The organism is Brevibacillus borstelensis (genome assembly GCF_037834415.1).
Classification (GTDB): domain Bacteria; phylum Bacillota; class Bacilli; order Brevibacillales; family Brevibacillaceae; genus Brevibacillus; species Brevibacillus borstelensis_A.
Genome location: NZ_JAUMSJ010000008.1, coordinates 1 through 57,671 on the forward strand (window position 1 = coordinate 1; position 57,671 = coordinate 57,671).

Genomic DNA, 57,671 nt, shown 5'->3' on the forward strand with positions numbered 1-57,671 from the left:
ATAGCACCCCCGTACAGGGGATGCAGGGCAAAGTGCCTTATATCCCCATAGCTAAAACAAGGGGTTTTACGGCACGATTGATAATGGTTATTGCAAGAGATGTAAATATTCGGAATTAACATAAAAAAACGCCTCGTCGTCCAAAACGGACGCCTGAGACGTTTTTTTACGGCAGCCAATCAAGTCAGTATCGGCAGTACCATATTTAGCAAAAACAACCCTGCGACGACGTACAGAAGCGCAGGCACTTCCTTGCGCTTGCCGAGCGCCACCTTCAGCAGCGGATACGCGACGAATCCGAAAGCGATTCCGTCGACGATGCTGTAAGACAACGGAATCAGGGCAATGATGAGAAAAGCCGGGAATCCTTCGGAGAAGTCGCGGAGATTGATGTTCTGCACGTTTTGCAGCATCAGCGCCCCGATGATGATGAGTACCGGCGCGATCGCGCTGTCCGGGATCAGCTTCATGACGGGCAAAAACAGCAGCGACAGCAAGAAAAGCACTCCTGTGACGAGAGACGCAAGTCCGGTACGGGCCCCTGCAGCGATACCCGCGGCAGACTCCACGGTCGAGACCGTCGGGCTGGTGCCCAGGATGCCGGACAATGCCGTCGAGATCGCATTTGCCTGCAGGCTGCGCCGAAACTTCTGGGGCTGCCCGGCCATTTGGGTATGTCCGTGGACCAGGCCGATGTTTTCAAAGACGATCACCATCGCCAAGGAGAACGTCGCCACCCAGAACGGCAGCGTTGCGATATGGGAGAAAGAAAAGGCGGCAAACACGTGACTGTACGAGTCAAAGGAAATCCCGGACAGCCCTTGCCCCGGATGAACCAATCCGGCAAGCCAGCCCAAGCCTGTCCCAGCGGCGATTCCGATCAAAAAGTTGCCGGGTACATTTCGGACAAACAAGACCAGCGTCAAAAGCAAGGTCGCAAGCGTAACCCATACCTGTGGATGGGAAAGGTCGCCGAGCGCTACAAAGGTCGAGGGATTGGTCACGACCAAGCCGCCCTTCTGCAGCCCGATAAAGGTGAGAAACAGGCCGATTCCGACCGTAATCGCTTCCTTGAGCGAATGGGGGATGGCGTTGGACAGCAAGGTTGCCGCTCCTGTAAAAGCAATGACGGAAAAGATAACCCCCGAAAGGAAAACAGCGGCGAGCGCTTCCTGCCAGGGCAGGCCCATCGTATTGCACAGCGTATACGTAAACAGGGCGTTGATCCCCATCCCCGGCACTAAAATGATCGGTGCATTTGCCCAAAAGGCCATCAGGACAGCCCCGATAAACGCGGTCAACACAGTAGCCAGAATGCCCGCTTCGAGCGGTATCCCGGCATCCGCCAAAATGGAGGAGTTGACTGCGACGATGTAAACAATGGTCACAAAGCCGATAAAACCGGCCATCATCTCATTTTTTACAGTGGTTTCACTCTCATGCAGATGAAATATCCTCTCCAACAAACTGCGCACAGATGTCCCTTCTTTCATTTCTGTCCTAGTTCATGTACATTACCGAAACATATGCTAACATAGCTTTATCGATATAAAAAATATTTGTTTTATCTTTTTATCATACGTTTTTCATATGAAAGGCAGGTATACTCATGGACATCCGCCAATTGCGCTATTTTATCGCGATCGCAGAAGAAGGCCAAATCACCGGAGCGGCGAGACGCCTGCGCATGGCCCAACCGCCGCTCAGCCAGCAGTTAAAGCAGATGGAAGAGGAGCTGGGGGTCGAGCTCGTGGAGCGCTCCGGCAAGAAAATTGCGCTGACGCAAGCCGGCGTCACGTTGTACAAGCAGGCACTGAACCTCGTTCACCAGCTGGAAGAAGCCATCGCCGAAGTAAAGGAAACGGGCGAGGGAGTGCGCGGGACTTTATCCATCGGGGTGAGCGCCCTGTCCTCCTATCGCTTGCCCGACCAGATCCGCCAGTTTCAGGAGCGCTACCCGCTGATCACCTACAAGGTGTGGAAAGGAGATACTCAGCTTCTCAGCCAATGGCTGGAACAGCGGACCATCGAAGTCGCTATCGTCAGGCTTCCCCACTCGCTGGCGCACTGTACGACAATCCCGCTCCTCGAGGAGACATTCGTCTTGATCGTTCCTGCCACTTCCCGGCTTTTGAAAAAAAGCAGCATCCACATGCGGGAAATCGCCGATCATCCCTTGATCATGCCCAGTACGCCCGGGCTCGGCATCTACGAGCTGCTCGTCAAGGAATTTGGGCGTCTCGGCGTCACTCCCCACGTCATCTGCGAATGCCCCGACCTCTCGCTGATCGTCAGCATGGTAGGGGCCGGGGTCGCCGCTGCAATCGTCCCCCGCTCCGCCTGGGAGACGCAAGGAAACGCCAAGATCGGCTGTCTGGAAATGACCGGCACCTCGATCACCTCGTCGTCCGCCATCGTCTGGCACACGGAGCGCCATTTGTCCAAGGCGGCACGTCATTTTATCGAGATGTTTGCTTCAGTCCCGAGAAGCAGCATCGATTCGGTTGATTCTCGCAGATGATTCTTTCCGGCGGCAAAGGATAAACAAGCCCGGTTCGTGGGATTCTATACCACTGATATGTTCCATTCTGTTGTCGGCTTCTTGTCTTTCTTTTCATCAGAAAGTCCGACGAAGGAGGGCTTCCATGACCTTTGCCATCTCATTGACAGTGGTGCTGCTGTTTGTTCTCTGGGGCTTTTTTGCGCCGGCCCAGCTGACGGAAGCAGCGACCAATGTCCTGCATGCCACAACTTCCAATTTTGGCTGGTTCTACCTGCTCGTTACCTTCTTTTTCCTCGTCTTTTGCATTTTTCTGGCCTTCAGCAAGTACGGAAATATTCGGCTGGGAGACGATGACGACGAGCCGGAGTATTCGGCCGTCTCCTGGTTTGCCATGCTGTTCAGCGCCGGAATGGGGATCGGGCTTGTCTTCTGGGGCGTTGCCGAGCCTGTTTCCCACTATTTTTCTCCACCTGTCGGCGTCGAAGCCGAGACGTCGGAAGCGGCACGCACAGCCATGCGGTACGCCTTTTTTCACTGGGGACTCCATCCATGGGGGATTTACGCCGTCATCGCCCTCTCCCTGGCTTACTTTCAGTATCGCAAGGGTGCCAAAGGCTTGATCTCTTCGGCATTTGTTCCCCTCCTGGGAGACAGGGCAAACGGTCCCATCGGCAAGCTGATCGACATTCTTGCCGTGATTGCCACCGGTTTCGGTGTCGCTACCTCTCTCGGGCTGGGAACGCTTCAAATCAACGGCGGCTTGAGCCACCTTTTCCAGCTTCCGAGCAATATCACCGTTCAGATCGCGATTATCGCCATCATTACCGTCCTGTATTTGTGGTCTGCAACCTCCGGTTTGGACCGGGGCATCAAGCTATTGAGCAACGCCAATCTCGTACTAGCTTTGTCACTCATGCTGCTCACGCTGATTTTTGGACCGACCGCATTTCTCTTTGACAACTTTACCAACACGTTGGGAAGCTATTTGCAAAACCTCGTCTCGATGAGCATGCGGCTCATGCCTTTTACGGAGAGCAACTGGATCGCCAACTGGACACTGTTTTACTGGGCCTGGTGGATCGCCTGGGCGCCATTTGTCGGCACGTTCATCGCCCGGGTATCGAGGGGCCGGACGATCAAGGAGTTTATTATCGGCGTACTCTTGGTTCCGACTCTGCTCAGTTTTGTCTGGTTCTCTGTCTTCGGGGGAACGGCGCTCCACCTGGAAATATACGAGCACGCTCCCATCGGCGAGGCAGTAAAGCAGGACGTCTCCAGCGCCCTGTTTGTCACGCTGGAACAGCTGCCGTTGGGAATGATTCTGTCGACGGTAGCCACCCTTTTGATAATCATTTTCTTCATTACCTCGGCTGATTCCGCTACATTCGTCCTGGGGATGCTCTCCTCCGGCGGCAAGCTGGACCCATCCAATCCGGTAAAAATTATCTGGGGCATCCTGCAATCCTCTACAGCCGTCGTACTGCTTTTCAGCGGTGGATTGGAAGGGCTGCAGACGGCTTCCATCGTCGCAGCGCTGCCCTTTGCCGTCATTTTGACCTTGATGTGCTTCTCCCTATTGCGGGCGCTGCAGGAAGAGGATCGGGCCATGCGGAAAAAACGGCGCGATCAGGAAAAGAAGCTCAGACGGCTGCTGGAGCAGTTGTAGGAGCGTATTCAGGGACAGGATTACTCATAGGGGAATACAACGCTTGAAGCCTTTCGGAAGACGCAAAAAAGACCTGTCGATTGACACAGATCAGCAGGTCCTTTTGTTTATGTTCAAGCAACATTCGATTATTCGCTTTATTCAGTCCGGCTTGTTTCGGAACGAACCTCAATCCCGTTTTTCAGAAGCAGAGCTGCCGTTACTCCTACCCCTGCTTTCTTTTGTCCCGAAAACGTCCCGTCGTACACATTCGAACTGCCGCAGGATGGGCTGTTCTCCTTCAGTATGGCGCTGGTTGCCCCGACGGTCCGGGCCAGCTGCAGTGCCTGCAGGGCTCCTGCTTTGAATTCCTCCGTGACATCCTGGCCGGTTTTGTCGACAACCTTGGCACGGCCTTCCCACACATCGAACCCGTCGCCTCCAACGATTTCCGCCGGCGGACGCGGCGTCGGCAAACCGCCGAGCTGCTCCGGGCAAACGGGAATCGCTTTGCCCTCTTTCAACAGATTTTCGATCGCCTCATTAAGGCAAGCCCCCTGATCATAGCGGCATCGACAGCCGATCAAACAGGCGCTCACGATTTGCATGACAACCACTCCTAGCAGGGATTACAGCCTTCTCAGCTTCACTTTCTGTATCATGTGATCCTCGCCCTTTTCGAGGATGAGGCGGGCACGTCCGCGGGTCGGCAAAATGTTTTTGCGCAGGTTGGTTCCGTTGATCTCATTCCAGATTCCCGCCGCTACCTCGATCGCTTCCTCATCCGACAAGCTGGCGTAGCGTTTGAAATACGATGCGGGGTCGGAGAAGGCGGTCTTGCGAAGCAGCTTGAAACGGTCGATGTACCACTTCTTGATCAAGTCCTCCTGCGCATCGACGTAAATGGAAAAATCAAAGAAATCGGAGACGAACACTTCCGTCAGCCTTCGCTGATTTTCATCGAGGGGCGTTTGCAGAACGTTCAGTCCCTCCACGATCAAAATATCCGGCTCCCGAACGATCTGCCATTCGTCCGGTACGATGTCGTAGACCAGATGCGAGTAGACCGGAGCAGCTACTTCGACCACTCCCGATTTGACTTCGGACAAAAACGAGACGAGACGGCGGGTGTTGTAGCTCTCCGGAAAACCCTTCCGCTTCATCAATCCGCGCTCTTCCAAAATGCGGTTCGGATAGAGAAAACCGTCGGTCGTTACCAAATCCACCTTGGGATGATTGGGCCAACGGGATAAAAGCGTTTGCAAAATTCGGGCTGTTGTACTCTTTCCTACTGCGACACTGCCGGCGATGCCAATAATAAACGGAACCTTCTTTTCGAGATTCCCCAGAAATGTATGTGTGGCCTGATACAGCTCCTGTGTGGCTCCTACATGCAGATTTAGCAGCCGGGAAAGCGGTAGATAGATGTCTGCCACTTCCGTCAGGGACAATTTTTCATTCAACCCCTGCAAACAGGCCAGTTCTTCATCGGAAATGGTCAGCGGCGTGGATGCCCGCAGTCCTCTCCACTGCTCGCGACTGAACGTAACATAAGGCGATGCCATCGGAGTTGTACATCCTTTCTCGTTCGGTATGCTGTCTTGCCGTTTATTCCTCCCATAGTGTAACACCTGTACCTGCTCTTGGGAACAATGCGATTGCACTTTGGTTTGGCAGTTGATTGTAGCGGGATCAGGTTGCTTGGGGGAAAAAATGGCTGTCAATCAGGCTTTGGGGAGGAGATGAAAACGGGAGAAAATGCTTCAGGTTCGGTGGGACACTTGCTGGGGGTATCACTGTCCGGCACCATGCCAAAAGACCTTCTGCATTTTCTCCCGTTTTCATCTCTACAGCTGTTGGTTTTATCGCTTATTCTCTTGTTTTTTTTCTGGAAGTCAATGATTTGCAGGAAAATATCGACATAAGAAAGATTTTTTTCGCAACTCGCGGATACAGCAAAGAACCCGCCGCCGGTGGAAGGCTGACGGGTTGCTTGTCGATTGCATGGTTGGCGTAGACGGTTTGCTTGGCTTACTTGCAATTCTGTTTCCTATTTGCCGAGAAACGCCTGGAGCATCCATACATGCTTTTGCAGGCTGGAGCTGATTTCCAGGAACATGTCCGAGGTTGCTTCATCATTTTCCTTTTCCGCCACTGACATGCCTTCCTCCAGTTCGCGGATGACGGTTTGGAAGTCGGCGACCACGGCTTGCGCCATCTGCTCGGCGGACTCGCCTCCTTTTGCTTCCTCGAGGCTGGCCGTCTCCAGACAGGCCTTCATCGTCGAGACGGGCTTCCCGCCGATTGCCAGCAGGCGTTCCGCCAGCTCGTCCACATAGCCGGCTGCTTCGTTGTACAGCTCTTCAAACTTGGCGTGCAGCGTGAAGAAGTGTGGCCCGTTCACGAACCAGTGGTAGTGGTGCAGCTTTATGTACAGAACGGACCAGTTGGCGATTTGCTTGTTTAAAATGCCGTGCAGGGTGTTGCTCATTTGTCATTCATTCCTTTCCGGGGTAATGGGTAGTGTCAGCAATTCAGGAAAACATCTACAGACAACTAGTAGTCTTTCGCCCCGCGCAAATGATTATACCTCCCTGCCACCTTCCTCTCCTGTTGCAGCCTGGCCGCTCTGAGCAGTACGGTTGTATGGGCATCGTGCCCGCAGGCATGCATTTTTCCCGTGATTTTGGAGCGGTAGGGAACGTCATTTTCCTCCTCGATCGGCAGCGCGTCGATATCTCCTCCGATGGCGATCGATCGTCATCTCGTCACACTCTCCTCGATCACCAGCCGGCAGGCGTCAGCGTCCAATCTCGCCTCCACGCCAAACGGCAGGGCGATGTTGCAAGCGCCATGCCCGGCCTGTACGTTCCAGATCGTCGGCTTCCGATAGGGCACGACGATGTTCTCGAAGACGTCCAGGACGGTAAAGCCTTCGCGTTTTTTCGGAACGCAGTTTTCCCACGTGCCGATGATAATCCCGGCGCAATCCTCGAAGGTCCCGGCGAGCGCCAGTTGCGTCAGCATTCTGTCGATGCGGTACGGCTCCTCGTCCACGTCTTCCAGAAACAGCAGCTTGCCCCGCGTGTCCAATTGGTAAGGCGTACCGGCCAAGGACGCGACCAGCGAGAGGTTGCCGCCCACGATCGGACCGCATGCCTCGCCGCCCACCAGACAGACGATCTCTTCCCCCTCGGGATTGACGATCTCCCCGAGCGGCTCTGGGCAGGTCATCGCCCGCAGCAAATAGTCGCGCGACCAAAAGTCGAGCTCGCTGGCAATTCCCGCGGAGGCCATCGGGCCGTGCACGGTGGCGAGTCCGGCTTCCTGCATAAACGCAGTATGCAGCGCCGTGATGTCGCTGTAGCCGACAAACAGCTTGGGATTGGCGGCGATGCAGTCGTAGTCGAGCAGGGTCAAAAGCTGGGGTGTACCGTATCCGCCGCGCAGGCAGATGATCCCGTCTACCTCAGGATCGGCGAACATACAGTTGAGCTCCTCCGCGCGAAGCCGGGGATGCCCAGCCAGATAGCCTCCGTATGATTGACGACAGCTCTCGCCCATTTTGACCCGAAACCCCAACGCCTCCAGATCAGACTGTGCCTTGGCCAGAACCTCCGGCGTGGAGGGGCTGGACGGTGCCGTGAGCCCGATCGTATCTCCGGGCTGAAGTGCTTTCCCTTTTCTCATCTCGTTTTCTCCTCTCGAATGACTCGCGCCTCCAGAAAGTAGCTGACTTCAGAAGAACGCCCTGCTTACACGGCCTATGCGGCCTTCTCTTCTGCTGCTTGCGTCCCAATCCCTTTTGTGCGCGAGTCTGGCATTCTATTCTTTATACGCCCATTTGAAATCGATTTTGCTCAGCGGGTCGATGCGGACCCCTTTTACTTTTTCGCTTTGGACCCAAGCGTTGACGTCGCTGAAAATGCCAGTCAGCGGCATCTCTTCCATCAAGAGCGTCTCTGCCTCCAGCAGAATTTGCTTCCGCTTTTGCTCGTCTGTCTCCCGATACGATCTTTTAATCAAGTCGGTGTAGGCCGGATTATGCCAGCGGGTGATGTTGCTGGAGCTGTATTTCTCGATAAATTTTTGCAGGAAGTTGACCGGATCGTTGTAGTCGGCCGTCCAGCTGGAACGGGTGATGTCGAAGTTGCCTTGTTCCTGATCGTCCAGGTATACCTTTGTCTCTTTGTTCACCAGCTTTACATCAACGCCCAGCTGTTTCTTCCAGGCAGCTTGCAAGGCTTCGGCAATCGCCTTGTTGCGGTCATTCGTATTGTACAGGTAGCTGATGGGTGGCAGCTTGGAGATGCCAAGCTCCTTCATCCCTTCCCTCAACAGCTTCCGGGCCTCATCCGGCTGATCGTCTTTGAAGAATCCCTCCGGCTTCAGCGTAGCGGTGGCGGGCGTGATGCCCATCAAGGGCGTCTGCCCGGCCTGACCGATGTTGTCGGCGATTTCCTGGCGATTGATTGCGTAGGCAAACGCTTTGCGAATCTTTGCATGGGTAAAGGGCGGCCGTTCCGCGTTGAAACGGATGTAGTACGACGTCGCTTTCGGCTTGGTGACGAGCTTCCCATCCTGATGCAGCGGAGCCACCGCATCCACAGGCAGGCTGCTGATCGGCCCTCCCGCCCAGTCCAAATCGCCGTTCTCAAACATCGCCAGTTCCGTATTGGCATCGGAAATCATCGAGAATTCGATCCGCTCCAGCTTGACGACGTCTCTTTCCCAGTAGGTGTCATTCTTGACGAGAACCAGCTTGTTCTTGTGTTCCCATGTATCAAGCTTGAACGGGCCATTCCCGACCAGCGTTTTCGGGTCCTTGGCCCAGTCCGGGTTGGATTCCGCCACTTTTTTGTTGATCGGCATCAAAAAGGAGGCCAGTGTCGGAAAAAAGGGCATCGGATGTTCCAGCGTGACCTGCAAGGTTTTGTCGTCCAAAGCCTTTACGCCCACATCGTCCCGCCCCGCTTTGCCCGCTGTAAACGCCTGGGCGTTTTTCAGGCTGTAAAACTGGTAGGCGGCTTGCGAGCCTGTCTTCGGGTCCAGCGCGTGCTTCCAGGCAAACTCAAAATCATGGGCCGTGACCGGATCGCCATTGCTCCACTTCGCATCCCGCAACGTAAACGTATACGTCGTCTTGTCGTCCGAGACCTTCATGTCGGTGGCGATGGAATGGATCGGGCTACCCGCCTCGTCCAGCCTTGTCAGGCCGTCAAAGATGGCACGGATGACAGCGCCGGAGACGGTATCCTCGGCAAATGTCGGGTCGAGCGTGGCCGGCTCTTCCATGTTCATCCTGAGCAGTTGGGGGGCACCGGAGGCAGACAGTGGTTTTCCCGGGGGAGCAGATGCCTGTGCCGAGCCTGCCGGTTCCGGCGACTGGATCGCGGCCGGTGCGTAGCTGCTGTTGCCGGTGCAGCCGCCCAGGCATAACGCCAGTACAAGCAAGGAACTGGATAGAAACGAAGCCCATCGTCTCATGAGCAAATACCTCCTGCTTTTTTCTTGTTGAAATATTGCAAAAACTGCATCAAGTTCGTCAGCGCTTCCCATGGCTCCCTGTTATTCACAATGGAATGGACTTTGGCACAATAAAGCAAAAAAGCAAGGCAGACAGGTATTCATTGCTGCATCCTTTCATTCAAGGCAGAATAGCGTGCTTTCGCAGTTTTCTGCTCGCGCTCGGCTGGCTGATTCCCAGCGCTTTCGCCACTTTGGTGGTCGTCTTGTGGATGTCGTAAGCGCGCTGCAGCAGCTGCTTTTCCACCTCTTCGATCGCCTCCTGCATCGAAAGCATCCGCTCGACCTTGATCCCTTTGCTGGCTCCTCTGGCCGCCTCACAAATATATGGCGGGATCTGATCCGGCATGATCAGCATATCGTGGGACGTGACGACCAGCCGCTCCATCACATTCTCAAGCTCGCGGACATTTCCCGGCCAATCATACTCTTCCAGGATCTGATGGCATTGATCGTTCAGCTTGCGGTGGAGACAGTATTTCTCCGCGAACAGGTTGAGAAAGTAGTGAACCAGTACGGGAATCTCTTCCCTTCTCTCCCGGAGCGGCGGTATTTCCAGCGGGACGACATGGATGCGGTAGTACAAATCCTCGCGAAATCTCCCGTCCGCCACCATCTGCCGCAAGTTCTTATTCGTCGCCGTGATCAGCTTGATGTCCACTTTTTTCGGCATGGTGCCGCCTATCGGGGTGATCGTTTTTTCCTGCAGGACATTCAACAGCTTGACCTGAAGACTGAACGGCAGCTCCCCAATCTCATCCAAAAAGAGCGTCCCCCCGTCTGCTTTCTCGATCAGCCCTACCTTGCCGTCCTTGTCGGCGCCCGTAAAAGCCCCTTTCTCGTAGCCGAACAGCTCCGATTCCAGCAGGCTCTCCGGGATCGCGCCGCAGTTGATGTGAACAAAAGGCCTGCCTTTTCTTGGACTGCGCTCATGTATATACTTTGCCAAAACTCCTTTTCCCACTCCCGATTCGCCGAGCAGGATCACTGAGGAATCTACCTGGGAAAGCTTGTCCGCCATGGAGGCCACCTGCCGCATGCTCGGGCTTCTGTACACCAGACCGTGTTCACCGCCCGCCAGCCTGTCCTGTTTGGCGATCTCCATGTGGTATAGGGTCCCCAGATGCCTGTTCTCCTCCAATTCCCGCCGGAGCTTGTCCTGATCGGTAATGTCTGTCGATGTATTGACAACGCCAAGCAAGCTTCCCTGACGGTCGAAGATTGGCGTCCCGACCACGTACAGCTTGCGGCTTTGCAGTGTAGTCTGAATCGTATGAACCTTTTTTCGCTCCCGTATCACTCTCATCGTGATCATCGGAGTAAAGTACCCCTGCCGGTAAAAGTCTTCGATTGGCTTGCCAATCATCTCGCTCGGATCAACCCCGAAAAACTCTCCGTAGCGGTCGGAGCAGTACAGTGTATGGCCTTCCGCGTCCGTAATGTGGACGATGTCGAACAGCGAGTTCAGCACGTCTTTGTAATTGATCATCGATAGATGCCACTCTCCTTCGGTCTCGCTCAGGCCCTTGGCCCAGTCACTGCCAGCGCGTAGCGGTTCGTCGGTCGGCCTACACCGCCGTACGCCACATCCCTTACGACGCGTCCGGACTTCTCCAGGTATTCCAGATAGCGTCTCGCCGTCACCCGGGCGATGCCAACCCGTTCCGCCACCTCTTCCGCTGACAGCGGCGTCTTGTTGGCCCGCAGCTGCCGGGCGATCTGCTCCAGCGTGTGCATATGCAGCCCTTTGGGCAAGTCTTCCTCCCTGACAGCTTCCCCTGAAGGGAGTCCTTCCCCGCTGGACATGCCCGCGGCGCTTTTGCCCTCGATTCCTGTCCGAAACAGCAGCTGATCCACTTCTTCCTGGGAAACCGTCCCGTCCGCCTCCAGCTGTTTACAGTACAGCCGGTAGCTTTCCAACGCCTGCTTGATGCGTTCAAACGTGAAAGGCTTGATGATGTAATCGACCACGCCGCTCCTGAGCATCGTCTGTATGGTCGGCTTGTCCTTTGCCGCCGTAATGACGATCACATCTACCGCCTGCTTGGACGACCGAAGCTCCTGAAGAGTCCGAACGCCGTCCAGCACAGGCATGAACACATCCATAATGACGAGCTCCGGATTCAGCTCCTGAACCAGCTGAATCCCTTCGGCGCCGTTGGAGGCAGCACCCTTTACCTGAAACCCCGGGATTCGCTCGATAAACTGCCGGTTTACCTCCTGCACCATCGGATCGTCCTCGATCACGACTACGCCGATAGCCGTCTGATTCTCCATCTGCGCTACACCTCCTTCATCGGAAACGTGATCAAAAAGCTCGTCCCTTCGCCTGGCTGCGATTGGCAGCTCAGCTCGCCCCGGGCCTTTTTCACCAATTGATCAACCAGATACAGCCCCAATCCGCGGTGCTCGGTCTGTTTGGTGGAAAAGCCGCGTTCCAGCATGCGCCGCTGCACCTCCTGATCCATCCCGGTTCCGTTGTCGTCCACCAGAAGCGAGCAGGTCTCCTCGTCTTGCGCAATGCTGATGAATACTTCCTTGTTTTCACAGTCTGTCTGATTGAGGGCATCAAAAGCGTTTTCGATCAAATTTCCCAAAATCAAGACGAAATTGTGGTGATCCAGATAAGGCGGAAAGCTCTCCAAATGGCTCCGTCTGTCGATGACGACGCATATTCCGAGCTCCTTGCCCCTGCTTACCTTTCCCATCAAGAGTCCCGCTACGCTGTCATCGGAGATGCGGGCGCTCAAAAAGGAGGTCAATTCCTCCTGCTGGACATTCATGTCAAACAAGTATTCCAGCGCCTTCTCCTGCTGATTTAGCTGCAGCAGGCCCGCTATCGTATGAAGCTTGTTCATATGCTCGTGATTTTGAACCCGCAGCGCCTCGACAAACTCCCTGACCCCGGTCAGCTCCTCCGCCATCCGCGCCACTTCGGTTCTGTCCTGAAAAATGGCCATCGCCCCGACCACCTTGTCGTCCACCTTGATCATAAACCGGTTGGACCACAGCAGGGCGTTGCCGACGTGGAGCTCGTGATCGAAAAAGTTCTGCCTTTTTTCCAGCACCTCCGGCAAGGCCGTATCGCGGATGACCTTGCGAATCGGTTTGCCCAGCACATCCCCCTCGATGTGGAAAATCTGCTTGGCTTTGTCATTGCAGATCGTGATCCGCTCCTGAATGTCGATAGCGACTACGCCTTCGCGCATGGCGTGAAACGCAGCTGTCCGCTCGACGAGGGCACGGGCGATTTCTTCGGGCTCCAGGTTGAGCATCCGCTTTTTGATGTGGCGGGCGAGCAAATACGACCCCCAAATCCCGAAGAACAGCGAAAGCAGAAACGTGATGGCGATATTCTCCCGCTGTTGGTAGACAATCTCCCAAATGCCGGGCAGCACATGCCCGACGATGACGACGCCGACCTGCTGATGCTGTGCGTCCATGAGCGGGACATACGCCCGCAAGGCCGTTCCCATTTCTCCCCGGACCTTTTGCAGGTAGCTGTGCTCGGCGAACGCCGCTTCGGCATGCTTGTCCTGAAAAACCGTGCCGATTCTCGCTTCCAGAGGATCGGAGAAACGGATGCGGTCCATGTTCAGCACCACGATATAGGTGACGTCATTGACGATTCGGATGCGCCGCACGGCGGGGGCAATCGTCTTCCAGCCATCCGGCTCCTGTATGCTTTTCTGGATCGACTGGATTTGGGCCACGGTCCGCGCCGTAGTCATCAAGCGCTGCCCCAGCTCGCTTTCCGCCATGCGAATAATGCTCCCGAGCAGAATAATGCCGCCGATCAAAAGGGAGAACAAGACAATTCCGACGGACAGGAGTGTGATTTTTCCCTTTATTTTTAATTGTTTAAACAGTGAGGTTCTTCCTTTCCCGCAGGGTTGCCTGTTACCATTATATAGTATCCGCCGTTCCACGAGAAAAGAGGATTCGAGATGAAAAGGCCAATTGATTCAAAAAAGTAATCAGGTGTCATTCATGAAATCGTTTATCAGCATTACCTTGATCGTCCTTCTCGGGTTTTTGAGCGCGATCATGATCGGGTTTCGCACCGACCTGCCGTTTTCTTCGCTGGCTTATGACGAAGAGCAGGAGGGACTTCAGGATCGGCTGATCATCAAATTCAGCCACGTCGTCGCGGAAAATACGCCAAAGGGTCTCGCTGTCGAGCGCTTTTCCCGGCTCGTGAAAGAGAAATCCAACGGCCGGATCGAGGTGCAGGTTTATCCAAACGGCATCCTGTACTCGGACATCAGCGAATACGACGCTCTGCGAAAAGGCGACATCCAGATGATCGCTCCCGCTTTTTCCAATCTCGCCGACAAGGTTCCCGAGTGGTCTGTCCTCGATCTTCCGTTTGTCTTTCGGGATGAGGACGATGTGGAGGAAGCATTCAACGGGGAGATCGGGCGGCTGCTGTTTGAGAGTCTGGAGCCTTTCGACATGAAGGGAATGGCCTTTTGGAACAACGGCTTCAAGCAGATGACCAGCAATCGGCCGCTCCAGAGGCCGGAGGATTTCGCCCGCCAGCGTTTCCGCATCATCCAGAGCAAGGTGCTGGAAGCCCAGTTTCAGGCGCTGGGAGCCAAAGGGTACGGGGCACCGTTTACGGACGTGTATCAAAAGCTCGCCAGCGGCCAGGTAGACGGCCAGGAGAACACGATCTCCAATATTTACACGAGGCGGCTCTATCAGGTCCAGCGGTACATGACCCTCAGCAACCACGGCTACCTCGGCTATGCCGTCATTATGAACAAGCGGTTTTGGGAGGAGCTGCAGCCGGAGAAGCAAGCCATCATCCGGGAGGCTTTGGAGGAAACGACGGCGTACAGCAATCAACAGGCCCTTGCCATCAACGAGCAGCAGTGGAACCAGCTCCAAAAGATGCCGCTTGAAATCCACGAGCTGACACCGCCAGAAAGGGAGGCGTGGCAAAAGGCGATGAAGCCGGTCTACGACACATTCGCCCCGATCATCGGTCCCGCCATCATGAAAGAGCTGGAAAAACTGCACGCAAAACCAAAAAGGCGGCGCTCCGCCAGAAAACCGGGGACGCGGATTGACGCGGGTATCTCCGATCTTTGGCTGCCAAAGACGAAAGCGCTCTCAATTTCGCAGTTTGAGCTGTTCCAGGCAAATAGCAAAGAAGGCCATCTCCTCGTCTTGCGTGACTGCGGGTAGCCTTCTGTAGTCCGGTGCCAAACGGCAAAGGACCGGACAATCAGCTGTCCGGTCCCTCAGCCAAATAGCGCCCTTCGCCATTGCCATTATACAATTCCGGGAGACAACGAGCCTGTTTTCACTGTGGTCAGCTCCTGCTCCCCGTGCTGAAGCTGATACATCTGATAATACTTGCCTCCAAGCCGCATCAACGTATCGTGGTCTCCCCGCTCGACGATTTCGCCGCGGTCCAATACCAGAATCTGATCGGCGTTTTTGATCGTCGAGAGGCGATGCGCAATGATAAATGTCGTCCGTCCCTTTTTGACCACTTCCAGCGCGTCCTGAATAATCGCTTCCGTCTCCGTGTCGATGTTGGAGGTGGCTTCATCCAGGATGAGGATCGCCGGGTTAAAGGCAAGCGCTCGGGCAAAAGAGACCAGCTGCCGCTGCCCCGCCGACAAGGTGCTGCCCTTTTCAATCACCGGCTCGTCGATTCCTTTGGGCAAATACTTCAACACCCGCTCACCGCCGATTTCGGCGAGCACCTTTTCCACCTGCTCCCTGGAAATCGACTCGTCGCCGAGCGAGACATTGGACGCGATCGTGCCTGTGAACAGGAAGGGGTCCTGCAAAACGATTCCCATGTGATCACGCAAGGTTTGACGGGGGACGTCCATGATGTTTCCCCCGTCAATCGTGATCCGGCCGCGCTGTGCGTCGTAAAAGCGGAACAGCAGATTCAGGATAGAGCTTTTGCCCGAGCCCGTATGACCGACAAGCGCAACGGTCTGTCCCGGCCTTGCTTCGAACGAGATGCCTTTGAGCACATACTCGTCGTTTTTATACGCAAACCACACATCCTCGAACTTCACGTTTCCTTTGTACCGCTCCATTCTCTGATCGGAAACGTCCTCGCCCTGCTCGTCAAGCAAGACAAAAACCCGCTCTGCCGACACAAGCGCCGTCTCCAGGTTCGGCAGCTGATTGACGATGCGTACCACGGGCTGAAACAGCCGGTTCAGGTAATCGACGAAAGCGTACAGCATGCCGAGCGATATGGCGCCTTCCGCTCCCGCGATGGAAATGCCGCCAAAATACCAAATCATGGCGACAAAAGCGATGTTCCGAATGACCCCGACCAGATTGTGTCCGGTCATGGCATTCAGGCTAAGCAGCTTGCTCTTGTAAGTAAAATGCCTCAGATTGAACTTCTCAAAATCCTGCTCCGTCTTTTTTTCGATGCGAAACGCCTTGATGACATTGATCCCCTGAATCGTCTCATTGATCATACCGTTGATTTCGCTGACGGTCGCCCGGATCACCTGGTTGAAGCGCTTGGCGAAGCGGCGGTACACGTAGATCCAGACCGCCAGAAGAGGGACCATGAACAGGCAGATGGCCGCCAGCCGAGCGTTTAGTATGAACAAGGCGGCAAACACCCCGACCATGTAAATCACGCCGGAGAAAAAGTTGCCAAGCACCGTAACGTACAGCTCTCGGGTCGATTCGGTATCGTTTGTAATCCGCGATACGACCTTTCCTGCCGGCAGGTTGTCGAAGTAATGAATGGGCAGTCTGTTCATGTGCGCAAACACGTCGGTCCGCATTTTTCTGATTATCCGGTTTGCGGTAGCCTGCAGCAGATATCTCTCGCCGTAGCTGAAAACAGCCGAAATCATAAGCAGGCCGAAATAAAACACGCACAGCTGAATCAGACCGCTCATTTCCGGCTGAAAAAACGGGTAAAGCTGCCCCGTGCCAAGCTTTTGCGCCGCGTACGTCCGGGTTTCCGTGCCTTTCGCGATCGCGAGCAGCCCCTCCGGCGTGATGGTTCTTTCTCCGTCAAACGGCACTGGCACGTCTACAAAGTAGTAATCCTGCCGCACCTGGAGAACCCTTGCTTCCGCACCGCGAGTCTCCCCCTCGGCAAAGTGGTCGGCGCGTTTGTACAGTTGGCCGCCGTAGGATACCGCGTACGGCCCTTCCTGCTCCGTCATGTACCAGGGCTGCTCGATGCCGGAGATGTGCACATCAATCATCCGCTTGGCAATCAAGGGCCCCGCCAGATCGGTTCCTACCGCTGCAGCGAGCATCAGCAGCGCGGCGAACAGCTGCCATTTAAAATGCAGCGCGTACCGAACGAGCCGCCTGCCTGTTCTGGCGACATTGCCCGCGGTCCGGTCTATGTCCAAATCATACAGTTCCGTATCCGTCCCCATGTGGCCTCACCCCATCCCTGTCAGTTTTTCTTCCACCTGCTGGCGCGTGTACTGTTCCTTGTACCAGCCGCCCATCGCCATCAGCTGGTCATGCGTTCCTTCCTCGACGACACGCCCTTCATCCAGTACCAGGATGTGGTCCGCATGCTGTACCGCCGTGAACCTGTGTGTCGCAATCAAAGTGGTTTTGCCTGCGCGCGCCTTGCGGATGTTGGCGATGATCTCAGCCTCTGTGCGCCCGTCGACAGCCGACATCGCGTCGTCGAGGATGAGAATGTGCGGGTCGGAAATGAGTGCCCGCGCAATCGAAACGCGCTGCTTTTGGCCGCCGGAAAGCGCGACTCCTTTTTCGCCGACCAGTGTTTCGACTCCACGGGGCAAGTACTGCAAATCCTTTTGGAAGGCGGAATTAGCCAGGGCGCTGGCAAACTGCTCCTCGCTCGCCTCGCTGTTGCCGAGCAAAATGTTGTTCTTCACTGACCTGGAGAACAAAAACTGCTCCTGGGGCACGTACCCATACCACGATTTCAGCTGATCCATGTCAATTTTCTCCAGCGGAACTCCCGAGATCGTAACGCTTCCTTCTCCCGGCGGATATTCGCGCAGCAGCTGCTTGATCAGTGTAGTTTTGCCGCTGCCAGTGGGGCCCACGATTCCCAGCGTTTGCCCTCTCTCCAGCGTGAAGCTGACCTTGTGCAAATTGCCTGCGGCCGAGCTCGGATAGCGGAATGACACGTTGCGGAACGCGATCTGTCCGGGTTCTTCGAGCGGTATGGTGTCCTTTGGTTCGGGTACATCGGGCTTGTAGCCGAGCGTCTCGTTCACGCGGTCGATCGAAGCATTTCCGCGCTGCATGATGTTGATCAATTCACCGATGGCAAACATCGGCCAGATCAGCATCCCGAGGTAGACGTTGAAGGAGACGAGCCCGCCGATCGTCAGCTCATTGTGAAACACGAGATGGGCGCCGTAGCCGAGCCCGATCAGGTAGCTGACGCCAACTATGATTTTGATCGTCGGCTCAAACAGGGCATCGATGCGGATAACGGCCAGGTTTTTTTGCAGAACGTCCCCTGTCACGTCGGCAAAATGCCGCTCCGCCGCCCTCTCCTGCACGTATGCGCGGATCACCCGAATGCCCGAAATCGTCTCCAGCACGCCGTCATTCATCGTGCCGAAGGCATTTTGAGCCGCCGTAAACCGTGCGTGAATCCACTTTCCGTACAAGCTGATCAGAACCGCCATAACAGGCAGCGGCAAGATCGCCGCGAGCGTCAGCTTCCAGGAAATGAACGCGACCATCGTCACGAGCAGCGTCGCCATCCAGACGGTGGAATCAAACAAGGTCAAAATCCCGATCCCGGCCGTTTGCGATACTGCCTGCAGGTCGTTTGTGGCGCGGGCCATCAGGTCCCCCGTCCGGTTTCGCTCAAAAAAGGTGGGGGTCATCTTCAGAAAGTGCCGCATCAGCCGCGAACGCATCAGCCGCTCAATGGTAAACGCTCCCCCGAACAGCTTGTAAAACCAAACGTAGTTCATCCAGTAAGCAGCGATGGTAACGCCCAGGAGCAGCAGCAGCGTCTGGGCCATACCCGCCCACGTCAAGAGCCCGAGCTGGATCGAGTCGATCGACTTGCCCACCAGCATGGGCGGAACCACTTCCAGAATGCTGGTTATCACGAGCAGCACGATGGCAAGCGTGTACCGCTTCCACTCCTGTATGAAAAACCACCCGAGCTTTTGCATAACTGTGATCACGTTCTTCACTCTCCTCTCTTTGGTCCTGAGTCAAAAAACAAAAAAAGCACACCACGCCATCGCAATGTGCTTTGTCTGAAAACCCAAAAAGCGCACGCCACGATAGGCCGTGACCTGCGCATGACAATCGGAAAGGGCAAAAAGCTACATCTCTTCCCGGTTTAATGAGGAGGTCGCATCAGGCATGATGAAGTTGTGTGCAGCTGCTCGTCTGCGAATGCGGTCAATCATCATCATGGCTTGGCGCCTCCTTTCCAAAAATTTGAATTTTTCGTCACATGAGTAAGTTATCACGGATGACAGCACATGTCAACGACCTTCTTTTGAAAAATCTTGATCCCGTCCGTGAACAAAGCAAAGAGCAGGATCGTCGCCATGATCCTGCTCCCCGTCCATTGCGAGCAGCTGTGCTTTTATACTTGCAGCAGCAGCAATATAATCGATGTCAAGCTAAAGCAGACACTGATCAGGCAAAGGAACGCCACTACCTGTTTTTGATTCATGCCTGTCCGAAGCAAGCGGTAATGAGCCTGGCTGGCATCCGCTTGATAAATCGGCTTGCCCTGCAGAAAGCGCTTGGTGACCACGAACAGATTGTCAAAAATCGGCACCCCGAGCGCCAGGATCGGGATAAACAGGGAGAGGACCGTCGCCTGTTTAAAGGCCCCATCCAGGGCGATGACCCCGAGGATAAACCCGAGGAACGTCGCTCCCGCATCCCCCATAAACACTTTGGCCGGCGGCTTGTTGTAGCGCAGGTAAGCGACTGACACTCCGACGAGGACGATGGCCATGATGGCGGAAGTGTTCTGTCCTTTCACCAGAGCGACAATGAACAGCGTTCCGGCCGATATGGCGGAAAGCCCTCCGGCAAGTCCATCCATTCCATCCGAGAAGTTGATGACGGTCGTCACTCCAAAAATCCAGAGGATGGTCAAAATAAACTGTAACCAAACCGGCAAAAGCACGTATTCACCACTAAACGGATTGTAAAAACCTGTAAAGGCAATGCCAGACGCGTAGACAAGCATAGCGGCTGACAGCTGGACGATCAGCTTTGGCAAAGCGGAGAAGTCTTTGCCCTGCGTCTTGTACCAGTCATCGACCGTTCCAATGATGAGCAGCAGCAGGCCGCCCGCCAGCACCGCGATTGTCTGAATCGGAGTTTCCTGCGAAAACAGCACGTATGGCACAGCAAACCCGATATAGATTGCATAGCTGGCCGTCAGCGGGATCGGCTCCCGATGGATTTTGCGCTCGACATTCTTGCGCGGCTTGTCCACAAAATCAAGCCGGAAAGCCAATTTCCCCAGCGGCGGAATCAACAAATACACGATTGCAAACGAAATCAAGAAAGAAAGTACGTAATAAATCGTCACCATCTCCTACAAAATAGGGACTGTCTTTCCGTTCATTATAGGGAAAATGCGGAATTTTGTCGATGATGTTTGTCTGAAAAATCCTGCTTCTGTCCTATGAGATGGCCTTCAGCCCGATCGCAGCCCCAAGCACCATGCAAATAAACAGAATGCGCCGCCAGTCTTTTGACTCTCCATAAAGGAGCATGCCCAGAATGGCACCGCCTGATGCTCCGATTCCGGTCCAGACCGCGTAAGCCGTTCCCATCGGCAGCGTCTTCATGGCCAAGGACAGAAACTGAAAGCTGGCGCCAAAACCGAGAAGCATGCAGACAGTGGATTGCCAATTTCGGTCGCGGTGCATTTTATTGATCATGGCGACCCCGATCATCTCGAAGATGCCCGCCAATACGAGAAAGACCCATGCCATCAGGATTCAGCTCCTTCCTGTAGCGGCTTTTTGTCATCGGTGACCAGCTTGAGTCCCACGACTCCGGCGAGCAGCAGCAGAATCAGCACAATCTTTGCCCATCTGAACGGTTCGCCGAAGAAGACGATCTCGGCAAACACGGTCCCTGCCGTTCCGAGACCGACGAACACGGCGTACACAGTCCCCACAGGCAATTTTTTCCCAGCCATGATCATCATGTAAAAGCTGATGTAGATGGCGACGGCTGTTCCCAGCCACGTCCATGCGTCATACGCGTGCTTCAAGCCGATCACCCAGAACACCTCAAAAATTGCCGCGAAAAACACCTTTGCCCACTCTGTATTCACGTTTCTCCCCCTCTTCACATGTACGCTTTTCCAGCTCTTTGACACAGCAAACAAAAAAAACCGGGCATATCGTCAAATCATAACGATACTCCCGGGCTTTTGTCCCTCCGTGTCACAGCGAGAACGCTGTGTGTTTTCTCTCGGACCTGGCCAGCGATTCGCTGCGGAACCCTAGAAAACATCTTTGCGTGTGCAATTTGTCTTCTACGATAGCAGACAGGAGATTTTTGAGCAAACACCCTTATTTCTGCTCGGGGTCGAAAATGCAGCATCCCGTCGTTTGCTTCGTGTTTTTCGCGTTCTATCTCTTTGATTCTCCGCTTTTGACCAAAAACGTCAGTCTGCCATCTGGACCGGCAGCCACAGCGACAGAGACGGCCAGACGATAATGATGACCAGAACCAGCACCATCAGGGCAATGAACGGGACGACGCCCTTCACGACTTCCTCGAGCTTTTCCCGTGTGATGCCGCTTACCACGAACAGGTTGAGCCCGACCGGCGGCGTGATCATGCCAAGCTCCATGTTTACCGTCATGATAATGGCAAAATGAATGACGTCGATGCCAAGCAGCTGCAGGATCGGCAGGAAGATCGGCAGCGTAATCAAAATAATGGATGTCGGCTCAAGGAACATCCCCATGACAAAGAACAGGAGGTTGCAAGCGATCAAAAACGTCCATTTGTTTACGTCGCCCTCCATGATCCATGCGGCTATATTCTGCGGCACCTGGGCATTGGTCAGGTACAAGCCAAACACCGTGGCTCCCGCAATGATGAAGAAAATCATCGCACTCGTATTCACCGTTTCCCGCAGGATGGCTTGCGTGTCCTTCCAGGAAATCTGGCGGTAGACGAACACAGCCATGATCAAGGAGTAGACGCATGCGACCACAGACGCCTCCGTCGGAGTGGCCACGCCCATATAAATCGTGCCGAGGATCAAAAATGGCAGGAAGGCGGCAGGCAGCGCCCTGATGCTCAGGCGGATCCGCTCCTCCCAGCTCGCTTTCGGTAGACGGCCAAAATTTTTCACCCTCGCGTAAATGACCGCGGCAACGACCAGTACGAGAGTCAAAAACAGCCCGGGCAAAAAACCTGCCATAAACAGCTTCCCGATCGATTCTTCAGCTACCGTGCCGTAGACGATCAGCGGAATCGACGGCGGTATCAAAATGCCGAGCGTTCCTGCCGCCGCGACGAGGCCCATCGAATAACGCTTGCTGTAGCCTGCGGCCACCATCCCGGGGATCATGATCGCCCCGATGGCGGCGGCTGTCGCCGGGCTGGAGCCGGAGATCGCGGCGAACACCGCGCAGGCGAGAATCGCAACCACGGACAAGCCTCCGGAATAATGGCCCACCCATGCCCGCAGCGCATCGATCAACGCCTTTGAAATTCCCCCGCGCGACATCAGCACTCCGGCCAGGATAAATCCGGGAATCGCCATCAGAGTCGCCACGTTCAGTGCCGAGAAAATCTTCTGGGGCAGAACATCGAGATTAAAGCCGCTGTCCAGCAGCGCCAGCGAAGCGGAAAAGACAAGGGCAATCGCGACCGGCACCCTCAACAGCAAGAGCAGGAAAAAGAGGATAAATACTATCCATTCCACTCAATCTTCACCTCTTTTTTCAGACTGGCCAGGAGTTTTTCCACGAAGCGATAGCCGAGCATAAGTCCGCTCACGGGAATGACGAGATAGACGATCCACAGATAAATTCCGACGTCAGTCGACTGTTGCTGCGTAACCCAGTACAGCGAAAGCAGCTTCCCTCCGAAAAAGATAAAACAAAGGCAAAAGAGGACACCGAGCGCATTGGAAAACACATCAAACGCTTTTCGCAAGGCTGGAGAAACGCGGTCATACACAATGTCCACCTGTATGTGATGGCCGTCCCGGAGCGCGACCGCAAACCCTGTCAAAGCTCCCCAGACGACAAAGTAGGTGGAGATCTCATCGACCCACGCTTTCGGACTGTTAAACACATAACGGCAAACTACGCCGTAAAAGATCAGCGAAACGCCGACGACAATCAGCGTTCCCGCGAGGTAATCCTCGAATACGGCATATCGCTCTCGCCATTTTGACATCGTGTCACCCTCCCCGGTCGTTGGTTGGAAGAGAAAGGCACCTTGCTTTCTTAAGGCAGGTGCCTGTCCCGTTTTTCCACTTTACTTAAGGATTACAGCTGTCTGGCTCCGTCGATGATCTCTTTGCCGACCGTCTCGGCAAACTCGTTGTAGACGGGCTCCATCAGCTTGACGAACGCCTCGCGCTCGGACTCGCTCAGTTCGACGACCGTGAGCTTGCCGGAGTTTCTCAGGTTGTTCTCCGATTCTTTATCCAGCTGCACGGCCAGCTCGCGCTCGTATTTTGTCGCTTCGGCCATCGATTCGTCAAAAGCCTTGCGGAACTCTTCCGGCAGCTCGCTGTACCACTTTTTATTGGTCAGGACGATGTAGTCGAGGCGGCCGTGGTTTGAGACGAGCAGGTGTTTCTGCACTTCCACGTATTTTTGCGTGTCGATGTTGTTCCAGGTGTTTTCCTGCCCGTCGACCGTTCCCTGCTGCAGGGCGGTGTAGGTCTCGCCAAACGGAATGGTCGCCGCTCCCGAGCCGAGCGCTTTAAACTGCGCCTCCAGCACCTTTCCTGCCTGCGTCCGGAATTTCAGGCCCTGGAAATCCTCAGGCTTTGCCAGCGGCTTGTTTGCGGTAAACACCTTGAAGCCGTTTTCCCACATGGCCAGCCCCTGCATGTTTTTGCTCTCCAGCGAGCCCAGCAGCTTTTTGCCGAGCTCTCCGTCCCAGAACTTGATCACGGAATCGTGGTTTTTAAACAGGAACGGCATGTCGACGATCTGGAAAGCCGGGTTGAATCCGACCAGCTTTGTCGCAGACGGTGCGATGATCTGCACATTCCCCGCCTGCAGCGCCTCCAGCTCGTCCTTGTCGCCGTAGAGCTGGGAGGACGGATATACTTCTACCTTCACTTTTCCGCCCGTCTTTTCCGCCATCATCTCGGCAAATCTGGCGGCGGCTTTGCCTTTCGGGCTGTCAGCGGTCGTTACGTGGGAAAACTTGATGATCAGCGGTTTTTCCGGTGTATAGGAGGCGGCATCCTGAGTCTTGGAGCCGCCGCAGCCCGCAGCCGTCAGCATCAGGACAGACAGACAGCCTGCCAGTGCAACTTTCCATCCTTTTTTCATAAAAATATACCCCCTGAGCTTTTTTCTTTCGCAATGAAAGCGGTTACCAAAAGTATTGTAGAGAATTTTGGAATGATTATAAATATTGTGTTCTTATTGTTCTTTTTGGTCATTTTGGTCACGGTCGAATTCGTATCGAAGGGATTTTGAGAGAAGAGAAATGGCTCTTATCTGGCGGATTGCGACAATGACAAAAAAGCGACTGATACCGGCAAGGCACTTGCAAGCAGCCCTCTGATCAGTCGCTCTTATTTATACATTGAATAAGTGATAGGATGAATCCCACCCGGGGTTTTGTCACCGCCGGTCTCGCCCTGTTTGTTCCGGATTTTGAAACGCCGATCAGCAATCTTTATACGGCCGCGGTAAAAGGTGCGTTGACCACCTCGCTTGTCGCCTATGTGATTTTTTTCGGAATCCTGCTCTACCATCTGAAGAATGAATCAGGTGTGATGCAAACCATCGCTTCGTACATCGCTCATTCTACGAAGGATCCGAAGGGGAAAGGCAAGGTTGTCAAGAACCTTCGCTCCACATTTGTACAAGCCACACCCGTAATTGGCTCCACCCTCTTTTACGTCGTCCTGTCCGAAATGATGGCCGCCCCTTCGATGACCGATACGCTGGCCCATGCGGCAGCCGCTTTGTTCGGCGGAGCCTTTCTGTTCGTCTCTCCGGTGATCGGGGGGATGGGGGGGTAAAAGAGAGCGAGTATGAGCTACTCAAGAAAATCACTTTGATCATGCTTGGGACGATCTGCCTGGTCGTGCTCGGGCTTGTGGGGATCGGCTTTTCACGTAACAGGCTTTGCCGTATTCATTTGCACTCAAAAACGAGGCGGCTCATCGGGAAGCCGCCTCGTTTTCAAGCTACTGCTTTTGGCTGTTCAGTTCGTACGGCACATCCTTTGGTACATATCCGGCCGGCCAGTCGTTCGCTTTCCGCTTTTATCCATACATTTGACAGATTTATACCACGAAAGCACGATTTCAATTTTATCCATAATACCCTTTTTTTTCATGTTTGATAATGATATCCTTTAAAAAAAGCATTTTGATTCCCTATCTGAAAACCAGTTAATCCCGTTATCTCCTCTCGAATTTCTCACTAGCGATTAGTTCCCCAATGACTACGAATTAAAGAAGCTTCCCGAGCCTATTGTATACACGAGCCTTTGTTGATGAATGTGTGCCGCATCCATTTTCTGTTTTTATATTCGATTGTAAAAAACTGATACATTCCTGTTTTGGAAAAAGTCACAAACACAAAACTTTGGAAGAAGGGGGAATATTATTATGAGGTATTTGATGCTTGTATTATTGATAATTGTTATCTTTTCTGGTTGTTCATTAGGTAGTGAAGATAGTTTCATGTGGTTTCCTTCACCCGAAGCCGCAATTCAAAATGGTATTAAACTAGAAGGTATTAATGAAAGTGATTTGCTAGCAACAGTAGAAACAGACGGCGAAACATTGCTTATTTTTAAGCAAAATGTACCCGAAGGAACGATAGTTGGTGTTGCAAGTTTAAGTAAAAAAGATGGAGAATTCGCATGGTATAGAGAGAACGATCCTGTATTAGTAAAACATCTGGATGAAACTGCATCACCTACTATAACATGTGAAATTAATACTCAATCAAAGAAAATCTTTTACGTTTACCTTGGAGTTACAAGTGCTATTGAGAATAGAATCAGCCTAAAAAACGGAACTAAAGTCCAGCCTACTATTGATAAAAATAGTGGGATCTACTATTATGTTGAATCCGGAAATGACGAAAAATAATCGTTGTATAATTTTGCCTTTAATGGTATTATTTGTATAAATTGGTAAAGAGGGGTATTGAATGAAAAAGATTTTGAAATTTTTGTCTCTTGGCATTAGTTGCACACTAAGTCTATTGATCTTATCTTCTTCAGTAGTCGCAGCAAGTGGTAAGGAAAACAGAGCTTATCAAGAAATTAACAGAGAAAATGCTTTTATTGACCCATCAACCGGTCTGCTAATCACCCCACTAAAAGAGGTTGGTGGCTACCTAGTACCGATTAGCAAAGAAGAATATATAGCTAATACAACGAATTCACACACCCAAAACAACCAGAGAACAATCCCTACAGATAATAAAGCTAATACGATAAATCCTGCAGCTGATTATCGCGAATACTACACCTATACTGAAACCACAAATTCAACTGAGTGGAGTAAAGATTGGATACAAGTTACTGATGGAATTAAATGCACATCAATTGGTGGATGTTCCATTGGTAAGACTGTATCAGCACAAGTCAGTCACTCTTTCAGCGCTTCTGTAGGTGCAGAAAAAGACGCAATTTCTGCCGGAGCCTCCTTTACTTGGCAAAAAACCTATTCATCTACTGAGAACTATACCTTTAATTTAGCTTTAGGGGAAAGAGGATATATCGCATTTGTACCCAGATTCAAGAAAACTGAAGGAGTACTATATAAATATTCTAATTGGGATGGTCTCCTATCGAAAAAAAATGCTTGGGGTCTGTCTCCGAATGGCGGGTACTATACTTTTGTCCATACAGATTATTAAAAATAAGATTTTGATTTTTGGGATACAAGACAGAAGCTTTCATGTTGTAGATAAGCATACTTATGTATTCATTAATACAGCCAATTAGACTGGTAAAAAAGCAAACTTATGCGGCGACCACTACTCGGTATCCACGGGAAAGGTCGCCGGTTTTCTTAGAGTGTTTATTCTCTATTGATGGATATTCACCATTGCCTAATCTCATCCGGAAAATACAAATCTCACATTTCTCATGATGATGCTTCTTTAGTCATTCAATCTTCGCTCCAAGCTTGTTTTCAGCGATCTTCGGGGGCCAGACAGCCAACAGAACGAGAACGAACAGAAAAATGTTCTGCACACCGCTATTCTTTCATCTGAAAAGACGCTTTGATGCTTGGGATGTCGGCAAACATCGCCTCGTATTCCTTCTCCTTTTCGGCATCATCTGGATCCCACTGCACATCTGTCGGCGTGCTGAACGTATACCTTGTCTCCCGTTAATCCATTTTTCCATAATAAGGTAAATATCCCCTTCAGCAAACTGGGTACGGGCAGCGCCCTTTTGTCGCTCCCGACGTTTTTCTATTTTGCCTTGCTGATGGTCTATCTGGCGGGAGGATGGAGCGGAGTCAAACGGCGTTTCTGGGAAACGATGCTGGTCAGCGGTGTTTTCGTCTCTCCGGTGATCGGGGGGATGGGGGGCTTTTTGACCGGAAGCAACACCGGTTCCAATGTGATGTTTATCAAGCTGCAGACGCAAACGGCCGCGCAGCTGGGCACTTCGCCCGAGCTGGTTGCGTATGGACAAAACACGGCGTCCTCCCACTCCATGATGGATTCCCCCTCCCGCGTCCTGCTCGGTGCCACGATGGGGGGGGAAAGAGAGCGAGCATGAGCTGCTGAAAAAAATCAGCCTGATCGCGCTGGGAACGGTCAGTCTGGTCGGACTCGGCCTTGTGCTGATTGTCTTCTTTCCGCAGTAAAAAACGAGGAGGCTCTCCAGAAAGCCACCTCGTTTTCCTGCTACTGCTTTTGACTGTTCAATTCGTACGGCACGTCCTTTGGCGCATTGCCGGCCGGCCAGTCGTTTGCCTTGTCCTTGAAGTCCGGCCGCGGGAAGCTCAAAATATATGCCGCCAGATCTGCAACCTCCTGATCGGTCAACGTTCCCTGCTTGACCCCGCCCATTTCGCCAAGCGGCATGTTCCGCTTGATATAGCCTGCGGCGGTCGAAATCCTCCCCATCCCGGCGCCGATATTGAAGGAGTTGTCGCCCCACAGCGCCGGTCCGGAATTGGACCCCGTCCCGGAACCTTCCGCAGCGTGGCATTGTATGCATGACTGCTTGTACAGACGCTCGCCGTTTTCCACGCTTGGTGTCGGCACCTCTTTCAAGCTGTTTTTGACCACCCAGGGCCTTTCCTTCGTTCCAACCGGAACATCGGTGGAAATATAACTCAGATACGCAACCATTGCCCTCATCTCATCGCTGTCATAAGGCAGCGGCTGACCGTTCATGCTGCGGACGAAACAGCCGTTTATCCGATCCTCGATCGTCAATACCTTGCCCGACCTGGGGATGTACTGGGGATAGACGGCGGCAACCCCCGTCAGAGGGGAAGTCGCGTCCATCCCCGCATTGCCGTGACAGCTTGAGCAGGACAGCTTGTTGCCTACGTAGTCAGGCAGCGCCGTGCTTGTTTCATTGATCAGCTTGTGGCCGTACGTGATGGCTTCCCCCAAAGGGCCCTCCGGCACATCATTCATACTGGGGGGCTTATAGTCCTTAAGCCTGGAAGGTTGCGCTGACATCTCTGCCTCTCCCTGCTGCGAGGCTGTCTCTGTTTTGGCCGCTGTCTTTTCTCCGTTCCCTGCCGGGGTCCCCGCCGTCTGCGAGGAGCATCCGGCGACGATCAGCAGAGCTGCGGTCAACAGCGGCAGTCTTTTCCTCATTGTGATCTGGTTAGCCATAGCTACCACTCCTTCATGTACGATTGGCTACACTTTTTCCCGATGCAAGTGTCGTGCCAATCCGGACAAAAAGGAACGCATGTCGAATGACCGCGTTTTTTGTCTCCTTTCGCTTTGCTGCCAAGAAAAAACCGCGACAATTTGTCACGGTCGCTTCCTGACATTTTGTCGCAGTTGCGGTCTGCCACGGTCTGCCATATTGTCACAGCCGCTGCCTGTCAAATCGTCACGGTCTTAATCCGTACTCTTCAATTTTCCGGTACAAGTTGCGGACGCTGATGCCGAGCGCTTTCGCCGCCCTGGTCTTGTTCCAGTTGGACAGCCTGAGCACTTCCCGGATATGCCGGCATTCCATCTGCTTTAACGAATACACCGCCGTTTCCCCGGCATCCTGTGTTTCGGCGCTGGCCTGCCGCAAACCACCGTCCGCCTGATGGAGCTGCTGAGGAAACAAATCGGCCGCGTCGATGCACTCGCCCTTTGACAGAACGAGCCCGCGCTCGATCATATGCGCCAGCTCGCGGATATTGCCGGGATAGGAATACTCCTGCAGGGCCGCCTTGGCCCGCTCGCTGAGCGCTTTTGCCGAGTACTTCCGCTCCAGCCGCTTCAGAAAGTGCTCGGCCAGCGGCAGGATATCCTCGCGTCTCTCCCGCAGAGGCGGCAGGCAAATGTCCACCACGTGCAAGCGGTAGTAGAGATCGGCCCGGAAGCTGCCCTCCTCTACCCGGCGTTCCAAATCGACGTTGGTCGCGGCGATGATCCTGACGTTTACCTGCTGCAGCCGGTTGCTGCCGATTCGCCGGAATTCCCCCGTTTCCAAAAAGCGGAGGAGCTTTACCTGGAGCGGATAGGGCAAATCGCCGATTTCATCGAGAAACAGCGTTCCCTGATGAGCGATTTCGACCAACCCCTTTTTGGGGGAAACAGCTCCGGTAAAAGCGCCTTTTTCATGGCCGAACAATTCGCTTTCCAGCATCGTTTCCGGGATCGCGCCCATGTTGATCGGGACGAAAGCCCTCCCGTTCCGGGCGCTGTTTTCAAAGATAAAGCGGGCGATCACGTCTTTCCCGGTTCCGCTCTCCCCTTTGAGCAGCACGGGAAAATCGGTCTGCGCCAACTTGGCCGCTGTCGACAACAGCTCCTTCATCACAGAGCTGACCGCGATGATCGGGGCAGCTTTGCCCGCAGCCGAGAGCGCCTCTTTCAATTGCGTGTTTTCTTCCTCCAGCTGCTGTTTTTCCAGCGCCTTTTCCAGCAAAGCCTCCAGCTCGCTTAAGTTGTAAGGCTTGGTCAGGTAGTCGTAGGCGCCGCTCTTCATCGCCTCGATTGCTGTTTCGATGGTTCCGTGACCGGTTACCACGATCACCTGGACCCGGGGCGCCGATTGCTTGCACAGCTTCAAAAAGGTCAATCCGTCCATGCCGGGCATTTTCAGGTCAAGCAGGATCAAATGAATATGATCGCTGGCGACGCGGGCAAGCGCTTCCGCTCCGTCCCCCGCCTCCCATACGCGATAGCCTTTTCGGGTCAAACGGGCGGATAAAAGCTGACGGTATTCCTGTTCGTCATCGACAAGCAGAATCGATTTGTCAAGATGCATGCTCTTTCTCCTTCGCCAATGGCAATACGACAGTTGCGTTGGTTCCTTCTCCCGGTTGACTTCTCATTTTGATATCTCCTCCCAGTCGTTTGACGATCCCGTAACAGACGGACAATCCAAGTCCTGTTCCCTTGCCGATCGGTTTGGTCGTGTAAAAAGGATCAAAAACATGCGGCAGGTGTTCAGCTGCGATGCCCACACCGTTATCGTCAATCTCGATGAGAATCTCGTCCGCTTTCGCCCGGGTGCGAATGTGAATGAGCCCTGAATGGCCGACCGCGTAAAGCCCATTTGTCAGCAGGTTGAGCAGGATTTGCTGCAGCTCCCCTGCAGTGGCCTCCACAAATGGCTGTGCGGCAGTCAAATCCTTGACGATCTCCACCTGTTTGTCCCGCACTTTATGCGAAATCAACAGGATCACGTCATCAATCGCCTGATGCACATCGACCCGTTCGGGCGCTGTCGGCGATTTGCGCGAAAAGTGGAGCAAGCGGGTCGTAATGTCCTTGCAGCGGGCGATCTGCTTGTCCATCGTCTCCAGATACCGCTGCAGCTCGCCCGTTTCGGCCAAGGTCGCGATATCCTCCTCCGCCAAACGATCGCGAAGATCCTGCCCGTAAACAGACAAAATTCCCAGGGGATTGTTGATTTCATGCGCAATCCCTGAAGCCATGAGACCGATCGCCGCCAGTTTGTCCGCCTGTACGACGATCGCTTCCATTTCTCTTTTTTCCGTGATATCCTCGATTACTTCGAGAAAGGCCGACTCTTCTTTGGCCGGATACAAAGGAAAGACCTGATGGCGGAAATAACGCGTCCGCCCGTGTTCATCCACCCGTGTGGAGACGAGCTCCTTCTGATTTTGCGAAACCATCGTCCTCGTTTTCATCGGACAGTCGCGGCACAAGCTGCAATTTTCGCCAATCGCCTGATCGCACGCTTGCCCAAGCAGGTCCCCGCTTCCGCCGAACCACATGCTGATCGTCCGGTTTGCCCAGCGCACGCGAAAAGATTCGTCGATCAGGATAAGCCCCATTCCCAGCCCGCTGACAACCATGTCCAAGCGCTGTTTTTCCTCGATGATCTGATTGGTTTTCACCTGCAGGCTGTGCGCCATTTCATTGCAGGAGGAGGCCAGCCGGCCCAGTTCATCAGAGCTGGAGACCGGGATACGGACACTGAAATCGCCGTCTGCCACTCTCCGGACCGCCGTTTCGATCCGTTCCATCTTCTTGCCGAAAAAGACTGCCGCCGCGATGCTGATCGCAGAGACCATCAGGCCGATCAAAAGCGTGGACAGCAGCAGGTTTTCCTGGAGCCGGGCAAAGGTGGCAAACGCCTTGTCAGCGGGCTGCTCCAGCATGACGATCCAGCTGGTCGCCCGGGAGCGCATCGCGTACCCGATCATTGTCTCCTCCGCCGGAGATTGGAACATGTGTGACACAGGCTTGGCGGTATGCGCCGGGAGGCTGGAGAGCAACAGGTTGTTCCCAACCGTCTGCCCGCCCAATGATCCGGACGGGGTGCCGGGTGCAAGCGCCCCGACCACCGGATGCAAGGATTCATCGAATACATAGAGGCGGGCTGTTTTTTCCAAGCTCGCCTTCAGCGCCAGCTGCTGAACCAGCTCCCCCACATTCAAGCGAACGCGCACACCTCCGCTCATCCCCTGCATCCCCATTCGCGGGACAGCCGCGTCCACCATCATTTGACCGTTTTCGCCTGCGACGGCATGGCCGATATAGGATCGGCCGGAGCGAACGGCTTCAGCCATTTGCCTGTCAATTGCGGTTTGCTTGTGAAGGTCCTGAAGACGCCACCGGTTAAGCTTGTACCATTCGTCACCGTTTGCATTGAGCAGCGAAATTTCTTCCATATAGGGGGAGTTTTTCAAGAACGAATGCTGAAAAAAGTACAAGTCATCTTCGGCGAGATCGGCGGACAACAGGCTGTCGTTGATCATGTCCATCGTTTCAAACGTGTGCGAGAACAGCAGGTCGAGCTCATCGGCTGCGCTTTCCACAAAGCCGCGATTTGCCGCATCGACCTCTTCCCAGAGCTTTCCTTTGCTGATCAGGTTGTTTAGGAACCCCACCAGCAGAAAGGGAAGTATGGACATGACGAGACCGAAGAGAAGCATTTTTGTTTTGATTTTGTTCAAGCCGAAAGCATGATCTGTCTTCATTCATTGCCCCCGTAAAGCTCGTGAGCCAGCGACAACTGTCTGTCCGACAAGGCAATGGAAAGCTTCGCGATGGATGCCGTATGGAGCGACAGCCTGACGTGGTTCGGCCACTGGATCGGCAGCTTTGAGGCGGGAACGCCGTCAAGCAGGTTTGCCACCAACAGGGACGCTTGCTCCCCTTGTTCAAAAAACGAGACCCCGTACGCTGCAAACAGTCCCTTTTTGACTTGCTCGGGATACGCTCCCATCACGAACAGCCGCTTTTCTGTCAATAGAGGCAAAGCGTCCGTGATGGCGTCTTCGAGAATGAGGCTGGGCAGCGGAAGCAGCGCGTCGTACCTGCCGGCTGGGAGCTGCTCCAGCTTCCGCTCTACGTCCGCCGCACTGGAGATCATCAGGATATCTGCACGGATGCCCAGCTTCTCCGCTGCTGTCTCGGCTTCCGCTATTCCTTTTTGGAATAGCGGCGTCTGGTCGTCGGCGATCACCAGCACGTTTTTGGCGTGCGGAAGCAATCGGGCAGTCAGCTCCAGCCGTTTTCCGATCAGACTGATCTGGGCGTTGTCCACCCCTGTCACCTGACCTGTGCCTGCTGCGGATGAGGAAAGCGCGGACGGCAAAGCGACGCCGATAAATACGATAGGAGGCGAGGGAATCGCCATCCGGGCAACCGCTGTCTGGACGGCTGCCGTCTCCTTTGCTCCAGCCGTGACGACGACGTCCGGATGAGCCCGCAGAAGAGCCTCCACCGCTTCGCGATTCTGGGGATGATCCTGCTCGGGCTGCAAGCGGACAGTCGCGTATTCTACGCGCTTTCCCTCGGATAACCCCAGTTTTTCCAGTCCTTCTTTTAATCCGGCAATCTTTTCTGTCCTTCCTTCATTGGAAACTACGACGCCGATACGGCTGACCGATAACGGCTCGCTGCGATTGGAAGCAATCAATAAAAACAGCAGTCCCATCGCTGCTGATATGACACATGTCAGGAAAAACGCATGGCGCGTTCTGTTCACCATTCATCACCAACCCATTCCATCATAGCGGGAATACGGCGGAAAGGATGTGAAAAATTAGCAAATTCTTCTTAAAATAAATCGCGCAGGAATTTTCCCGCGCGTTCTGCACACCAACTATTCTTTCATCTGAAAAGACGCTTTGATGCTTGGGATGTCGGCAAACATCGCCTGGTATTCCCGCTCCTTTTCGGCATCACCCACCACCCACTGCACATCTGTCGGCGTGCTGAACGAGTATACCTTGTCTTTCGTTTCGCCGATTTTCTCCAGGTGAATGATCGTTGTCAATTCCTCGCCGTCCTGCTTCCATTCTTCCTGGGTCCAGATTCTGACCTCGCACAGAATCCCGCCGGGCTGGTTTGCTTTGCTCAAAAAGAAAATCTGCTTTTCCGTTTCTTTCACCTCGTATTTCCCCTCCCAGCTTTTGGGGAGCTGCAGCGTAAAATGATGCGTCGTGTTTTCGTACAAAATGCTCTGGGCATCCTCGTTCTTTTCCGAGCAAGCGTTCAGAAAGCAAAGCGACAGAATTGCCAAGCAAAATCCAAGGAAGCGGCTTTTCATGGGACATTTCTCTCCTTCATCATGGGCGGATATTTTTTATGCTCATGATGAAAAGACGAATCAGACTGTAAAAAGTTTCCTGTCCGACCGATAAAAAAACCGGTCACCTTTCAGGTGCCGGTCCGTCCTGCCTTTTCGATGATTCTCTCCGCCTCCAGATTCCTTCGCTCCCACTCCCCTGTTTTCGTCCATTGGAGGAAGCGGTCGTCCAGCAGTTCCGACAGGAGCTTGCGCTTGCGCTTTTCGTCGAGCGACAGCGCAAGCACGCGGCTCCGTACAGCTCCAAGAAACGCTGTATATTCCGCGTATTCGGGACCGATGTCCATCTCCACCTGTTGGCGCAGCTTCTTGGCCAATCCCGGATTGTGCCCGCCTGTAGAGATGGCGATCTGCAAATCCCCCCGCTCCACGACGGAAGGAACCGTAAAGCTGCACAGGTCGGGCCTGTCGATGACGTTTACCCACTGGTGGGGACCGCAGGCTTGATAAACGTCCAGATTGACAGCCGGATCGTTGGTCGCTGCGACCACGATCAAAGCATCCCGTACATCCTCCGGAGAAAACGGCCGGCGAAACAGGGCAATGCCCCCCGCCTTTGCCCACTCTTCAATTGCATGGGAGCAGGCTGGACTCACCACGACTACATCGGCGCCGGCATCGAGCAGGCCGGCGATCTTTCGTTCTGCCACCCGACCGCCGCCGACGACGAGGCAGCGCTTGCCCTGCAGATTGGCCATCATTGGATAGAGGCGCATGTCCCTGGCTCCATTCGCTCAAACCAGCTGATCTTCTCGCGCATGTTGACCACGTCGCCCACCAGGATGATCGCCGGGTTGGAGATGCGCGGCCCCGCCGCCAGCCGTTCCTCGATATCAGCTAAAGTTCCGGTCACAGTCGTCTGCTCGGGCATTGTTCCCCAGGCGATCACGGCGACAGGCGTTTCAGGGGCGCGGCCGTGGGCAATCAGCTGTCTGCGGATCAGCGGAAGATTGCCGACTCCCATGTAAAAGGCCACGGTATCGATGCCTTTCGCCAGCGCCTGCCATTTGTCGCTGCCGGCGTCCTGTGCGCTTTCCGCTTCCGCACCTTCCGTCCTGCCCTCGCGCAAATGTCCGGTCACCACCGCAAACGACGATCCGTACTCCCGATGCGTCACCGGAATGCCGGCGTAAGCCGGAACAGCAATGCCCGCTGTCACGCCGGGGACGATCTCGAACGGAATGGCGTGCTGAGCGAGATGCTCCGCCTCCTCGCCCACTCTGCCGAATACGCATGGATCGCCTCCCTTTAGCCGGACGACCGTCTTGCCTTCCAGCGCCTTTTCCGCGAGCAGCGCGTTGATCGCCTCCTGCCGCATCGTGTGGTTGTCCGGAAGCTTGCCGCAGTAGATGCGTTCGGCGTCGTCCGGGACATGCTCCAGCAGGGCCGGGTTCGCCAGCCGGTCGTAAATCACCACATCTGCCTGCTGCAAGCACTCCAGACCTTTCACGGTAATCAGCTTCGGGTCGCCGGGACCCGCTCCTACCAGGTAAACGCGACCAGTCTTGCTCACTTGCTGCTCACCCCCGCCTCGTCAAACGTGGCCATTTCCCGCAGCATCCGGGTCGCCGCCTCGACGATCGGAAACGCGACCACAGCTCCGCTGCCTTCCCCAAGCCTTAGGCCAAGGTCCACAAGCGGCTCTTTGCCAAGTGCTTGGAGGGCAAACGCATGGCCCGGCTCCTGTGAACGGTGTCCGGCCAAGAGGTACTCGGCTACAGCCGGGCAGAGGCGAATAGCCAGCAAGGCGGCGACGGTCGAAATGAAGCCGTCCAGCAGGACCGGGACTCGCCGTGACGCCGCGCAAAGGACGGCTCCCGCCATCGCGCCGATCTCCAGGCCGCCTACCTTGGCGAGCGCATCAAGCGGATCGCCCGCGTCAGGCCGATGCAGGGAGAGCGCCTCTTTGACCACCGCTTTTTTCTTTTCCCATTTCTCGTCGGAGACTCCCGTGCCGCGTCCGACCAGCTCATCCGGCTCCGCTCCCGTCAAGGCGGCGAGCAGGGCGCTGCTGGCTGTCGTATTGCCGATGCCCATCTCGCCGACGATCAGCAGCTTGGCTCCTTCGTCAATGATCGCCGCGGCGCTTTCGAATCCCGCCTGGATGCACAGCTCCGCTTCCTCGCGGGTCATCGCCGGCTCGCGAAAAAAGCTGGCTGTGCCCGGGCGAATTTTCTTGGCCCAGACGCCGGGAGCGTCCACATCGACAGCGACGCCGACGTCCACTACGTGAAGCAGCGCCCCGATCTGACGCGAGAACACATTGATGGCTGCCCCTCCCTGTGCGAAATTGGCTACCATCTGTGCAGTCACTTCCTGCGGATAGGCCGACACGCCCTCTGCCGCCACGCCATGGTCGGCGGCAAACACGAGGACGCCAGGCGGTGTTACCACCGGAAAAGGCTCCCCTGTCATCGCTGCCAGCTCCACGGCCAAGCTCTCCAGTCTGCCCAGGCTGCCGAGCGGCTTGGTCAGTTGGTTCACATGCCTGCTTGCCTGCTGCGCTGCCTCCTCATTTCGCGGTTGTATGGCTTCCAGCTTTTTCTTCCATTCTGCTGTGCTCATTTTCGCACTCACTCCCCTGAAAAGCTCTCATCTGCTCTTCGATGATGTCCAGACGCACATGGCTCCTGACTGTATCCGCGATCAGATCGAATCCCTGCTCTCTCAACGCGACGAACGATGGCCGCTCTGTGATCGGCGCAAGTCCCTTCTTTTCCCGGATCGAATTGAGCAGGAGCATCCGAAACGAATCGCTGTGAAACAATCCATGAAAATACGTGCCAAGCACTCGACGCTCATCATCGCAATAGCCGTCCGTGCGATCCTCCAGCTGGATAAGCGGAGATGCCTGGCCCGTAAAAGCCGATCGGCCCATGTGGATCTCGTATCCGTCCAGGCGGATCTGCTCTCCGGCAAAAGCGGCGATCCCCTCAGACAAAACGGTGGTCTTTCGCTCCTCCAGCGTTGTCTCCATCGGAATCAGCCCCATGCCGGTTGCCGCTTTGACCGGAGATTCCACCCCCGCCGGATCTCGGATCACGCTCCCCAGCATCTGATACCCGCCGCATATTCCCGCTAAAAAGCTGCGTCCTGTCCGGTGCAGCTCCAGAATCGACTGCTCCAGCCCTGTCTTTCTGATGAACAGCAGGTCTTCCAGGGTGTTTTTGCTCCCCGGCAAAATAATCAGGTCAGGCTCGTCCAGCTCTTCCGTACGGGTGACAAAGCGGACGCGGCAATCCGGCTCCACGAAAAACGGGTCGATATCGGTAAAGTTGGAGATGCGGGGATAGCGAATGATCGCGATGTCGATCTCCCGCGTCTTTTCCGCCTGCCCCTGATAGCGGTGCAGGATGAGCGAATCCTCGGCGTCGATCCACAGGTCGGGAATAAACGGAACGACGCCGAGCACCGGCTTGCCCGTATAGCTTTCAAACCAGTCCAGCCCTGGCTGCAAGAGCGTTAGATCGCCGCGGAACCGGTTGATGATCACCCCGATCACCCGCTCGCGGTCGCTCGGCTCCAACAGTTGGAGGGTGCCGACGAGACTGGCGAATACCCCGCCGCGCTCGATGTCGGCGACGAGAATGACCGGCGCGTTCACCAGCCGCGCTACCCGCATGTTGACCAGCTCGCGGTCATTTAAGTTCACTTCCGCCGGACTGCCTGCTCCCTCGATGACGATCCGGTCATAGGATGCTGCCAATCTTTGATAAGCGGCTTCGATCACGCGCAAGCCCTGGTCGTAAAACTCGGTCCGGTAGGCCATCGCTTTCATGTTGCCGTACGGTTCGCCGTTGACCACGATCTGGGATTCCGCGTCGCGGGTCGGCTTGATCAGGATCGGGTTCATGTCTGTCGTGGCGACGATGCCCGCCGCCTCGGCCTGAACGCCCTGCGCCCGTCCAATCTCCTTGCTGTCTATCGTCACGTACGAGTTGAGCGCCATGTTTTGCGATTTGAACGGCGCCGTTCGGTATCCGTCCTGGGCGAAAATACGGCAAAACGCCGTCGCGATCACGCTTTTCCCCGCGTCGGAGCTGGTTCCCTGAATCATGAGCGGCAGGGCTTGGGATTTTTCCTCCTTCGCCGGAGCCGGAGCGTTCCCCGGGAGGCTGGCAGGCGCTGTTTGAACGGTTGCACGAGCCACGCTGTTTGCAACTCCGGCTCCGTTCTCGCCAAGCATGCCGTTGCCTGCAGAGAAAGTTCCATCGCGGTCATGGACTCCATGATCAGCCATGGCCCTTCACCTCCAGGCACCGCTCCACCCAGCGCTTCGCCAATGCCGGATTGGAGGCAAAGTGCAGGTGGGTGTAGCCCGCGACGAGATTGTCTTTCGCGTACCCTTCCGGCTTGGTGCCGCGCAGCCCTTTCGTCTCATAGGCATGCGGCAATTCCTCCTCGGCTGCGAAGGTCGAATAATGGAATTCGTGCCCTTTCGCCTGCTCGTCCGGCCCGATCAGGAAGTTGTCCGCTTTTCCGGTGACTTCGCGGTAGCCGAGGGCAGCCAGGCGCTTTTGCATCGCGACTTTTCCCGGGATCAGTCCAACCATCGGGTATACGCTGCCGTCGGTCGTCTCGATTGCTTCTGTCAGATACATGAACCCGCCGCATTCGGCAAGCGTAGGCAAGCCAGAGCGGACGGCGTTCCGAAACGATTCCAGAACAGCTGTGTTTCGCGACAATTCCGCGGCAAACTCCTCCGGAAAGCCTCCGCCGATGTAAAGTCCGTCGGCATCGGGCGGCACAGTCTCTCCGGCAAGCGGAGAAAAGTAGTGGAGCTTGGCTCCGCACGCTTCCAACAATTCAAAATTCTCCGGGTAGTAGAAGTGAAACGCCGAGTCTTTAGCGACGGCGATTTTTACCCGCGGGGATTGGCCGGAAACAGCCGCAAACATCCGAGGCTCCACCACAAGCTCTTCAGCCTCGGCCAGCTCCCAGATTCGCTCCACGTCGACCGTCTCCGCGATCAGGTCGGCAAGCCGCTCAAACAGCGGGGCAAGCTCGCCGCGTTCGACGGAAGGCACCAGGCCGAGGTGCCGCTCCGGTATTTCCAGATCGCTCTCCCGCTTCAAATAGCCCACGACAGGGACGCCGCACTCCTGCTCGATTGCCGTTTTGACGATCTTGAAATGCCCTTCGCTGCCGACCTTGTTGGCGATCACTCCAACGATGCCGGCTTCCTGATTCAGCATTTGGAACCCTTTGACGATCGCTGCCGCACTGCGGGCCATGCTCTGCGCATTGATCACCAAAAGGACCGGGGATTTGGTGAGAATGCTGATCTCCGCCGTGCTCCCCTTGTCATTTCTCGGGTCCTTGCCGTCGTACATGCCCATGACGCCTTCAATAATGGAAATGTCGGCGCCCCGGCTGCCCCGGGCGAAGATTTCCCTCATCGTATGGTGATCCAGCATCCAGCTGTCCAGATTGCGGGAAACCCGTCCGGTCACGGCTGTGTGGTACGTCGGATCGATGTAGTCCGGACCGCATTTGAAGCCTTGCACGACATGGCCTTTGCGCTTCAGGGCGGCCATCAAGCCGATGGTCACGGTCGTTTTTCCCGCCCCGCTTCCCGTTCCCGCGATGACGAGTCGGCGGCTCCTGCTCATGGTCTTCCCTCCCCGCCATACGGCATCAGGGCGACGGAAATGGTCACGTTGCCCGACTTTTTCTTGGTCAGCACGAGCTGGTCGACGCCGGCATACAGCTTCGCCGCCGGTTCGCTCACTCCGTACGCGCCGGTAAACTTGTACACGGTCTCGGACGGCTCCTCCAGCTTGACTGTATTCAGCTTCTCCGGCGAATACCAAACAAACGGCCAGCCGTATTTGCGGCAAACCTCTATGAGTCCCTCTTCGTCCTTTTTCAGCTCGATCGTGGCGAGAGCCTTCACGCTCTTGATGGAGAACCGAAGCTCAGCCAGCGTTTCCTTGATCACCGACTCGATTTCATCGGCGGAGGTGCCGCGGTTGCAGCCCATCCCGAGCACGATCACCTTGGGCCTGTACAGAACGCCGTTTTCCAAAATGGCCTCTTCCTCGGGAGAAAGGATTCTGTGGGTGACGACCAAAGCGCCGTGCGGCTCGGCGGCAAGTGCTTCCGAAATCGTATCAAACACGTGGATGGACGGGGGCATCGGCGTATCATGCATCCACCAGTTGCGCTCGCCCGACTCTACGACGACAGCGACTTTTTCCTCGTTGACGACCGAGGCGCTGACCGGCGTCAATTTTTCGTCAGACTCCCACTCCCAGCCGAAACGGCGGCCGAACAGATCGACGGGAATCGTCTTCTGCACGTCGGAGGCCGTGGTGATGACCGGATTTGCGCCCAGCACAGCGGCCACCTCCCGGGCAAGCTCGTTGGCGCCGCCCAGATGCCCCGACAGCACGCTGATCACGTTTTCCCCCCTGTCGTCGACGACGACGACGCCGGGGTCTGTTTTTTTGTCCTGCAATACAGGAGCAATCATCCGAATCACCGCCCCGAGGGAAATGATCAGGATCAGTCCCTTGTAAGCAGGCCACAAGGCGGGGAACAGCAGCCGCACGCTGTTGTTGAAAAGCTGAACGCCTCTGGCTTCCTCGTCCCCTTTGGCAAACTTGCTCATGTAGTACAGGTCGCATCCCGGAAAGGTCTGGTGAAGGTTGCGGGCCATCTCCACGCCGTGCTTGGTGATGGCGACGATGGCGTACTCGCCCCGCTGCCTGATCGCCGGGATTTCTCCTTCGGTCAGCTCGATGATCATCCTTCTTTCACACCTTTTCTGTACCCGTGCGTAAAGGTTTTATCGTACAGCTTGGAGCGGTGCTGTTCGCTTTTGGCGTGGATGTCGGGATCCAGCGCCCATCCGGTCAAAATCATCGCGTGGGAGCGGATGCCGTTTTTGCCCATTTCCTCATCCAGGTCCTTGAGCGTCGTCCGGATGATGATCTGATCCGGCCAGCTTGCGCGCTGCACCACGGCAACCGGCGTCTCCAGACTCCAGCCCGCTTCCGTCAGCTCCCGGACCACTTTTTTGGTCAGCGTGGCGCTCAAAAACAGCGCGATGGTGCAGTGATGCTCGGCAAGCGCACGCAGCTTTTCCCGCTCCGGCACAGGCGTCCGTCCCTCTGCACGCGTCAGGATCAAGGTCTGGGTCAGGTCAGGGATGGTCAGTTCCGCTCCGACCGCCGCTGCCGCCGCGAAGACGGAGCTGACGCCAGGGACGATCTCGACCTCGATGCCCGCCTCTTTCAGCAGAGCGATCTGTTCCATCGTCGCTCCGTACACGGACGGATCGCCGGTATGCAGGCGCACGACTGTTTTTCCCTGACGGATGCGGTCGACGAGCAGCGCCACCATCTCCTCCAGCGCCATTCCCGAGCTTTGCAGAACCTCGGCCCCCGGCTTCGCCTTGGCGACCAGCTCATCGTTTACAAGCGAATCCGTGTAAAGGACGACATCTGCCGATTGCAGCAGCTTCAAGCCTTTTACCGTGATCAAATCCGGGTCTCCCGGTCCTGCGCCAACTATGTACAGTTTCATCCCTTTTTCACCACCATCAGCGTCAGATAGCCAAGCTCTGCCCGCTCCAGCTCGCGGACATTGGTCCAGATCATTTCCTCGGAAGACGTGACTTTGGTCGCTACTGCGGCGTGATCGACCAAGTCCAGCTCTTTGAGCAGCCCGATGATCATCGGCAGCACTTTGGCTACCTTCAGGAAAATGACGCAGTCGTGCTCTTCAATCGCTTTGCGCATCGCTTCGCGGTCTTCTGTAGCCGGAATGATTCCGATTTGTTCATCGCCGTCCGCGAGCGGCAGATTGAGGCGGGCTGCCGCGCCGAGAAAGGACGAAATGCCCGGCACCGACACGACCGGAACTTCCGGGTATTTCTCCTTCATGACGCGCATCATGTGAATGAATGTGCTGTAAAACAGCGGGTCTCCCTCTGTGACAAAGGCGACATCCTTCCCTTCGCGCAGCCGCTCCCAGACGATGTCAGCGGTGTTGTTCCATTCCCGCTCCAAAATTTCCTTGTCCTTGGTCATCGGAAAAACGAGGCCGAGCATTTCCTTGTCCGGCGAAGGCTTGACGTACAGCTCCGCGATTTGGTGCGCGTAGCTTTTGCTGCCCATCCGCTTCTTGGGATAGGCGACGACTGGCGATTGCTGCAAAAGGCGAAATGCCTTGACCGTGATCAATTCCGGGTCTCCCGGACCGACTCCGATGCCGTACAGTGTTCCGATGGTGCTCACTCGCTGTCTCCTCCTTGCTTGTCCTCCTGCTTGGCCCAGGCGGTAATGATATAAATCGGGTTCAATCCCTCAAACCTTGTCATCGACAAAATCGGCTTGCTGCGCGAAAGCTGCGCCAGCGTAACCGATGTCTCAAAGCCTTCCGCGGCGAACGCCTGCGTCGCTTCGTACAACGTCTCGATCGTCGCGGCGTTGATCACGATGCGGCCATTTGGCCTCAGCCGGCTGCAGCAAATGCCGAGCAGCTCGCGAAGCTCGCCGCCGCTTCCTCCGATAAACACCGCATCCGGGTCGGGGAACTGGTCGAGTCCCTCCGGAGCCTTGGCGTGCACAACTGTAAAATCAGTGCGAAACTTGGCCATGTTCTCCCGGCAGTTGGCGAGGTCGTCCGCGTTTTTCTCGACCGCGTACACTTCCCCTTCGCGGGCGATGCGTGCTGCCTCAATCGCCACCGACCCGGTGCAGGTGCCGATGTCCCACACGATGCTTTTGGCGTGGAGCTGGAGCTGCGCGATGCTCAGAATGCGCACTTCTTTTTTCGTGATCAGCCCCTTGTCGGGCTTGCGCTGGGAAAACTGCTCGTCGGCGATGCCGAGCGGCCACACCGGGCTCTGTCTGCGTTTGCGCAGAATGACCACGTTCAGCTCGGCGAAGACCCCGACTGCCATCTCCTCCAGCGAGTACCAGCCTGTCCGCTCCTCTGGGCTGCCGAGATTTTCCCCGACGAAGGCTTCGTACTCGTTCATGCCAAATGAGAGCAGGTAGCGGGCGATTGCCGCCGGGTTATTTTCCTGATCCGTCAAGAGCGCCACTTTTTCCTTGCCGTCGATGCGCTGGGCCAAACCCTTGATGCTGCGCCCGTGAACGCTGAGAAACGCCGCATCCTGCCACGCCTCGCCCATTTTGGCGAAAGCAAGCTGGATCGAGCTGAGATGCGGGTAAATCTCCACCTGCAATTTTTTCGCAAGCAGGCTGCCGATTCCGTAAAACAGCGGATCACCGGAGGCGAGAATCACCGTTTTCCGCTTCTCCTCGCGCAATTGCTCGACCACGGCGGTCAGGCCGCCTTTCAGGACCAGCTTTTCCCCCGGAAAATCGGGAAAAAAGGAGAGGTGTCGTTCTCCTCCCACGAGCAGCTCGCTTTCCTCTATCCATGTACGGTACAACGGCAGCAGGCTTTGCTCCCCGTCATCCCCGATTCCAATCACCTTCATTGCCTGTGTCATGAACCGTCACCTTCCCCAACAGGGTTCCTTTCATCGTGATCAGCATGGTCTCGATTTCCATGCCTCCGCCTGCCTCGCGAAGCCCTTCCCGCGAGCAGCTTTCGCACAGCTTTTCAAAAAAGAGCGGGTAGTCTGCCATCATGTCCCCTACCTGGGAAGCGGTATTGGCTCCCCGCGCCTCCTCGACCAACGCTTCCGGGGCGCCCGCCTCCCGGACGAGCTGCGCCAGAAAGCCGAAGTCGACAGGAGCGCTTTTGGAGTGGACCATCATGACGCCCTGAGCCACCTTGGAGAATTTCCCCATCATGCCCACCAGCGTCACCTTTTCGATGCCCTTGAGCTTGCACTGCTTGAGCGCGAAGCCGACGAAATCGCCCATTTCCACGAACGCTTCCTCGGGCAGTTCGGGGTACTGCGTCATGCCGAACTGCTCGCTTTTGCCTCCCGTGGAAAGCACGATGTGGCGGCAGCCCATCTTCTGCGCGACGTTGATCGCCTGCGCGACGCTGGCCTTGTAGGCAGACGTGGAAAACGGCACGACGATGCCGCGCGTTCCCAAGATGGAGATGCCCCCGATGATGCCGAGACGCCCGTTCAGGGTCTTCTTGGCGATTTCCTCGCCAGCCGGTACGGAAATGACGATCTTGATCCCCCGCTCGATCCCGTGCTCATCCAGTACAGCCTGAGCTGTCTCCCTGATCATTTTGCGCGGGACCGGGTTGATCGCCGCCTCGCCGATGGGAACGGGCAGGCCCGGCTTGGTGACGCGCCCCACGCCGATTCCGCCGTCCAGCACGATCCCCGGTTCGTCCAGCCAGCTCACTGTGCTGATGATCAAAGCGCCGTGGGTCGCATCGGGGTCGTCTCCGCCGTCCTTGATGATGCCTGCGGTCGCGGACAAGGCATCGTACTCGCAGCTTTCCATCTGAAAGCTGACATCCTGTCCGATCGGCAGACGGATCGTCGCCTCGCGTTGTTCTTTCTGCGTGATCAGGGCGGTCAGCGCCGCTTTGGTGGCTGCTGTGGCGCATGAACCGGTTGTATAGCCGTGACGCAATGGTTTTGCTTCCTTTTCCTCCGCAGTCGCTTTCCCCGCCATGAATTATCCCTGCCGTTCCGCTATCAGCGAGAGTGCGTTGAGCGCAGCCACGGTCACAGGACTGCCGCCTTTTCGCCCGATGTTCGTAATGAAAGGCACGTCCAGCTTGGCCAACTCTTCCTTGGACTCAGCCGCCGACACGAAGCCGACCGGCATCCCGATGATCAGGCCCGGCTTCGCCTCTCCCTCTTTGACCAGCCGGATCAACTCCAGAAGCGCTGTCGGTGCGTTGCCGATCGCGAAAATGCCGCCCTCGGCTTCCTTGACCGCTTTGCGGATGGAGATGATGGCACGCGTGGTGTTCAGGCGCTTCGCTTCTTCCATGACATCCCTGTCGGAGATGTACACCTTCACTTCGCCGCCGAACTTTTCAATCCGGTTCTTGCTGATCCCGACCTGGACCATCTGCACGTCAGCCACGACGATCTTGCCGCTCCTGATCGCCTGAATGCCCGCTTTCACCGCGTCCGGGTGAAATACGAGACTGCGCCCCAGATCGAAGTCAGCCGCAGCGTGGATGACGCGCTGCACGACAGGGTACTGTTCCTCGGTGAAAGGATGCTCTCCGAGTTCTTCGGTGATGATTTGAAAGCTTTTTTCCTCGATCTCTTGCGGTTGTACGGTCAAAGGCTTGAATTCCGTGCGAAAATCCATGGTATGCTCCTCCTTTGTATGGGGCTTTGGCTGCGGCAGGCCGGTTTGTTTGGGCCATGCCGAACGTTTCGATCTTGCCTGCTTGCTTGCAGACCGACTCCCCCGTTTACGCGTTTTGCGACAGGGGCAGCAGCTGTTTCAGCTGGCCAATCACCCCGGCAAAATCAGAAAACTTCGTTCCATAGTCGATCTTCGGCCGGGCGATGACGATCGTCTCGATGCCCATTTCCAGCGCAGCTTCCACCTTTTCGTCAAAAGCGCCTACCTTGCCGCTCTCCTTGGTGATCATCAGCGTCACTTTGTAATGGTCGTAGAGGGCCTTGTTCAGTTCCTTGGAAAACGGGCCCTGCATGGCGACGATGTTCTTCTGCTCGATGCCCAGCTCCTCACATTTTTGCATGTTGTCGGTGCGTGGGAGCATGCGGGCCACCAGCGTCGTATCCGGCAAGCCCAAGAGCCGGTCGGAAAAGATTTTCAGCGTTTTGCTGCCAGTCGTCAGCATGATCACGCCCCGTTTTTCTGCCGCGATCTCGGCGGCTTGGACGTAGTCCTCGGCGAAGATGATCTTCTCGTGCCCCGGCGATTGGACGCTTTCACGTTCGTACCGGATGTAGGGAACTCCCGCTGCCTCCGCTCCGGCCATCGCGTTTTTCGACGCTTCCTCGGCATAAGGGTGGCTGGCGTCCACAACCGCTTGAAAGCCTTTCTCCCGGATCAGCGCCTCGATGTCCGCGGATGTCAAACGGCCTACCTGCACGGGCAGTCCCGCTTCCTCGATGCTTTTGGCCGCGTTTTCGGTAACGACTGTGGCAAGCAGGTCATATCCGGTTTCCTTGATCGACAGAGCCAGCTCCCGGGCGTCGCTCGTTCCCGCCAATACCAGAATCATCGCTCGTCCCTCCTTATTTCTTTACGTGGTGATGCTCATGGTCGTGGCTGTGGTGATGATCATGATCGTGGTCGTGGTCGTGATCATGGCTGTGCGCGTGACCGTGGCTATGGCCGTGATGATGATGGTGCCCGTGGTCATCGTCGTGATGATGGTGGTGATGGTCGATGTGCTCCATCGCCGCAAGACGGTACTGACAAGTATCGCAATTCAGTTTGACTTCTCCGTGCAGCGCTTCTTCCACCCGGTCCTTCAGCACTTCCTTGAGCAGCGGATGGAAACCGAAGTACTCCGCCAGCGTAAATTCAGCCTCCGGATAGCGAGTGCGGAACTGTTCGAGCTGGTCGGCCATCCGTTTGATCAGCACACCGGTAAACAGGAAGTACGGCAGGACGACGATGCGGCGGGCTCCCAGTCTGAGGCAACGCTCGATCCCCTCTTCGTACAGCGGGAAGGTCACACCCATGAAAGCCGTCTCTACCCACTTCGCCTTCCAGCGCTCCCAAAACAGCCGGGACATTTTGTAGATGTCGCTGTTCGCGTCCGCATCGCTGCTCCCCCGGCCAATGATCAGAACGGCTGTGTCCTCGTGCTGCTCGCCGGATGCAAAGCCCGCTTCCTGCATGCGGGTCGCCAAAATATTCAGCACCTCTTCGTGAATGCCGATCGGGCGTCCGTATATAAATTCCACATGCGGATACTTCGCCTTCGCTTCGTCGATCGCCGCCGGAATATGAATCTTGGCGTGACCGGCCGAGAATAAAATGATTGGAATGACGGCCACCCGGGTGGCTCCCCGCTTTACGCAAGTCTCCAGTCCCTGAAGCATATCGGGACGTTCGAATTCGAGAAAGCACGTCTCCAAAATCGGAACGTCGATTTCCGGCGTAAGTGACGCCACAAACTGCCTTACCTCTTCATTTCCCTCGGGGTCCTTGCTCCCGTGTCCGACAAACAGTACCGCGTCCATCCTGATTCCTCCTCGTTTTTCTGCTTCCAGTCCAATGCTTCAGCTCCCGTGCTGTTCTCCTTCACCGCCGGAATTGCTGCCACTTTGCGTCTAGTCGCCGCAAACAGCGTTTTCGATTTTGGGAATGGCGGGCTCTCTCCACACGTATCCCTCGAGCTCGCCGACCCTTTGGAAAAATTTGTGGAACCTTTCATTCGGGAAGGCTTCCCGCTTGTATCTGTCAATAATTCGCTCGATCAAGGGAACGATTTCCTCCGGATCGATCCCTTCCGCCACCGGCAAACCGGAATGAGCCGTTCTCCCGACGGTTTTGGCCCCGAGAAACAAATCGAATTTGCCCTTGCGGAAAACAAGGCCGATATCTTCCTGAACCGCCCCGTAACAGGCCATGCCGCAGCCGTTTACGCCGATCTTCAGCTCTTTTGGCATTTCTTTTCCGCCCAGCTTGCCGTGAATCTCCTCCGCGTACGGAATCGCGTCTTTTTTCTCTCCTTCGCAGAAGTCGCAGGCCTTCACCTGCAGGACATCTCCGACTGGAGTCAGGATGAGGCCGAGGCCGAGGAGCGGTGCGGTCACCTCTTCCGGATTGCTGGTCGGAACGCGCAAAATGATCTGGTGGTGAGGCGTGTATTCCAGCTCCCCTTTTTGTCCTGCTGCCTGGGCCAGCGCCATCATCTGCGCCGGGGTAAATTTTTTGTTGGCGACTCCCGGACTTACCGCGCATTCAAAAATCATTTCCGGAACGAAGACGGGACGATTTGACTGACCGGAGGATGCGGGCGAAACGTCTGTCTCGATGCCCCTCGACTCGTTCACTGTCTGGAGTGCCTGGGCCGCCCAGTCAAACGGCGTCAGCGAGTCGGTCCCCTCTTTAGGCTGCGGTGCCAATCCTGCCGGCACGCTTGCGGTTACCGTTTCTGTCGCCTGTGGCGCGTCTGGCGTCGTTTGTTCTGCGGCGTTTTGCGCAGCCGCTTCCAGCGACCACGGCTCGTTTTCCACGCGCAGCCGCTGATGGGGCTTCAGTGTCTGCTCGTCTGTACTGAGCGTATACTTCCGCTGGTAGCCGCGCGGGGTGATCATTTTCCCGTCGTAGACAAACGTGGACGAGTTGCCGATGATGACCGTCGTCAGCATGCCGATGTCGTGGTTGAGCATCTCCGAAAGCGTCGTGATGACGATGTGCTCCCGTTCCCGGTAGGCGCTTTTGACGATCCCGACCGGCGTGTCCGGGGAACGGTACTGCAGCAGAATGCGCTGTGCTTCGACGATCTGTCGGGTGCGCCGTCCGCTGCGCGGGTTGTACAGCGCGATGACAAAGTCGGCCATGCCCGCCGCGTCGATCCGCTTGGCGATCAGCTCCCACGGGGTGAGATGGTCGCTCAGGCTGATCGTGCAGGCGTCATGCATGATAGGCGCGCCGAGCAGGGCTCCGCAGGAATTGATCGCCGATATCCCCGGTACGATCTCCACCTCTACGCCCTCCGCCGACGTCCAGCCTTTTTCCACGAGCACCTCGTAAACGAGTCCGGCCATTCCGTACACGCCCGCGTCCCCGCTGGAGATCACGGCCACCTTTTTGCCCTCCTCCGCCTGGCGGACGGCTTCGCGCGCACGCGTCACTTCCTCGGTCATCCCGGTGCTGACGATCTCCTGATCGGTCAAAAGCCCTCTGATCAGGTCCACGTAGGTGGTGTACCCGATGATGATGTCGCACTCTTCGATCGCTTCCCGCGCCCGTTTGGTAATATGCTCAAAGCTGCCCGGCCCGAAGCCGATCACAAACAGCTTGCCGCTCATAAAAAGTCCCCCTTTCACCTTCTCGCCTGTACTTTAAAAAACGCGGTACTCCTCATCGATGCAAAACATAAGCGATAGCCGCCAGACCGACCGTGCACATGATCGAGGTCACGGTCATCATCCGAACTGTAGCGGCAATATCGTCTGCACACAGCGGACGAAGCGGATCGCCCAGCTTGGCCCGATGGGATGCCACGCCCTGATAGTAGTTCAGTCCGCCCAGTTGAACGCCCAGCGCACCGGCGACCGCCGCCTCCGGCAGTCCGCTGTTGGGGCTGGGATGAAGCCTTGCGTCCCGCCGCATGATGCGGTAGCATCGGCGCCAGTCCAGCCGCTGCAGCCAGCTCGCTCCTACCAGCAGCAACGCGGTGAGGCGGGCCGGTATGTAATTCAATACATCGTCGAACCGGGCGGAGGCCCAGCCGAGATTCGCGTATTGTTCGTTTTTGTAGCCGACCATGGAATCAAGCGTGTTCGCCGCGCGATAGGCCATCGCCAGCGGGGCGCCTCCGATGGCGGCGTAAAAGAGCGGAGACACGATGGCATCGACGATGTTTTCCGCCACCGTCTCCACCGCCCCGCGGCTGATCTCGGCCTCGTCCAGATGCTCCGTGTCCCGTCCCACCACCATGGAAAGCGAGCGGCGGGCCATCGCAAGATCGCCGGCCAGCAGATGACGGCCAATTTCCAAGCCGGCATCGGCCAAGCCTTTCGTCGCGATCGTCGTTGCGATCAGCCAGATTTCCAGAGCGATGGCCAGCCAGGGATGAATAAGCCCTGCGCCGTACACAAGACCGGCGACAACCGCATAGCTGCCCCCGACGATCAAGAGGGGAAACAGCAAGCCTGCCGCTTTCAGCCCGCTCTCCTGCTTGACAAACCGCCGGACGACGCGCTCCAGACGAACAATAAACCATCCCATGATCACCACGGGATGCGGCAGGCTGCGCGGGTCGCCGACCACGCGATCGAGCAGGTAAGCCGCCATTATGAGAAAAGCGGTTGTCATCTATGCTTCCCTCTCTTCCCTGATGTCGATTGCATGCGCTGCCTGCTTCCATTTTCCCGAAACGTGCTCCACGATCATCGCCTGGCCGTGACCGAGCCCTTTCATGTGCCAGTACTGGCCCGGGTCCTCGTGCAGCCAAGCGGCCTGGAACCAGCGGATGACACCGCCGTGCGTCACCAGAACCACCGTCTGATCGCTCTTATCTGCCCCGTCAGTATGACTCCATTGACGCAAAAAACGATTCAACCAGCCATCCACCCGGTTGCCCAGCTGCGTCAAGGTCTCTCCGCCGGGAGGAGCGACGTGGAACGGATCTTCGTACCAGCGGCTTGCCTGTTGGCTTTCCCGGACCATCAGTTCCTCGTAGGTAAGCCGTTCCCATTTTCCAAAGGACAGCTCTCGCAGCTCCGGGACACGTATCGGATCCATCCCCCAAAACGCTGCCAGCCGATCAGCCGTCTGCACGCAGCGGAGCAGATCGCTGGTGAAAAAGCGGGCGGGCCTCTCATGCGCGAGCTGTCTGGCGAGCAGCGCCGCCTGTTCCATTCCCGCTTCGTTCAGCGGCACATCCGTATGCCCGAGATAGCGCCCCTCGCGATTTTCCTCTGTTTCTCCGTGCCTGATCCAGATCCATCTCAACTCCACCAGCTCCCTGCCGCGACAAGCAGCATGACCGCTTCGCTGCTTTCGATGATCGCGCCGTAGCAATCGCCCGTCAGGCCCCCGAGCCGGCGGGAGATTCCGCGCGCAAACCAGAGGCTAAACAAAAGCGAGATAGCGACAGCCACCGCCGCCTGAATGCCGGCGATCCACCAGCCAAGTCCCAGGACAGCCGCGTAGGCTGCGACAATGTGCCAGAGCCGGAGCCCTTCGCTGATCCCCTTTCCGACGCCGTTGTCGGAAGAGACGTATGGCCAGTAGCGAATCGAGAGCAGTACATGCGCGCGGGCCGCAAACGGGATAAGGACAAGCAGGATGGAGCTGCTATAGAGCGTCAGCCCTTCCGCCTGTGAGCCATCGGCTGTCAAACCGGACAACTTTGCCTGGCTTGCCGGATTTGCCAGCAGACCCGCAAGCTCCGTTATTCCTGCCGTTTTCAAAAGAAGCAGCAGGATTGCGGCCAGGACTGCCATGGCCCCCGAGCGGCTGTCTTTCATGATCTCCAGCATGCGCTCTTGCGTGCGGCTGCTGCCGAGACCGTCCGCCAGGTCCATCCACCCGTCCAGGTGGAGCCCCCCTGTAATGTACACCCAGGCCGCACACGTCAAGACCGCGGCGATCAGCGGCGAAAACGCCCATAATGCCGCCTCGTGGACGGCCCATAGCAGGCAGCCGACCACCAGCCCTACAGCCGGGTACCAGGCGACACTGTCCCGCCACGCTTTTTCCGACGGCTTTAGCCACGGAACGGGAATGCGCGTAAAAAAAGTAAGCGCGTGATAAAATGCGTTCATCCTTTCAGCCTCCAGGGGATCCCGGCGATGACGGCATAGACGGTGTCCGCCTGGCGGGCGGCTTGCTGATTGACATCTCCCAAAATATCGGCAAACCATCGTCCCAGCCTGGACATCGCAACCCCGCCAAGACCCACTTCACTCGTTACTGCGATCACTGTCTGACCGCTTTGCGCGACCGCATCCAGCCACTCTTGCGCCTCTCCCAATACCTGATTCGTAATGCGTTCATCCCGCCACGCCTGCTCCGGGATGTCCATCAGGCGGCCGCTGACCCAGGTAGAGAGGCAATCAAGCAGGACAACACTGTAGTTTTCAGCGGCGTTGATCGATTCGGACAGCCGCCCGCCGAGCTCGCATAATCCCCAGGTGTCGGGACGGCGCTCCCGATGCCGCTCGATTCGTCTGGCCATCTCATCATCCCACGCTTTGCCTGTCGCCACATACAAAACGTCCTTCGCCGCTTCATGGGCCAATGCCTCGGCGAACCGACTCTTTCCCGAGCGGACGCCGCCTGTCACCAAAATAAGGCTCACGGGCGCGCCCCCCTTTTTTCCATCACATCGCGAAAGGCGGTCAGCAGCCGTTCATTTTCGGACCGCGAGCGGACAGCGATGCGAAAATCGCGGGCGGTCAGGCCGGGATACATGGCACAGCTGCGGATCAAAATGCAGCGCCTGCCCATTTCCTCTTGCAGCTTTGTAGCGTTTATTCCTTGCGGAGAGCGAACGAGCAAAAAGTTGGCCTCTCCCGGCCATGTCTGCCAGCCAAAATCCGTCTTCAGCCCCTCCGTCAGAAAGCGGCGTTCCTGTGCGATGAGGCGTCTCGTCTCTTCTTCGTAATCCGACTCCCGCAAACACATTTCTCCGGCAAGCAAAGCCAGACCGTTGACGCTCCAGCTCACCTGTTTGCTCCTCATCCTCTCGATCAGCGCAGGGTGCCCGATCGCATAGCCGAGACGCAGCCCCGGGATGGCGAACATTTTGGTCATGGAGCGCATCAAGAGGACGCGCGGAAATCGCTCAAGCCGATCCGCGAGGGAAAACTGCCTCGCTTGGTCAACAAAATCGAGAAAAGCTTCATCGACAATCAAATGCGCATCCGTTTCATTTGTCCATCCGGCCATCTGCAAAAGCTCGTCCGGTTCATACAATATGCCGGTCGGATTGTTCGGAGAACCGACAAAGACGAGCTGCGTCTCCTGAAAGAGCCGATACAGCTCCTCTGCGGCCGGCTTGAAACCGTTCTCTTCCCGTCCTGTGCATTCCACGACGCGGGCGCCGAATTGGCGGGAAAGTTGGGCATATTCGGAAAAGCAAGGCGTCACGACTCCTACACATTCCGGCTGCAGAGCGAGGATCGCCAACGCCATCGCTTCTGCCGCTCCATTGGCCGGCAAGAGAGAGGCCTCCGGCAGCTGGAGATGAGCCGCCAGGGCACACTTGAACGAGCGATGGCCGGGATCGGGATAGCGGATGACCGCGGAAAGCGACTGGCCGAGCGCTTCCAAAACACGCTTCGGCGGACCGAGCGGATTGATGTTGGCACTGTAGTCAAGGAACGCTTCCGCCGAGACGCCGAAGCGCTCTGCGGCCGTGACCAGATCCCCGCCGTGGCCGTAGGTCTCCAGCAGCCGCATCAGTACTCAACCCCCAATACAGCGGGAATCCCTTCGTCATAGTAGTGCTTGACCGCCTTCATCTCCGTCACGAGATCAGCCATTTTCACGATCTGTGGCTGCGCATTTCGACCGGTGATGACCAGGTGAACGTGGCGCGGTCTGTTGCGGAGCGTTTCCAGCACGTCAGCCAGCGGAAGCACATCATTGATCGGAAAACGGTCAATCGCCAGCGCGTTGTTCAATTCGTCGAGGATGACCACATCGTACTCGCCGCCCAGCACCTTTTCCCGGGCAAAGCTCCACGCCTCCTTCAGAGCGCTGCGATGCTCCTCCGGCGTTTTGGTCCAGGTAAAGCCGACACCCATTTGCCTCATTTCGATTCCGAGGCGATCGAACACGATTTTTTCTCCGTAGGTGCGTTCAGGCGATTTGATAAACTGAATCATCAGAACGCGTTTTCCTCTCCCTGTCGCCCGCACGGCCAGACCCAGCGCAGCCGTCGTCTTGCCTTTTCCGTCGCCCGTGTAGACCAGCAGCAGCCCTCGTTTTTTGTCCGCCTTGCTCATCGAAAGCCCCCCTCCTTCATTCTCCGCAATCCTTTGGCTCGAACGTCGCTTCCTGAAACAAAAAAGCGCCCTGCCCCCCTTTGGAAAACAAAGGGAGACAAAGCGCGGAAAGTTCGCTACAACGTTCCACCTCTTCCTTTGACCCGAAGGAAATCAGTGCTCATGCAAGACAGGCAGGTCTCCTGGCTCGAGAATCGCCGCTTTCCTTCTCCTTCCCGTCCCCTGCCGGGGTCAGTGGATGGCAATCGCCTTGAAGGAAAACTCCTCTCTTACAGTGGCGGGACCGCGTTGGAATTTCACCAAACTTCCCTTTTAACTTCGCTTCCTGACAAGGTACCGTGGGCAGGAAGCAAAGACCTGTTTGCGCGATATGGACATGTTTAGCCAGCCAATGACTGGCGCTTGCTATCATCATAACAAAAGTGGGCACGGATAGAAAGAACAAGCTGAGCATTCCATGCAGCTTGGGAGAGATGTGGCGGCGATGCCCCGATTCGAAGACGAATGGCATGCTCCGCTCCACCTGTCGATAGGGCTGCCTGAAATTCAACAAATGAAAAATAAATGCAGTTTACTAAAGTTTTCTTCTTTGCTAGGATGGTGGAAAACATATCCACAGACAGGAGGCGGTCCAGATGAAACTGAATATTCCGATTCCTCCGGAGCAGCCGCATCTCTTCTCCCAACCGCTCCTTGCAGAATGCGGTGAAGCGATGCTCCCCCTCTCCACCTTGTCCGAGAGGATTGCCGTTTGGCCGATGTACTACAAGCAAGGCTACGACGGAACCACGCCCGAGGCCTACTTGCGGAAAAGCGCCGCTCTTCGTCTGATGCAAGCGGCTGAACGGCTGCCGGACGGTTATCGCCTGGTCGTCTTTGACGGCTGGCGCTCTTATCAGGTGCAAAGCTCCCTGTATGAAAGATTCAAACAGACGCTGCTAGAGCAGGGCTGGGAGGATGGAGAGGCGCTCCGGGCCGAGCTGAGCAAATTTGTCGCCGTCCCCAGCACAGACGTCCAAAGGCCCTCCCCCCATTTGTCCGGCGGAGCTGTCGACCTGACGATCGAGGGCCCTGATGGATGGCTCGACATGGGAACAGACTTTGACGATTTCAGCGAGCGGGCCGCTACCCGTTTCTATGAAAATGCCGCCCCGAACGAAAAAGCGCAAACGATCCGGGACAACAGACGCCTTCTCTATCACCTGATGACCGAAGCCGGTTTCGTCAATTATCCCAAAGAGTGGTGGCATTACGAATACGGCACGATTTCCTGGGCCAGACAGACCAATGGGCAAGCGATCTACGGCGGAATCTTGGAAATTGTTGGCGAAAATAGTTGAATAACCTCATTTTTTGCAATATATTAAAAATATATTAAATTTATCACAATTGTTGGGGGTTGATCTCATTGAAGCGCAGATGGTCATTTGTCCTCACCAGTCTCGTGCTTGCATGTTCGATGCTCGTCACCGCTTGCGGCACGCCTGCGAGCCAGCCTCAAGCCCAGAACAACTCGCCGGAATCGCCGGCCAAAACCGAGCCTGCCGGACCCAAGACAGCGGCAGATACGCTGTTCGTTGCGATCAACGCCGATCAGGGAACGCTCGATCCTGCCGTCACCTTTGACAACGCCGCATGGAAAATCACCTATCCCGCCTATGAACGTCTCGTCGAATACGACGGGGAGTCCACGGAGGTAAAGCCCGGTCTCGCCAAGGAATGGAAGGTGAGCGAAGACGGCCTCGCCTGGACCTTTGCACTTGAAGAAGGACATACATTTGCCGACGGGACTCCGGTCACGGCAGACGCCGTCAAGTTCACCTTTGACCGCACGCTCGCCATCAAGAAAGGCCCGGCAGACGTGTACAGCGTGATCAAGGAAGTCAAAGTCGATTCACCGGCACAAGTTACCTTCGTACTCTCCAAAAACTTTCCGCCATTCCTCTCGACTCTCGCAGCCAACTACGGCGGTATCGTCAATCCGAAGGTCAAAGAAAAAGAACAAAACGGCGATCTGGGCCAAAACTTCCTGGCCAACAACACGATGGGCAGCGGCCCCTACCAGCTTGCCGAATGGAACAAGGGCGAGTACCTCAAGCTCACCGTCAACCCGCACTCCTCAGTGAAACCCGCATTCCAAACCGTTTACTTCAAAATCGTCCCGGATGCCACGGCACAGCGCCTGCAGCTGGAGCAAGGCGAAATCGACATCGCGGAAGGCATCCCGAACGAGCAGCTGAAAGCTGTCAAAGAATTGCCCAACGTAGAAGTCCTGCAAAAACCGAGCCTGTTCGTCGACTACGTGTACGTCAACTCTTCCAAAGGAAACGCTGCGCTCAAAAATCCGAAGGTGCGCCAGGCATTGAGCTATGCGATCGACTATGACGCCCTGACCGAGTCTGTTCAGGAAGGCTTCGCCACGCAAATGCGCGGTCCGATTCCAAAAGGACTGTGGGGCCATGACGAGTCCGCCCATCAGTACAAGCGCGATGTGGAAAAAGCAAAAGCGCTGCTCGCGGAAGCAGGCGTCTCCAACCTGACCCTCGACCTGCTGTATTCCGACAACAAGCCGTGGTGGGAGACAGAAGCGCTCACCCTGCAGGCGTTTTTCGCTGACATCGGCGTGAAGCTGAATCTGAAAAAGATCGCCTACGCCACCTCCCGCGAGATGATCGACGCCGGCGAATTCGACCTCGCGCTGGGAGTTTGGAGCCCGGACTTCGGCGATCCGTACATGTTCATGAACTACTGGTTTGATTCCGTCAACTTCGGTCTGGCCGGAAACCGCGCCTTCTATAAAAACGACAAAGTGGACGAGCTGGTGCGCAAAGCCGCCTCCGTCAACGACAAGGCGGAGCGCGAAAAGCTGTACAAGGAAGCGCAGACGATCACCATCGATGAAGCGCCGTACTTGTATCTCTATCAAAAGGACTTCCTCCTGCCTGTCAGCAAAAACGTCAAGGGCTTCGTCTACAATCCGATGCTGGAGGGCATTTACAACCTGGCGGAAATGTCCAAATAACGCCTTTTGACAAAGGAGTGCTTTCCTCATGAAACAGATCATCCTGAAACGTCTCACCATGCTGGTGCTGGTGCTCCTCGGGGTTACATTGATCACCTTTTTCCTCTCTCATGTAATCCCGGGAGATCCGGCGCGGATGATGGTGGGACAGCGCGCCAGTGAGGAAACGCTGCAAGAAGTTCGCCGTCAATTGGGCCTGGACCAGCCGGTCTGGGTCCAATATCTTACCTACATGAAAGGGCTTTTTGCAGGTGACTTTGGCAACTCAATTCGTACGCAGCAACCCGTCGTCCATGACCTGATCGCCTTTTTCCCTGCGACCCTGGAACTTGCCATCACCGCATTTATCATCGCGATCGCCATCGGGATTCCGCTCGGGGTCCTGTCCGCTGTGAAAAAGGATACGGGCTGGGATCACTCCAGCCGCTTTTTCTCCATCGCCGGAATCTCCACGCCTGTCTTTTGGAGCGGCCTCGTCGGCATCCTGATCTTCTACAAGTTTCTCGGCGCGCTGCCGTCCAGCGGCAGGCTGGACCTGACGATCCCGCCTCCGGCCAAAATTACCGGCCTCTATCTGTTGGACAGTTTGATCACAGGGAATTGGGCCGCGTTTACAAACAGCTTGTGGCATCTGATTCTCCCAGCGTTTACCCTGGCGTTCGCCCAGCTGGCGATCGTCACTCGCCAGGTCCGCTCCAGCATGCTGGAGGTACTCGGACAGGAGTACATCCGGACCGCGCTGGCCAACGGCATCCACGGCCCCGTTCTTTTGCTCAGGTACGCCCTGCGAAATGCGCTGATTCCGACGGTTACCGTCGTAGGTCTTTCCTTTGGTTCCCTGCTGGGCGGAGCGGTCGTGACCGAAACGATTTTCAGCTGGCCCGGCATGGGGAAATACGTCGTCGACTCGATCGCTTTTCTCGACTTCCCGGCGATGATGGGCTTCACCTTTGTCATTTCATTCGGGTACGTTGTGATCAACCTGCTGGTTGACCTCACTTATTACACGCTAGACCCGCAAATCAAGGAATAGGAGGGG

Annotated in this window: 53 protein-coding genes, 1 pseudogene and 2 riboswitches; of the genes and pseudogenes, 11 read left to right on the top strand and 43 right to left on the bottom strand. The window is 55.9% G+C overall.

The features are described from left to right. Positions 1-179: 179 nt before the first annotated feature. Positions 180-1,475 carry an NCS2 family permease gene (locus Q3F21_RS09330; RefSeq protein WP_340251667.1) on the bottom strand — a complete coding sequence of 432 codons (1,296 nt, stop codon included), beginning with the start codon at positions 1,473-1,475 and terminating at the stop codon, positions 180-182. 134 nt (positions 1,476-1,609) lie between these two features. On the opposite strand from Q3F21_RS09330, the gene Q3F21_RS09335 reads away from it, so the two are divergent. Further along, on the top strand, positions 1,610-2,521 hold the full coding sequence (locus Q3F21_RS09335; RefSeq protein WP_340251669.1) for a LysR family transcriptional regulator: 912 nt from the start codon (positions 1,610-1,612) through the stop codon (positions 2,519-2,521). 124 nt (positions 2,522-2,645) lie between these two features. Then, complete coding sequence (locus Q3F21_RS09340; RefSeq protein ID WP_340251671.1) at positions 2,646-4,169, top strand: glycine betaine uptake BCCT transporter; 1,524 nt, start codon at positions 2,646-2,648, stop codon at positions 4,167-4,169. 137 nt (positions 4,170-4,306) lie between these two features. Here Q3F21_RS09340 and Q3F21_RS09345 read toward each other — a convergent pair whose 3' ends face one another. The 9 genes and pseudogenes from Q3F21_RS09345 to Q3F21_RS09385 form a co-directional block, all read right to left on the bottom strand. Then, positions 4,307-4,756, bottom strand: coding sequence for a DUF523 domain-containing protein (locus Q3F21_RS09345; protein WP_340251673.1), 450 nt, complete (start codon positions 4,754-4,756; stop codon positions 4,307-4,309). Positions 4,757-4,777: 21 nt separating this feature from the next. Then, positions 4,778-5,713, bottom strand: a complete 936-nt coding sequence (coaA, locus tag Q3F21_RS09350; protein WP_340251675.1) for a type I pantothenate kinase — start codon at positions 5,711-5,713, stop codon at positions 4,778-4,780. Positions 5,714-6,198: 485 nt separating this feature from the next. Beyond that, positions 6,199-6,639, bottom strand: coding sequence for a Dps family protein (locus Q3F21_RS09355; RefSeq protein WP_340251677.1), 441 nt, complete (start codon positions 6,637-6,639; stop codon positions 6,199-6,201). Positions 6,640-6,743: 104 nt separating this feature from the next. Beyond that, a pseudogene (locus Q3F21_RS09360) lies at positions 6,744-6,902 on the bottom strand (M20/M25/M40 family metallo-hydrolase); the annotation flags it as partial. Between the two features lie 6 nt (positions 6,903-6,908). Beyond that, entirely contained in the window at positions 6,909-7,838 is a 930-nt protein-coding gene (locus Q3F21_RS09365; RefSeq protein WP_340251679.1) for a S66 peptidase family protein, read from the bottom strand. A gap of 135 nt (positions 7,839-7,973) precedes the next feature. Further along, complete coding sequence (locus Q3F21_RS09370; RefSeq protein ID WP_340251681.1) at positions 7,974-9,635, bottom strand: peptide ABC transporter substrate-binding protein; 1,662 nt, start codon at positions 9,633-9,635, stop codon at positions 7,974-7,976. 160 nt (positions 9,636-9,795) lie between these two features. Further along, positions 9,796-11,163 carry a sigma-54 interaction domain-containing protein gene (locus Q3F21_RS09375; protein ID WP_340251683.1) on the bottom strand — a complete coding sequence of 456 codons (1,368 nt, stop codon included), beginning with the start codon at positions 11,161-11,163 and terminating at the stop codon, positions 9,796-9,798. Between the two features lie 29 nt (positions 11,164-11,192). Further along, the gene (locus Q3F21_RS09380; protein ID WP_340251685.1) at positions 11,193-11,951 is read right to left on the bottom strand and encodes a response regulator; all 759 of its coding nucleotides are present in this window, start codon (positions 11,949-11,951) and stop codon (positions 11,193-11,195) included. Between the two features lie 5 nt (positions 11,952-11,956). After that, a complete protein-coding gene (locus Q3F21_RS09385) occupies positions 11,957-13,435 on the bottom strand; it encodes an ATP-binding protein (RefSeq protein ID WP_340251687.1) in 1,479 nt (492 codons plus the stop codon). 229 nt (positions 13,436-13,664) lie between these two features. Here Q3F21_RS09385 and Q3F21_RS09390 point away from each other — a divergent pair, with 229 nt between their 5' ends. After that, positions 13,665-14,867 (top strand): DctP family TRAP transporter solute-binding subunit, encoded by a 1,203-nt coding sequence (locus Q3F21_RS09390; RefSeq protein WP_340251689.1) that lies wholly within the window; start codon positions 13,665-13,667, stop codon positions 14,865-14,867. 86 nt (positions 14,868-14,953) lie between these two features. Here Q3F21_RS09390 and Q3F21_RS09395 read toward each other — a convergent pair whose 3' ends face one another. From Q3F21_RS09395 to Q3F21_RS09430, 8 genes are all read right to left on the bottom strand, one after another. After that, complete coding sequence (locus Q3F21_RS09395) at positions 14,954-17,068, bottom strand: ABC transporter ATP-binding protein (protein ID WP_340251691.1); 2,115 nt, start codon at positions 17,066-17,068, stop codon at positions 14,954-14,956. A 6-nt stretch (positions 17,069-17,074) separates the two neighbouring features. Beyond that, entirely contained in the window at positions 17,075-18,826 is a 1,752-nt protein-coding gene (locus Q3F21_RS09400; protein WP_340251693.1) for an ABC transporter ATP-binding protein, read from the bottom strand. Between the two features lie 413 nt (positions 18,827-19,239). Continuing rightward, positions 19,240-20,208, bottom strand: coding sequence for an MraY family glycosyltransferase (locus tag Q3F21_RS09405; protein WP_340251695.1), 969 nt, complete (start codon positions 20,206-20,208; stop codon positions 19,240-19,242). Between the two features lie 91 nt (positions 20,209-20,299). Continuing rightward, a complete protein-coding gene (locus Q3F21_RS09410) occupies positions 20,300-20,614 on the bottom strand; it encodes a DMT family transporter (RefSeq protein ID WP_340251698.1) in 315 nt (104 codons plus the stop codon). Further along, a complete protein-coding gene (locus tag Q3F21_RS09415; RefSeq protein ID WP_340251701.1) occupies positions 20,614-20,961 on the bottom strand; it encodes a DMT family transporter in 348 nt (115 codons plus the stop codon). Before Q3F21_RS09415 ends, Q3F21_RS09410 begins: the two co-directional genes overlap by 1 nt. Before the next feature lie 86 nt (positions 20,962-21,047). Next, a riboswitch (guanidine-I (ykkC/yxkD leader) is annotated at positions 21,048-21,147 on the bottom strand. 150 nt (positions 21,148-21,297) lie between these two features. Further along, positions 21,298-22,572: a TRAP transporter large permease subunit gene (locus tag Q3F21_RS09420; RefSeq protein WP_340251704.1), complete on the bottom strand. Its 1,275-nt coding sequence runs from the start codon at positions 22,570-22,572 to the stop codon at positions 21,298-21,300. Then, positions 22,560-23,051 carry a TRAP transporter small permease gene (locus Q3F21_RS09425; protein ID WP_340251707.1) on the bottom strand — a complete coding sequence of 164 codons (492 nt, stop codon included), beginning with the start codon at positions 23,049-23,051 and terminating at the stop codon, positions 22,560-22,562. Before Q3F21_RS09425 ends, Q3F21_RS09420 begins: the two co-directional genes overlap by 13 nt. A 92-nt stretch (positions 23,052-23,143) precedes the next feature. After that, a complete protein-coding gene (locus Q3F21_RS09430) occupies positions 23,144-24,166 on the bottom strand; it encodes a TRAP transporter substrate-binding protein (protein ID WP_340251710.1) in 1,023 nt (340 codons plus the stop codon). Positions 24,167-24,441: 275 nt separating this feature from the next. Between Q3F21_RS09430 and Q3F21_RS09435 the strand changes: the two genes are divergently transcribed. The 5 genes from Q3F21_RS09435 to Q3F21_RS09455 all read left to right on the top strand — a co-directional run bounded on the left by Q3F21_RS09435 (position 24,442) and on the right by Q3F21_RS09455 (position 27,690). Continuing rightward, positions 24,442-24,867 (top strand): hypothetical protein, encoded by a 426-nt coding sequence (locus Q3F21_RS09435; protein ID WP_340251713.1) that lies wholly within the window; start codon positions 24,442-24,444, stop codon positions 24,865-24,867. Positions 24,868-25,461: 594 nt separating this feature from the next. Beyond that, positions 25,462-25,950 carry a hypothetical protein gene (locus tag Q3F21_RS09440; RefSeq protein WP_340251716.1) on the top strand — a complete coding sequence of 163 codons (489 nt, stop codon included), beginning with the start codon at positions 25,462-25,464 and terminating at the stop codon, positions 25,948-25,950. A gap of 61 nt (positions 25,951-26,011) precedes the next feature. Continuing rightward, positions 26,012-26,725, top strand: coding sequence for a hypothetical protein (locus Q3F21_RS09445; RefSeq protein WP_340251719.1), 714 nt, complete (start codon positions 26,012-26,014; stop codon positions 26,723-26,725). Positions 26,726-27,269: 544 nt separating this feature from the next. After that, entirely contained in the window at positions 27,270-27,602 is a 333-nt protein-coding gene (locus Q3F21_RS09450) for an L-lactate permease (RefSeq protein WP_340251722.1), read from the top strand. Then, the gene (locus tag Q3F21_RS09455) at positions 27,568-27,690 is read left to right on the top strand and encodes a hypothetical protein (RefSeq protein WP_340251725.1); all 123 of its coding nucleotides are present in this window, start codon (positions 27,568-27,570) and stop codon (positions 27,688-27,690) included. The genes Q3F21_RS09450 and Q3F21_RS09455 overlap by 35 nt, the downstream gene beginning before the upstream one ends. A gap of 40 nt (positions 27,691-27,730) precedes the next feature. On the opposite strand, the gene Q3F21_RS09460 is transcribed toward Q3F21_RS09455, so the two are convergent. The 25 genes from Q3F21_RS09460 to cobO all read right to left on the bottom strand — a co-directional run bounded on the left by Q3F21_RS09460 (position 27,731) and on the right by cobO (position 53,610). Then, complete coding sequence (locus Q3F21_RS09460) at positions 27,731-28,678, bottom strand: c-type cytochrome (RefSeq protein WP_340251728.1); 948 nt, start codon at positions 28,676-28,678, stop codon at positions 27,731-27,733. 226 nt (positions 28,679-28,904) lie between these two features. After that, entirely contained in the window at positions 28,905-30,281 is a 1,377-nt protein-coding gene (locus Q3F21_RS09465; RefSeq protein WP_340251731.1) for a sigma-54-dependent transcriptional regulator, read from the bottom strand. Further along, entirely contained in the window at positions 30,271-32,466 is a 2,196-nt protein-coding gene (locus Q3F21_RS09470) for a sensor histidine kinase (protein WP_340251734.1), read from the bottom strand. Before Q3F21_RS09470 ends, Q3F21_RS09465 begins: the two co-directional genes overlap by 11 nt. Beyond that, a complete protein-coding gene (locus Q3F21_RS09475) occupies positions 32,463-33,482 on the bottom strand; it encodes an ABC transporter substrate-binding protein (protein WP_340251737.1) in 1,020 nt (339 codons plus the stop codon). The genes Q3F21_RS09470 and Q3F21_RS09475 overlap by 4 nt, the downstream gene beginning before the upstream one ends. A gap of 114 nt (positions 33,483-33,596) precedes the next feature. Continuing rightward, entirely contained in the window at positions 33,597-34,043 is a 447-nt protein-coding gene (locus Q3F21_RS09480) for a methyltransferase (protein ID WP_340251739.1), read from the bottom strand. 110 nt (positions 34,044-34,153) lie between these two features. Next, positions 34,154-34,798, bottom strand: a complete 645-nt coding sequence (locus Q3F21_RS09485) for a precorrin-2 dehydrogenase/sirohydrochlorin ferrochelatase family protein (protein WP_340251742.1) — start codon at positions 34,796-34,798, stop codon at positions 34,154-34,156. Next, positions 34,780-35,595 carry a uroporphyrinogen-III C-methyltransferase gene (gene cobA, locus Q3F21_RS09490; protein ID WP_340251744.1) on the bottom strand — a complete coding sequence of 272 codons (816 nt, stop codon included), beginning with the start codon at positions 35,593-35,595 and terminating at the stop codon, positions 34,780-34,782. The genes Q3F21_RS09485 and cobA overlap by 19 nt, the downstream gene beginning before the upstream one ends. Continuing rightward, complete coding sequence (gene cobT, locus Q3F21_RS09495) at positions 35,592-36,647, bottom strand: nicotinate-nucleotide--dimethylbenzimidazole phosphoribosyltransferase (RefSeq protein ID WP_340251746.1); 1,056 nt, start codon at positions 36,645-36,647, stop codon at positions 35,592-35,594. The genes cobA and cobT overlap by 4 nt, the downstream gene beginning before the upstream one ends. Continuing rightward, the gene (locus Q3F21_RS09500; protein WP_340251983.1) at positions 36,595-38,139 is read right to left on the bottom strand and encodes a cobyric acid synthase; all 1,545 of its coding nucleotides are present in this window, start codon (positions 38,137-38,139) and stop codon (positions 36,595-36,597) included. The genes cobT and Q3F21_RS09500 overlap by 53 nt, the downstream gene beginning before the upstream one ends. A gap of 175 nt (positions 38,140-38,314) precedes the next feature. Next, entirely contained in the window at positions 38,315-39,694 is a 1,380-nt protein-coding gene (locus tag Q3F21_RS09505; protein ID WP_340251748.1) for a cobyrinate a,c-diamide synthase, read from the bottom strand. After that, complete coding sequence (locus Q3F21_RS09510) at positions 39,691-40,833, bottom strand: cobalt-precorrin 5A hydrolase (RefSeq protein WP_340251750.1); 1,143 nt, start codon at positions 40,831-40,833, stop codon at positions 39,691-39,693. The genes Q3F21_RS09505 and Q3F21_RS09510 overlap by 4 nt, the downstream gene beginning before the upstream one ends. Further along, a complete protein-coding gene (cobM, locus tag Q3F21_RS09515; protein ID WP_340251752.1) occupies positions 40,830-41,612 on the bottom strand; it encodes a precorrin-4 C(11)-methyltransferase in 783 nt (260 codons plus the stop codon). Before cobM ends, Q3F21_RS09510 begins: the two co-directional genes overlap by 4 nt. After that, on the bottom strand, positions 41,609-42,325 hold the full coding sequence (gene cobI / locus Q3F21_RS09520; RefSeq protein WP_340251754.1) for a precorrin-2 C(20)-methyltransferase: 717 nt from the start codon (positions 42,323-42,325) through the stop codon (positions 41,609-41,611). Before cobI ends, cobM begins: the two co-directional genes overlap by 4 nt. After that, positions 42,322-43,551, bottom strand: coding sequence for a precorrin-6y C5,15-methyltransferase (decarboxylating) subunit CbiE (gene cbiE / locus Q3F21_RS09525; protein WP_340251756.1), 1,230 nt, complete (start codon positions 43,549-43,551; stop codon positions 42,322-42,324). Before cbiE ends, cobI begins: the two co-directional genes overlap by 4 nt. Further along, positions 43,514-44,650, bottom strand: a complete 1,137-nt coding sequence (locus Q3F21_RS09530; protein ID WP_340251758.1) for a cobalt-precorrin-5B (C(1))-methyltransferase — start codon at positions 44,648-44,650, stop codon at positions 43,514-43,516. The genes cbiE and Q3F21_RS09530 overlap by 38 nt, the downstream gene beginning before the upstream one ends. A 3-nt stretch (positions 44,651-44,653) precedes the next feature. Beyond that, positions 44,654-45,304 (bottom strand): precorrin-8X methylmutase, encoded by a 651-nt coding sequence (locus Q3F21_RS09535; protein ID WP_340251760.1) that lies wholly within the window; start codon positions 45,302-45,304, stop codon positions 44,654-44,656. Positions 45,305-45,410: 106 nt separating this feature from the next. Next, positions 45,411-46,193: a precorrin-6A reductase gene (cobK, locus tag Q3F21_RS09540; protein ID WP_340251762.1), complete on the bottom strand. Its 783-nt coding sequence runs from the start codon at positions 46,191-46,193 to the stop codon at positions 45,411-45,413. A gap of 13 nt (positions 46,194-46,206) precedes the next feature. After that, a complete protein-coding gene (locus Q3F21_RS09545) occupies positions 46,207-47,163 on the bottom strand; it encodes a sirohydrochlorin chelatase (RefSeq protein ID WP_340251764.1) in 957 nt (318 codons plus the stop codon). Positions 47,164-47,253: 90 nt separating this feature from the next. After that, positions 47,254-48,960: a precorrin-3B C(17)-methyltransferase gene (gene cobJ / locus Q3F21_RS09550; RefSeq protein WP_340251766.1), complete on the bottom strand. Its 1,707-nt coding sequence runs from the start codon at positions 48,958-48,960 to the stop codon at positions 47,254-47,256. A 52-nt stretch (positions 48,961-49,012) separates the two neighbouring features. Then, complete coding sequence (gene cbiB / locus Q3F21_RS09555) at positions 49,013-49,969, bottom strand: adenosylcobinamide-phosphate synthase CbiB (RefSeq protein ID WP_340251768.1); 957 nt, start codon at positions 49,967-49,969, stop codon at positions 49,013-49,015. Then, entirely contained in the window at positions 49,970-50,608 is a 639-nt protein-coding gene (locus tag Q3F21_RS09560; protein WP_340251770.1) for a histidine phosphatase family protein, read from the bottom strand. After that, a complete protein-coding gene (locus Q3F21_RS09565; protein WP_340251772.1) occupies positions 50,605-51,423 on the bottom strand; it encodes an adenosylcobinamide-GDP ribazoletransferase in 819 nt (272 codons plus the stop codon). Before Q3F21_RS09565 ends, Q3F21_RS09560 begins: the two co-directional genes overlap by 4 nt. After that, on the bottom strand, positions 51,420-51,959 hold the full coding sequence (cobU, locus tag Q3F21_RS09570; RefSeq protein WP_340251774.1) for a bifunctional adenosylcobinamide kinase/adenosylcobinamide-phosphate guanylyltransferase: 540 nt from the start codon (positions 51,957-51,959) through the stop codon (positions 51,420-51,422). The genes Q3F21_RS09565 and cobU overlap by 4 nt, the downstream gene beginning before the upstream one ends. Continuing rightward, positions 51,956-53,062: a threonine-phosphate decarboxylase CobD gene (cobD, locus tag Q3F21_RS09575; RefSeq protein ID WP_340251776.1), complete on the bottom strand. Its 1,107-nt coding sequence runs from the start codon at positions 53,060-53,062 to the stop codon at positions 51,956-51,958. Before cobD ends, cobU begins: the two co-directional genes overlap by 4 nt. After that, complete coding sequence (gene cobO, locus Q3F21_RS09580) at positions 53,062-53,610, bottom strand: cob(I)yrinic acid a,c-diamide adenosyltransferase (RefSeq protein ID WP_340251778.1); 549 nt, start codon at positions 53,608-53,610, stop codon at positions 53,062-53,064. Before cobO ends, cobD begins: the two co-directional genes overlap by 1 nt. 155 nt (positions 53,611-53,765) lie before the next feature. After that, positions 53,766-53,967, bottom strand: a riboswitch (cobalamin riboswitch). Positions 53,968-54,245: 278 nt separating this feature from the next. Between cobO and Q3F21_RS09585 the strand changes: the two genes are divergently transcribed. The 3 genes from Q3F21_RS09585 (at position 54,246) to Q3F21_RS09595 (ending at position 57,665) form a co-directional block, all read left to right on the top strand. Then, entirely contained in the window at positions 54,246-54,950 is a 705-nt protein-coding gene (locus Q3F21_RS09585; RefSeq protein ID WP_340251780.1) for a M15 family metallopeptidase, read from the top strand. Positions 54,951-55,018: 68 nt separating this feature from the next. Next, positions 55,019-56,632: an ABC transporter substrate-binding protein gene (locus Q3F21_RS09590; protein WP_340251782.1), complete on the top strand. Its 1,614-nt coding sequence runs from the start codon at positions 55,019-55,021 to the stop codon at positions 56,630-56,632. Positions 56,633-56,660: 28 nt separating this feature from the next. Next, positions 56,661-57,665, top strand: coding sequence for an ABC transporter permease (locus Q3F21_RS09595; protein WP_340251784.1), 1,005 nt, complete (start codon positions 56,661-56,663; stop codon positions 57,663-57,665). Positions 57,666-57,671 lie beyond the last annotated feature (6 nt).

What these genes read in the sequence shown, in the direction of transcription:
- cbiE (WP_340251756.1), bottom strand. Translation starts at nt 43,551, where the DNA reads ATGACACAGGCAATGAAGGTGATTGGAATCGGGGATGACGGGGAGCAA.
- Q3F21_RS09390 (WP_340251689.1), top strand. Translation starts at nt 13,665, where the DNA reads ATGAAATCGTTTATCAGCATTACCTTGATCGTCCTTCTCGGGTTTTTG.
- Q3F21_RS09380 (WP_340251685.1), bottom strand. Translation starts at nt 11,951, where the DNA reads ATGGAGAATCAGACGGCTATCGGCGTAGTCGTGATCGAGGACGATCCG.
- Q3F21_RS09355 (WP_340251677.1), bottom strand. Translation starts at nt 6,639, where the DNA reads ATGAGCAACACCCTGCACGGCATTTTAAACAAGCAAATCGCCAACTGG.
- Q3F21_RS09435 (WP_340251713.1), top strand. Translation starts at nt 24,442, where the DNA reads ATGAATCCCACCCGGGGTTTTGTCACCGCCGGTCTCGCCCTGTTTGTT.
- Q3F21_RS09470 (WP_340251734.1), bottom strand. Translation starts at nt 32,466, where the DNA reads ATGAAGACAGATCATGCTTTCGGCTTGAACAAAATCAAAACAAAAATG.
- Q3F21_RS09460 (WP_340251728.1), bottom strand. Translation starts at nt 28,678, where the DNA reads ATGGCTAACCAGATCACAATGAGGAAAAGACTGCCGCTGTTGACCGCA.
- Q3F21_RS09480 (WP_340251739.1), bottom strand. Translation starts at nt 34,043, where the DNA reads ATGAAAAGCCGCTTCCTTGGATTTTGCTTGGCAATTCTGTCGCTTTGC.
- Q3F21_RS09500 (WP_340251983.1), bottom strand. Translation starts at nt 38,139, where the DNA reads ATGATTCAGGGAACCAGCTCCGACGCGGGGAAAAGCGTGATCGCGACG.
- Q3F21_RS09510 (WP_340251750.1), bottom strand. Translation starts at nt 40,833, where the DNA reads ATGATCATCGAGCTGACCGAAGGAGAAATCCCGGCGATCAGGCAGCGG.
- Q3F21_RS09505 (WP_340251748.1), bottom strand. Translation starts at nt 39,694, where the DNA reads ATGAGCAGGAGCCGCCGACTCGTCATCGCGGGAACGGGAAGCGGGGCG.
- Q3F21_RS09370 (WP_340251681.1), bottom strand. Translation starts at nt 9,635, where the DNA reads ATGAGACGATGGGCTTCGTTTCTATCCAGTTCCTTGCTTGTACTGGCG.
- Q3F21_RS09475 (WP_340251737.1), bottom strand. Translation starts at nt 33,482, where the DNA reads ATGGTGAACAGAACGCGCCATGCGTTTTTCCTGACATGTGTCATATCA.
- Q3F21_RS09430 (WP_340251710.1), bottom strand. Translation starts at nt 24,166, where the DNA reads ATGAAAAAAGGATGGAAAGTTGCACTGGCAGGCTGTCTGTCTGTCCTG.
- Q3F21_RS09425 (WP_340251707.1), bottom strand. Translation starts at nt 23,051, where the DNA reads ATGTCAAAATGGCGAGAGCGATATGCCGTATTCGAGGATTACCTCGCG.
- Q3F21_RS09340 (WP_340251671.1), top strand. Translation starts at nt 2,646, where the DNA reads ATGACCTTTGCCATCTCATTGACAGTGGTGCTGCTGTTTGTTCTCTGG.
- cobM (WP_340251752.1), bottom strand. Translation starts at nt 41,612, where the DNA reads ATGAAACTGTACATAGTTGGCGCAGGACCGGGAGACCCGGATTTGATC.
- Q3F21_RS09530 (WP_340251758.1), bottom strand. Translation starts at nt 44,650, where the DNA reads ATGGCGGGGAAAGCGACTGCGGAGGAAAAGGAAGCAAAACCATTGCGT.
- cobT (WP_340251746.1), bottom strand. Translation starts at nt 36,647, where the DNA reads ATGAGCACAGCAGAATGGAAGAAAAAGCTGGAAGCCATACAACCGCGA.
- cobO (WP_340251778.1), bottom strand. Translation starts at nt 53,610, where the DNA reads ATGAGCAAGGCGGACAAAAAACGAGGGCTGCTGCTGGTCTACACGGGC.
- cobJ (WP_340251766.1), bottom strand. Translation starts at nt 48,960, where the DNA reads ATGAGCGGCAAGCTGTTTGTGATCGGCTTCGGGCCGGGCAGCTTTGAG.
- Q3F21_RS09395 (WP_340251691.1), bottom strand. Translation starts at nt 17,068, where the DNA reads ATGGGGACGGATACGGAACTGTATGATTTGGACATAGACCGGACCGCG.
- cobK (WP_340251762.1), bottom strand. Translation starts at nt 46,193, where the DNA reads ATGATTCTGGTATTGGCGGGAACGAGCGACGCCCGGGAGCTGGCTCTG.
- Q3F21_RS09445 (WP_340251719.1), top strand. Translation starts at nt 26,012, where the DNA reads ATGAAAAAGATTTTGAAATTTTTGTCTCTTGGCATTAGTTGCACACTA.
- Q3F21_RS09335 (WP_340251669.1), top strand. Translation starts at nt 1,610, where the DNA reads ATGGACATCCGCCAATTGCGCTATTTTATCGCGATCGCAGAAGAAGGC.
- Q3F21_RS09565 (WP_340251772.1), bottom strand. Translation starts at nt 51,423, where the DNA reads ATGAACGCATTTTATCACGCGCTTACTTTTTTTACGCGCATTCCCGTT.
- Q3F21_RS09485 (WP_340251742.1), bottom strand. Translation starts at nt 34,798, where the DNA reads ATGCGCCTCTATCCAATGATGGCCAATCTGCAGGGCAAGCGCTGCCTC.
- Q3F21_RS09410 (WP_340251698.1), bottom strand. Translation starts at nt 20,614, where the DNA reads ATGGCATGGGTCTTTCTCGTATTGGCGGGCATCTTCGAGATGATCGGG.
- Q3F21_RS09365 (WP_340251679.1), bottom strand. Translation starts at nt 7,838, where the DNA reads ATGAGAAAAGGGAAAGCACTTCAGCCCGGAGATACGATCGGGCTCACG.
- cobD (WP_340251776.1), bottom strand. Translation starts at nt 53,062, where the DNA reads ATGCGGCTGCTGGAGACCTACGGCCACGGCGGGGATCTGGTCACGGCC.
- Q3F21_RS09385 (WP_340251687.1), bottom strand. Translation starts at nt 13,435, where the DNA reads ATGGCGGAAAGCGAGCTGGGGCAGCGCTTGATGACTACGGCGCGGACC.
- cbiB (WP_340251768.1), bottom strand. Translation starts at nt 49,969, where the DNA reads ATGACAACCGCTTTTCTCATAATGGCGGCTTACCTGCTCGATCGCGTG.
- Q3F21_RS09585 (WP_340251780.1), top strand. Translation starts at nt 54,246, where the DNA reads ATGAAACTGAATATTCCGATTCCTCCGGAGCAGCCGCATCTCTTCTCC.
- Q3F21_RS09345 (WP_340251673.1), bottom strand. Translation starts at nt 4,756, where the DNA reads ATGCAAATCGTGAGCGCCTGTTTGATCGGCTGTCGATGCCGCTATGAT.
- Q3F21_RS09405 (WP_340251695.1), bottom strand. Translation starts at nt 20,208, where the DNA reads ATGGTGACGATTTATTACGTACTTTCTTTCTTGATTTCGTTTGCAATC.
- Q3F21_RS09595 (WP_340251784.1), top strand. Translation starts at nt 56,661, where the DNA reads ATGAAACAGATCATCCTGAAACGTCTCACCATGCTGGTGCTGGTGCTC.
- Q3F21_RS09545 (WP_340251764.1), bottom strand. Translation starts at nt 47,163, where the DNA reads ATGGACGCGGTACTGTTTGTCGGACACGGGAGCAAGGACCCCGAGGGA.
- coaA (WP_340251675.1), bottom strand. Translation starts at nt 5,713, where the DNA reads ATGGCATCGCCTTATGTTACGTTCAGTCGCGAGCAGTGGAGAGGACTG.
- Q3F21_RS09465 (WP_340251731.1), bottom strand. Translation starts at nt 30,281, where the DNA reads ATGCATCTTGACAAATCGATTCTGCTTGTCGATGACGAACAGGAATAC.
- Q3F21_RS09375 (WP_340251683.1), bottom strand. Translation starts at nt 11,163, where the DNA reads ATGATCAATTACAAAGACGTGCTGAACTCGCTGTTCGACATCGTCCAC.
- Q3F21_RS09440 (WP_340251716.1), top strand. Translation starts at nt 25,462, where the DNA reads ATGAGGTATTTGATGCTTGTATTATTGATAATTGTTATCTTTTCTGGT.
- Q3F21_RS09535 (WP_340251760.1), bottom strand. Translation starts at nt 45,304, where the DNA reads ATGGATTTTCGCACGGAATTCAAGCCTTTGACCGTACAACCGCAAGAG.